At 69.9% G+C, this 57,671-nt stretch carries 43 protein-coding genes and 7 pseudogenes; 25 read left to right on the forward strand and 25 right to left on the reverse strand.

Features of this window, described 5'->3' with window-relative positions:
- From IPG61_17545 to IPG61_17555, 3 genes and pseudogenes are all read left to right on the forward strand, one after another.
- A pseudogene (locus IPG61_17545) lies at positions 1–1,366 on the forward strand (AAA family ATPase).
- Positions 1,366–2,138 (forward strand): annotated as a pseudogene (gene folP / locus IPG61_17550) (dihydropteroate synthase). The pseudogenes IPG61_17545 and folP overlap by 1 nt, the downstream one beginning before the upstream one ends.
- Before the next feature lie 179 nt (positions 2,139–2,317).
- Entirely contained in the window at positions 2,318–3,040 is a 723-nt protein-coding gene (locus IPG61_17555) for a DNA integrity scanning protein DisA nucleotide-binding domain protein (protein MBK6735842.1), read from the forward strand.
- A 58-nt stretch (positions 3,041–3,098) separates the two neighbouring features.
- On the opposite strand, the pseudogene aroC reads toward IPG61_17555, so the two are convergent.
- Positions 3,099–4,169 (reverse strand): annotated as a pseudogene (aroC, locus tag IPG61_17560) (chorismate synthase).
- Between the two features lie 344 nt (positions 4,170–4,513).
- On the opposite strand from aroC, the pseudogene IPG61_17565 reads away from it, so the two are divergent.
- Positions 4,514–4,822: pseudogene (locus IPG61_17565) on the forward strand (hypothetical protein).
- A gap of 180 nt (positions 4,823–5,002) precedes the next feature.
- On the opposite strand, the gene IPG61_17570 reads toward IPG61_17565, so the two are convergent.
- On the reverse strand, positions 5,003–5,158 hold the full coding sequence (locus tag IPG61_17570) for a hypothetical protein (protein MBK6735843.1): 156 nt from the start codon (positions 5,156–5,158) through the stop codon (positions 5,003–5,005).
- Between the two features lie 4 nt (positions 5,159–5,162).
- Between IPG61_17570 and IPG61_17575 the strand changes: the two genes are divergently transcribed.
- Positions 5,163–6,278 (forward strand): hypothetical protein, encoded by a 1,116-nt coding sequence (locus IPG61_17575; GenBank protein ID MBK6735844.1) that lies wholly within the window; start codon positions 5,163–5,165, stop codon positions 6,276–6,278.
- Here the strand turns inward: IPG61_17575 and IPG61_17580 are convergent.
- Positions 6,275–6,576 (reverse strand): annotated as a pseudogene (locus tag IPG61_17580) (antibiotic biosynthesis monooxygenase). The gene IPG61_17575 and the pseudogene IPG61_17580 overlap by 4 nt on opposite strands.
- 261 nt (positions 6,577–6,837) lie before the next feature.
- Here IPG61_17580 and IPG61_17585 point away from each other — a divergent pair.
- A complete protein-coding gene (locus IPG61_17585) occupies positions 6,838–8,436 on the forward strand; it encodes a carboxypeptidase regulatory-like domain-containing protein (GenBank protein MBK6735845.1) in 1,599 nt (532 codons plus the stop codon).
- Between the two features lie 174 nt (positions 8,437–8,610).
- Positions 8,611–9,177, forward strand: a complete 567-nt coding sequence (locus IPG61_17590; GenBank protein ID MBK6735846.1) for a hypothetical protein — start codon at positions 8,611–8,613, stop codon at positions 9,175–9,177.
- Positions 9,178–9,487: 310 nt separating this feature from the next.
- Here IPG61_17590 and IPG61_17595 read toward each other — a convergent pair whose 3' ends face one another.
- The 5 genes from IPG61_17595 to IPG61_17615 form a co-directional block, all read right to left on the reverse strand.
- Positions 9,488–9,823 (reverse strand): hypothetical protein, encoded by a 336-nt coding sequence (locus IPG61_17595; GenBank protein MBK6735847.1) that lies wholly within the window; start codon positions 9,821–9,823, stop codon positions 9,488–9,490.
- 482 nt (positions 9,824–10,305) lie between these two features.
- Positions 10,306–10,530 carry a hypothetical protein gene (locus tag IPG61_17600; protein ID MBK6735848.1) on the reverse strand — a complete coding sequence of 75 codons (225 nt, stop codon included), beginning with the start codon at positions 10,528–10,530 and terminating at the stop codon, positions 10,306–10,308.
- 42 nt (positions 10,531–10,572) lie between these two features.
- Positions 10,573–10,974: a Flp pilus assembly complex ATPase component TadA gene (gene tadA, locus IPG61_17605; protein ID MBK6735849.1), complete on the reverse strand. Its 402-nt coding sequence runs from the start codon at positions 10,972–10,974 to the stop codon at positions 10,573–10,575.
- Positions 10,905–11,687, reverse strand: a complete 783-nt coding sequence (locus IPG61_17610) for a hypothetical protein (GenBank protein MBK6735850.1) — start codon at positions 11,685–11,687, stop codon at positions 10,905–10,907. The genes tadA and IPG61_17610 overlap by 70 nt, the downstream gene beginning before the upstream one ends.
- Before the next feature lie 67 nt (positions 11,688–11,754).
- Positions 11,755–11,961 (reverse strand): hypothetical protein, encoded by a 207-nt coding sequence (locus IPG61_17615; GenBank protein ID MBK6735851.1) that lies wholly within the window; start codon positions 11,959–11,961, stop codon positions 11,755–11,757.
- Between the two features lie 479 nt (positions 11,962–12,440).
- Between IPG61_17615 and trpE the strand changes: the two genes are divergently transcribed.
- From trpE to aroF, 7 genes are read left to right on the forward strand one after another with little or no spacing between them, the layout of a single operon-like run.
- Complete coding sequence (trpE, locus tag IPG61_17620) at positions 12,441–13,958, forward strand: anthranilate synthase component I (GenBank protein ID MBK6735852.1); 1,518 nt, start codon at positions 12,441–12,443, stop codon at positions 13,956–13,958.
- A gap of 2 nt (positions 13,959–13,960) precedes the next feature.
- The gene (locus IPG61_17625; GenBank protein MBK6735853.1) at positions 13,961–14,560 is read left to right on the forward strand and encodes an aminodeoxychorismate/anthranilate synthase component II; all 600 of its coding nucleotides are present in this window, start codon (positions 13,961–13,963) and stop codon (positions 14,558–14,560) included.
- Positions 14,544–15,602, forward strand: a complete 1,059-nt coding sequence (gene trpD, locus IPG61_17630) for an anthranilate phosphoribosyltransferase (protein ID MBK6735854.1) — start codon at positions 14,544–14,546, stop codon at positions 15,600–15,602. Before IPG61_17625 ends, trpD begins: the two co-directional genes overlap by 17 nt.
- On the forward strand, positions 15,599–16,987 hold the full coding sequence (locus IPG61_17635; protein MBK6735855.1) for a hypothetical protein: 1,389 nt from the start codon (positions 15,599–15,601) through the stop codon (positions 16,985–16,987). The genes trpD and IPG61_17635 overlap by 4 nt, the downstream gene beginning before the upstream one ends.
- Positions 16,984–18,255, forward strand: a complete 1,272-nt coding sequence (trpB, locus tag IPG61_17640; protein ID MBK6735856.1) for a tryptophan synthase subunit beta — start codon at positions 16,984–16,986, stop codon at positions 18,253–18,255. Before IPG61_17635 ends, trpB begins: the two co-directional genes overlap by 4 nt.
- Complete coding sequence (locus IPG61_17645) at positions 18,239–19,069, forward strand: tryptophan synthase subunit alpha (protein ID MBK6735857.1); 831 nt, start codon at positions 18,239–18,241, stop codon at positions 19,067–19,069. The genes trpB and IPG61_17645 overlap by 17 nt, the downstream gene beginning before the upstream one ends.
- Positions 19,066–20,094, forward strand: a complete 1,029-nt coding sequence (gene aroF / locus IPG61_17650) for a 3-deoxy-7-phosphoheptulonate synthase (GenBank protein MBK6735858.1) — start codon at positions 19,066–19,068, stop codon at positions 20,092–20,094. The genes IPG61_17645 and aroF overlap by 4 nt, the downstream gene beginning before the upstream one ends.
- 379 nt (positions 20,095–20,473) lie before the next feature.
- Here the strand turns inward: aroF and IPG61_17655 are convergent, their stop codons facing one another.
- From IPG61_17655 to IPG61_17665, 3 genes are all read right to left on the reverse strand, one after another.
- Positions 20,474–22,804 carry an HD domain-containing protein gene (locus tag IPG61_17655; GenBank protein MBK6735859.1) on the reverse strand — a complete coding sequence of 777 codons (2,331 nt, stop codon included), beginning with the start codon at positions 22,802–22,804 and terminating at the stop codon, positions 20,474–20,476.
- Between the two features lie 116 nt (positions 22,805–22,920).
- A complete protein-coding gene (locus IPG61_17660; GenBank protein MBK6735860.1) occupies positions 22,921–23,139 on the reverse strand; it encodes a helix-turn-helix domain-containing protein in 219 nt (72 codons plus the stop codon).
- 343 nt (positions 23,140–23,482) lie between these two features.
- Positions 23,483–25,450, reverse strand: coding sequence for a hypothetical protein (locus tag IPG61_17665; GenBank protein ID MBK6735861.1), 1,968 nt, complete (start codon positions 25,448–25,450; stop codon positions 23,483–23,485).
- Positions 25,451–25,760: 310 nt separating this feature from the next.
- Here IPG61_17665 and IPG61_17670 point away from each other — a divergent pair, with 310 nt between their 5' ends.
- Entirely contained in the window at positions 25,761–26,588 is an 828-nt protein-coding gene (locus IPG61_17670; protein ID MBK6735862.1) for a hypothetical protein, read from the forward strand.
- A gap of 3 nt (positions 26,589–26,591) precedes the next feature.
- On the opposite strand, the gene IPG61_17675 is transcribed toward IPG61_17670, so the two are convergent.
- The gene (locus IPG61_17675; protein MBK6735863.1) at positions 26,592–27,821 is read right to left on the reverse strand and encodes an alpha/beta hydrolase; all 1,230 of its coding nucleotides are present in this window, start codon (positions 27,819–27,821) and stop codon (positions 26,592–26,594) included.
- A 208-nt stretch (positions 27,822–28,029) separates the two neighbouring features.
- Entirely contained in the window at positions 28,030–29,181 is a 1,152-nt protein-coding gene (locus tag IPG61_17680; protein ID MBK6735864.1) for a DUF3524 domain-containing protein, read from the reverse strand.
- A 286-nt stretch (positions 29,182–29,467) separates the two neighbouring features.
- Between IPG61_17680 and IPG61_17685 the strand changes: the two genes are divergently transcribed.
- The 5 genes from IPG61_17685 (at position 29,468) to IPG61_17705 (ending at position 37,556) form a co-directional block, all read left to right on the forward strand.
- Positions 29,468–32,653 carry a S8 family serine peptidase gene (locus IPG61_17685; GenBank protein ID MBK6735865.1) on the forward strand — a complete coding sequence of 1,062 codons (3,186 nt, stop codon included), beginning with the start codon at positions 29,468–29,470 and terminating at the stop codon, positions 32,651–32,653.
- A gap of 294 nt (positions 32,654–32,947) precedes the next feature.
- On the forward strand, positions 32,948–33,895 hold the full coding sequence (locus tag IPG61_17690; protein MBK6735866.1) for a hypothetical protein: 948 nt from the start codon (positions 32,948–32,950) through the stop codon (positions 33,893–33,895).
- Positions 33,896–34,066: 171 nt separating this feature from the next.
- Positions 34,067–34,423, forward strand: coding sequence for an NADPH-dependent 7-cyano-7-deazaguanine reductase QueF (gene queF, locus IPG61_17695; protein MBK6735867.1), 357 nt, complete (start codon positions 34,067–34,069; stop codon positions 34,421–34,423).
- A gap of 153 nt (positions 34,424–34,576) precedes the next feature.
- Positions 34,577–35,779 (forward strand): hypothetical protein, encoded by a 1,203-nt coding sequence (locus IPG61_17700; protein ID MBK6735868.1) that lies wholly within the window; start codon positions 34,577–34,579, stop codon positions 35,777–35,779.
- A gap of 61 nt (positions 35,780–35,840) precedes the next feature.
- The gene (locus IPG61_17705) at positions 35,841–37,556 is read left to right on the forward strand and encodes a T9SS type A sorting domain-containing protein (GenBank protein ID MBK6735869.1); all 1,716 of its coding nucleotides are present in this window, start codon (positions 35,841–35,843) and stop codon (positions 37,554–37,556) included.
- Positions 37,557–37,724: 168 nt separating this feature from the next.
- Here the strand turns inward: IPG61_17705 and amrS are convergent, their stop codons facing one another.
- Genes amrS through IPG61_17730 form a run of 5 tightly spaced genes read right to left on the reverse strand, consistent with a single transcriptional unit; the run spans position 37,725 to position 42,184 of the window.
- Positions 37,725–38,714 (reverse strand): AmmeMemoRadiSam system radical SAM enzyme, encoded by a 990-nt coding sequence (gene amrS, locus IPG61_17710; protein ID MBK6735870.1) that lies wholly within the window; start codon positions 38,712–38,714, stop codon positions 37,725–37,727.
- Positions 38,715–38,728: 14 nt separating this feature from the next.
- The gene (locus IPG61_17715) at positions 38,729–39,877 is read right to left on the reverse strand and encodes a DUF1730 domain-containing protein (GenBank protein ID MBK6735871.1); all 1,149 of its coding nucleotides are present in this window, start codon (positions 39,875–39,877) and stop codon (positions 38,729–38,731) included.
- The gene (locus IPG61_17720) at positions 39,861–40,838 is read right to left on the reverse strand and encodes a nitronate monooxygenase (GenBank protein MBK6735872.1); all 978 of its coding nucleotides are present in this window, start codon (positions 40,836–40,838) and stop codon (positions 39,861–39,863) included. The genes IPG61_17715 and IPG61_17720 overlap by 17 nt, the downstream gene beginning before the upstream one ends.
- Before the next feature lie 9 nt (positions 40,839–40,847).
- Entirely contained in the window at positions 40,848–41,411 is a 564-nt protein-coding gene (locus tag IPG61_17725; protein ID MBK6735873.1) for an HDIG domain-containing protein, read from the reverse strand.
- 47 nt (positions 41,412–41,458) lie between these two features.
- Positions 41,459–42,184: a M48 family metallopeptidase gene (locus IPG61_17730; protein MBK6735874.1), complete on the reverse strand. Its 726-nt coding sequence runs from the start codon at positions 42,182–42,184 to the stop codon at positions 41,459–41,461.
- A gap of 275 nt (positions 42,185–42,459) precedes the next feature.
- On the opposite strand from IPG61_17730, the gene mscL reads away from it, so the two are divergent.
- The 4 genes from mscL (at position 42,460) to IPG61_17750 (ending at position 45,877) form a co-directional block, all read left to right on the forward strand.
- Positions 42,460–42,912, forward strand: a complete 453-nt coding sequence (gene mscL, locus IPG61_17735; protein MBK6735875.1) for a large-conductance mechanosensitive channel protein MscL — start codon at positions 42,460–42,462, stop codon at positions 42,910–42,912.
- Positions 42,913–42,922: 10 nt separating this feature from the next.
- The gene (locus tag IPG61_17740) at positions 42,923–43,696 is read left to right on the forward strand and encodes a zinc-dependent peptidase (GenBank protein ID MBK6735876.1); all 774 of its coding nucleotides are present in this window, start codon (positions 42,923–42,925) and stop codon (positions 43,694–43,696) included.
- A 160-nt stretch (positions 43,697–43,856) separates the two neighbouring features.
- A complete protein-coding gene (locus IPG61_17745) occupies positions 43,857–44,882 on the forward strand; it encodes a hypothetical protein (GenBank protein ID MBK6735877.1) in 1,026 nt (341 codons plus the stop codon).
- Positions 44,883–44,998: 116 nt separating this feature from the next.
- Positions 44,999–45,877: a response regulator gene (locus IPG61_17750; GenBank protein MBK6735878.1), complete on the forward strand. Its 879-nt coding sequence runs from the start codon at positions 44,999–45,001 to the stop codon at positions 45,875–45,877.
- A 27-nt stretch (positions 45,878–45,904) separates the two neighbouring features.
- Here the strand turns inward: IPG61_17750 and IPG61_17755 are convergent, their stop codons facing one another.
- The 6 genes from IPG61_17755 to IPG61_17780 all read right to left on the reverse strand — a co-directional run bounded on the left by IPG61_17755 (position 45,905) and on the right by IPG61_17780 (position 55,166).
- Positions 45,905–49,036, reverse strand: a complete 3,132-nt coding sequence (locus tag IPG61_17755; protein MBK6735879.1) for a glycosyl hydrolase — start codon at positions 49,034–49,036, stop codon at positions 45,905–45,907.
- Between the two features lie 84 nt (positions 49,037–49,120).
- Positions 49,121–49,885 (reverse strand): hypothetical protein, encoded by a 765-nt coding sequence (locus IPG61_17760; protein MBK6735880.1) that lies wholly within the window; start codon positions 49,883–49,885, stop codon positions 49,121–49,123.
- A 156-nt stretch (positions 49,886–50,041) separates the two neighbouring features.
- Positions 50,042–51,526 (reverse strand): IMP dehydrogenase, encoded by a 1,485-nt coding sequence (gene guaB / locus IPG61_17765; GenBank protein ID MBK6735881.1) that lies wholly within the window; start codon positions 51,524–51,526, stop codon positions 50,042–50,044.
- Positions 51,527–51,542: 16 nt separating this feature from the next.
- Positions 51,543–52,055, reverse strand: coding sequence for a hypoxanthine phosphoribosyltransferase (hpt, locus tag IPG61_17770; protein MBK6735882.1), 513 nt, complete (start codon positions 52,053–52,055; stop codon positions 51,543–51,545).
- 119 nt (positions 52,056–52,174) lie between these two features.
- Positions 52,175–52,882: a uridine kinase gene (gene udk, locus IPG61_17775; GenBank protein MBK6735883.1), complete on the reverse strand. Its 708-nt coding sequence runs from the start codon at positions 52,880–52,882 to the stop codon at positions 52,175–52,177.
- A gap of 106 nt (positions 52,883–52,988) precedes the next feature.
- Complete coding sequence (locus tag IPG61_17780; protein MBK6735884.1) at positions 52,989–55,166, reverse strand: RNA-binding transcriptional accessory protein; 2,178 nt, start codon at positions 55,164–55,166, stop codon at positions 52,989–52,991.
- Between the two features lie 233 nt (positions 55,167–55,399).
- On the opposite strand from IPG61_17780, the pseudogene IPG61_17785 reads away from it, so the two are divergent.
- Positions 55,400–56,676: pseudogene (locus IPG61_17785) on the forward strand (NupC/NupG family nucleoside CNT transporter).
- A gap of 28 nt (positions 56,677–56,704) precedes the next feature.
- Here the strand turns inward: IPG61_17785 and IPG61_17790 are convergent.
- Positions 56,705–57,581 (reverse strand): annotated as a pseudogene (locus IPG61_17790) (NAD(P)-dependent oxidoreductase).
- Positions 57,582–57,671 lie beyond the last annotated feature (90 nt).

A 57,671-nucleotide genomic window follows, 5' to 3' on the forward strand; every position in this document is an offset into this window, starting at 1 on the left:
ATGGACAAGCCGGAGATCACGTTCGAGGACGTGGCGGGCTGCGACGAGGCGAAGTACGAACTGCAGGAGATCATCGACTTCCTGCGCGCCGCAGAGAGTTCCAGCGCCTGGGCGGGCGTATCCCGAAGGGCGCGCTGCTGGTCGGCTCGCCGGGCACAGGCAAGACGCTCCTCGGCCAGCGCCGTGGCCGGCGAGGCCGGCGTGCCGTTCTTCAGCATCAGCGGCTCGGACTGCGTGGAGATGTTTGTCGGCGTGGGCGCCAGCCGCGTGCGGGACATGTTCGAGCAGGGCAAGAAGAACGCGCCCTGCATCATCTTCATCGACGAGATCGACGCCGTCAGGCCGGCATCGCAGGGCCGGGATGGGCGGCGGTCACGACGAGCGCGAACAGACGCTGAACCAGCTGCTGGTCGAGATGGACGGCTTCGAGACGAACGAGGGCGTGATCCTGCTCGCGGCCACGAACCGGCCCGACGTGCTGGATCCGGCGCTGCGCCCGGCTGGGGCCCGAGCGCCGCAGCCGGGTCTTCACCGACGCGGTCAAGCGCGAGGTCGCCTACCACGAGGCCGGGCACGCGGTGGTGGCCTGGGCGTGCGCCGATTCCGACCCGGTGCACAAGGTGACCATCATCCCGCGCGGGCAGGCACTGGGCCTGACGGCGATGCTCCCGGTGGAGGACCAGTATACCGTCACCGAGCAGAGTACCTCGACCAGATCTGCGTGGCCCTGGGCGGCCGGGCCGAGGACATGTTCCTGGGCAAGATCGGCTCGGGCGCCTACGGCGACATCAAGGCCGTGACGAACTATGCACGCACGATGGTCACGCGCCTGGGCATGAGCCGCAAGATGGGCCCCATCGCCTACGAGGAGGGCTCCGAGCAGGTGTTCCTTTGGCCGCGACTTCGGGCGTACGCACGTGTTCAGCGAGAAGACGCTGCAGGAGATCGATGCCGAGATCAAGCGTATCGTCGACGAGCAGTTCGAGCGGGGCGCACGATCCTCGATGCCAATCGCGAGAAAGTCGAGACGTTGAAGGACGCCTTGCTCGAACGCGAGTCCATCGACGCCGAGGAGTTCAAGCTGCTCATGAAGGGCCAGACCCTGCCCGAGCACGTGCTGAACGTCGACCACCGGTGGACGGCGCGACCGTGGCGGCACAGTGACGTCGACGGCTGCGGCCGGCGACAACGACAGCGGCGGCGGCGGGACGGCGACGGCGGCGGCGAGACGCCGGGCGCCGACCACCCGGCTGAGCGTGGACGGCAGCGGCAATCGGAAGGAAGGGGGACCGGCAGGTCCCTTCCGCCTTCCGGCCTGGGACCTGGGGCGCGTACGACTGCAGGCCACGACGCGCCCGCTCCCTGATGGGCATCGTCAACCTGACGCCGGACAGCTTCTGGGCCGGTTCACGCGGCGACGGGCCCGAGGCGGCGATGGACCTGGCCCTGCGCCTGATCGCCGAGGGCGCCGACCTGCTCGACCTGGGCGCCGAGTCGTCGCGGCCCGGCGCCGAGCCGATCGGTGAAGAGGCCGAGAGGGCACGCCTGCTGCCCGTGCTCCGTCTGCTGAGGCGGCAGACCGACCTGCCGTTGACCGTCGACACGGTGCGCGCGGGCACGGCCGCCGCGGCGCTGGCCGGCGCCGACGCCATCAACGACATCAGCGCCGGCTGCTTCGACGCGGGCATGCTGCCGCTCGTCGCCAATGCCGGGTGCGGACTGGTGCTCCCGCGCATGCGCGGCACGCCCGCGACGATGCAGGCCGATCCGTCGTATCGCGACGTGGTGCCGGAGGTGGCAGACTGGCTCGCGGCGCGCGTGGCGGCGGCCGAAGCGGCCGGCGTGGCGCCGGAGCGCATCGCCGTGGACCCGGGCATCGGCTTCGGCAAGACCCCGGGCACAACCTGGCCCTGTTGCCGCGCGGCGGAAACTGGCCCGGGGACGCGTCCTGCTGGTGAGTGCCTCGCGCAAGAGCTTCATCGGCGCCGTGAGGCGGAGCCCCGACGGCCGACCGGTTGCCTGGCAGCCTGGCGGCGCTGGCGGCGGCGTGGCACGCGGGCGCCGCCGTGGTGCGGGTGCACGACGTGGCCGCATCGAGGCAGTTCCTGGACGTGCTGGCCGCGATCGGCCGCGATTGAGTGTTCGGCAGCGCGAGGTTCGCGCGCGCCGGCCAGATTCACCGTTGAGTGCGCCGCGGACCGGTGCTGGGTTGTCGACATGTGGGAAAAGTCTCCGGCAGCATCTTCATCGACGTCCTCGATATCCTCATGCCGGGCCTACCTGCTCTACCGCCTGATCGTGTTCATCAGGACACGCGGTGATCCAGATGTTCGTGGGACTGGGACTGCTGCTGGTGCTGTCGTTCCCGGCGCAATTGCTGGGCATGATGGTGGTCGGGCGCATCATCGGCACGCTGGAGACGGTGTGGGTGGTGGCGTTCATCATCATCTTCCAGCCGGAATTGCGGGCGGCGCTGGCCACGCTGGGGCTCGGACGCGGCCTGTTCGGTCGGGTACGTGAGATCCCGGCCGAGCAGGAGTTGCTGAAGGCGGTCGCGCGACTGTCGAAGCGCGGGTTGGGCGCCATCATCGTGATCGAGCGTGAGGTGCGCCTGAGCGACTGGATCCAGAAGGGCGTGCCCCTGGACGCCGAGATCACGGCTGCCACGATCGAGGCGATCTTCACGGTACCCGGCCCGCTGCACGACGGCGCCGTCATCATCAGCGGCAGCAAGATCGCGGCGGCGGCAGTGATCCTGCCCATCACCGAGCGCGAGGAACTGGGCTACGTTCTGGGAACGCGGCACCTCGCGGCGATCGGCATCAGTGAGCAGTCCGACGCGATCGTGCTGGTGGTTTCCCGAGGAGACGCGCGATCAGCCTCGTCTTCGGCGGGCATATCCGCCGCGGGTTGTCGATGGACGATCTCATGCACGAACTGGAGCGCGTCTACCGCCGCCAGACCGGCCCGCGCGTTCGCAATCGCCGGGCGAGCGACCGCGCCGCCGAGGCCGAGGCCGCGGCCGAGTCGGCCCGCGTGAACCGCACTGCCCCCGATTCCCGCAACTGGAGCCCGCAGCCGGGCCCGCTCGCCCGCCACTATCCCCCTGAACGCTGGATGAGCGCGAGATCCGCCAGGACGAGTGCCGCCATCGCCTCGACGATGGGCACGGCCCGCGGCAGCACGCAGGGGTCGTGACGTCCACGACCACCCAGGTCGAGCGGTTCGCCGTCGTAGCCGGCGGTGCGCTGGGCGCGCGATCGTCGCCGGCGGCTTGAAAGCGACCCGGAACGTGACGGGCTCGCCGTTGCTGATGCCGCCCTGCACGCCGCCGCTGCGGTTGGTGGCGGTGCGAGACCGCCTCGCGGGCCACGAAGGCGTCGTTGTGCTGCGAGCCGCGCAGGTCCGCGCCGGCGAAGCGGAACCGATCTCGAAGCCCTTGGTGGCCGGCAGCGACAGGAAGGCATGCGCCAGCATCGCCTGAGCTTGTCGAAGACCGGTTCGCCCCAGCCCGCCGGCACCCGCGGCAGACACCGGCGATGACGCCGCCGACCGAGTCCCGTCGGCCCGGGCGGCGATGATCGCCTGTTCCAGCGAGGCGAGGGCCGGATCGGGGCAACGGGTGGGATGGGCATCCACCTGGGACTCGCGTCGTCAGCGCGGCCGCGTCGACCTGTGCCGGGCCCTGGCCGGCCACCTGTTCCACCCACGCCACCACTTCCACCCCGTGGGTCGCCTGCAGCCAATGGGCGGCCACAGGCGCCGGCGGCAACGCGACCGACGGTCTCGCGCGCGCTGGCGCGACCGCCGCCCGAGGACGGGCGCAGGCCGTACTTGCGCTCGACGGTGAGGTCGGCATGCGAAGGGCGGGGGGCGGCCGCCAGGTCCGCGTAGTCGCCGGGCCGCTGGTCGAGGTTGCGCACCAGCAGGGCGATCGGCGTGCCGAGGGTGAGCCCACCCTCCACGCCGGAAAGGATCTCGACCCGGTCGGCCTCCTGCCGGGCGGTGGTCAGGCACCCTGGCCGGGCGCGGCGGTCGAGCTCCCGCTGGATCACGTCGCCAGCCAGGGCCAGCCCGGGCGGGCAGCCGTCGATGACCGCACCGACGCCGGGGCCGTGCGATTCGCCGAAGGTCGTGACGCGGAACAGGCGGCCGAAGGTGCTGGACATGATTCTCCTGCGTGGGCTGGGGTCGCCTGCCGGGGGGCCGGGGTGAGCGGACCGCCGCGCGGGACGGCCGGTGCGCTGCGGCGATGATCGCAGAGGCGGTGTTGCGGCGCAATGGGCGGCCTGCGCTGAATGGTGGTCCCGAAATCGGGACGGGCGTATCATGGGCCGTCGCCCTCGGCAATCCGGGGCGGCGGGAAGGAGGTCAGGTGAGCGGGATCTTCGTCGTTTTCGATCCGCGCGGGCTGGAACCGGCGCGGCGCGGCGCGTTCGAGGCGCGCGTGAACGCCCTGGCCGGGCGACTGCCGACCGACCGCCTGGAGTTCGGGAGCAACTCCGTCGTCGCCATGGCATCGGTCCACCACGGGCATTTCGCGAGCGGTGGCGTGGCCCGCGACGGCACCGCGGTGGCCGCCGTCGCCGGTACCTGCTGGCGCACGGGCGATGCCTCGTTGGCGACCCCGGCGCAACTGGCGACCGGGGTGCCCGAGGGTGTGCGTCGGGCGACGCCGTCCTGGCACGGCGTGTTCGGCCTGGGCCACGCCGATGAGGCCACCGGTAAACTGACGGTCGTCAGTGACCGGTTTGGCGCGCACCCGCTCTACTGGCGACTTGACGGCGGTGTCGTCACCATCGCTTCGGCCCTGCGCTTCCTGGCCGAGCCCGGGCGCGATCGCCCCGATGTGGACGTCCTGGCTGACCTGCTGAACTTCGCCTACACCCCGCGCGAGGCGACCCTGCTGGCCGGCGTGTACCGTCTGCACGCGCACCATGTCCTGGAGGCCGGCACTGACGGCGTCCGGACGCGCCCGCTGCCGGTGCCCACCCCGATTCGCTCACGGGCGGTCACCGACGATGTGGTGCGCGAGTTGGATGAACTCGTCGCCCGTGGCCTGCGCCGCCACACCCAGCTGCCGGGGACCGGCGCGGAGCGCTTCTCCATCGCCCTGAGCGGCGGGCCCGACTCCCGGCTGGTTAGCCGGCGCGGCCAAGCGCGTGGGCTTCGCGATGCAGGGCTTCACGGTCGGAGAGCGCCGGTCGCTGGAAGCGCACACTGCCGCAAGGGTTGCCGAAGGGCTGGGCATCCCCGACACGAGCCTGCTGGTGGACGGTGCCACGCTGCCGGACTGGTTCCGGCAGGCGGCGTGGTTCACCGAAGGGCGCACCGGGGCCGACCACATGCACTACCTGGGGCCGGCTTTCGCCGGCAGGCTACCGGCCGGGCCCCAGCTGCACGGGCTGATCGGCGAGGGCATCATCGGTGGCTACGAGGAACGTCTGTCGCTGGTCGACGCGACGCCAGCCGAGCGGCTTCACGCCTGCCGTGCCGCCGTGCGCGACATGGTGTGGTGGCCTGCGGGGCGTGCGCGTCAGGTGCTGTCCCCCGCCCTGGCCGGCAGCCTGGAACAGGCCCGCGCCCGCGTGCTCGACGACCAGGAGCGCCGCATCTGGAAGGACGGCACGTTCGCGGAGACGGTCGCCTTCACCTTCCAAACCGTCACCGTCGGCTTCCGCGTACCGAACCTGGTCAGCCAGGTGACGCCGTGGACCGACGTGGTCTCGCCGTTCCTGGATGGCGAACTGCTGGACTTCGCCGGCACGCTCGACCCGCACGGCATGGCCGACCGGGCCCTGCAGATCCGCTGGGGACTCGACTGCATGCCGGGGTTCGACGCCGTACCGCGTCTCAAGGACGGCGTGCTCATTCCCGTGCGACTGGGCATCCCCCACTACTACGACGAGGCCATCGGCCGCATCTGGCGGCGCAAGCGGCTCAACTTCCTCGCCTGCCGGCTGACGGGCGGGTTGCTGAATCCCCCGGATCGCGGCTCGTTCCCCTACTTCGGGCAATGGTACCGGCGCTGGCCCGGGGTGCGCCGGTTCGTCGACGGCATCCTGCTGGACGAGCGCTCGCTTGACCGCGGGCTGTGGAACCGCGAAGGGCTGCGCCTCCTGCTGCGTGACCTGCGCACCGGCCGCGAGGTCTGGCCCGCGGTCGGCACCCTGTTGCTGTGCGAGATGCTGCTGCGCCAGTGGTGCGACGGCGTCGACCGGCCTTTGGACCCGGTCACGCCGCTACTCGCGAACTCCGGCAAGAGCGCCGGGCGCTAGAGCGCCACTTCGTAGCCCTCGAACTGCGGCGGACCCAGGTAGGTGCCTTCCGGGGCGCGGGCCTTCGCGTGCGCCTGCTTGAAGGCGTCGGACTCGGTCAATCGAGGAACGCCTGGCGCGACTCCCAGGTCGGATGCGAGATGAAGATCGTCGCCTCGGGGCGCGATTCGCCGCGCAGCAGGTTAGAACTGGCGGAAGCCGGGGACGTCCTGCAGGCGGAATCGCGCTCACGCCACATCTGCACGAAGGAGTCCTCGAATCCGGGGGCGATGCGGAAGCGGTTCATGGCGATGAACATGCGGGGCCTTTCGGTTGCGGCCGCCCGGGGCGACAATGAGGATCGAATTCATCTGTCATGGTCGCCCGACCGTGGCCGATGCGCCAGTTCGGAACGCTCGTGTCCGGCCTGTGACCATCTAAATTTGAAGCAGATAACTCATTTTGTGACAGATCCGTGAGCGGGGTGCATTATGATGAGCTTGGTCATCTGCGTCTTTTTGTCCGGCGCGCCCGCCACGGCCCTGCCGCCCGGGCCACCTCCACCTGGGAGTTTTGCGCGATGAATCGCAACCGTCGCCCCCTGTTGTCACTTGTTAGGACCTGTGTGCTGCTGCTCCTTGCCGCACTGGCCGCTTCGGCGAGCCTGGCAGCCGCGACCGGGCCGATCACCCCTGAGGCTCTCGCCGCCGCCCGCGCCCTGCCTCAATGGCAGCCGGCGGTCTGGACCGACCATCCCGTGCGCATCGAGCTGCGTGACCGCGACGAGCTCGACGCGCTGCTTCGCGCCGTGCCGCTGAGCCGCTTCTCGCGCGAGGATGTCGCACTGTCCTACGAAGGCCCTGACCGCAAGGTCGAGAAGGTGGCGCTCGAAGTGCGCGTCACCGACCGCGAGCACGCCGACCTGCTGGCCGCCGGCTGGGCGCCGGTCGCCGTTCGCGACCTCGACCGCGAGGGCCGCGAAGCCGCCGAAAAGACATGGGCGGCGCGTGAAGCCCAGCCCGCCGCCGAGAAGGTCTTCACGTTCCCGTTGACGGTCTACCCGACGCACGCCGAGATCGGCCAGATCCTGGCCGACCTCGCCGCCGCCCACCCCACCCGCGCGCGCACGTTCCAGTGGGGAACCAGCATCCAGGGCCGCGCCCTGTGGGGCCTGGTCATCAGCGACGACGCGAACAACTCGAAGGCCGAGCCCGAGATCCGGCTGAGCTCAACCATGCACGGCGACGAGGTGACGGGCATGGTCCTGACGCTCGATTTCGCCAACTACCTGCTGACCAACTACGGCGTCGCCGGCCGCGAGGACGTGACGAATCTCGTGGACAATTACGAGATCCACCTCATGCCCGACCACAACCCCGACGGCACCTATCTCACGCAGCGCTACAATGCGAACGGCGCCGACCTCAACCGCAATTTTCCGCTGCCTGCCGGCGAGGACCCCGTGACCGAGAGCGAGAACCTCTCCTTCATGGCCTACGCCAACTCGCATCATTTCGTGATCAGCGCCAACTACCACGGCGGCGCACTGCTGATGAACTACCTGTGGGATTGGACCTATACGCTGACTCCAGATGATGCCGCCCTGCGCAAGCTGAGCCTCGAGTACTCGACCTACAACCTGCCCATGTACAACGGTGATTTCCCCCAGGGGATCACGAACGGTGCCGCCTGGTACGTGGCGCTCGGCACCCTGCAGGACTGGAGCTACGACCAGACGGGTGCATCGATACGACCATCGAGGTCTCCAACACGAAGTGGCCTGCCGCCAGCACCCTGGCGACGTTCTGGAACGAGAACCGCGAGCATGATGCACTACGTCAAGTCCGCCCGGTACGGCGTCAACGGCGTGGTCACCTCGGCCGAGACGGGCGACCCGGTGAACGCAACCGTCACCGTGACCGGCAACACCAAGACCGTCCGCACCGACCCGACGTACGGCGACTACTACAAGCTGCTCAACACGGGCACCTATCAGCTGACGTTCAGCGCGGCTGGCTACATCACGCAGACGGTCAGCAATGTGGCCGTGACCTGGGGCACGCCGACGGTGCTCAGCGTCCAGATGCAGCCGACCGCCAACGGCGACCTGAGCGGCCAGGTGCTGGCCGTGGGCGGCGCGCCGCTGGCCGCGCAGGTGCGGTCTTCACCCACCCGCTGAACTCGCTCGCGGCGAGCGTGACGGCCAATGCGGCCGGCGTCTTCACCGTGAACAACCTCGAGTACGGCGACTACCGGCTGGCCTATACCTTTAGCGGGTACGCGGCGGAAGACCAGATCGTGACCGTCAACGCGGCCACGGTGAACCCGCCGACCGTCTACACTCTCGGACCTGTTGTCGGGCAACCTGACCTACCGCGCCAAGTGGAACCTCGAGGCGAACTGGGACGGCGTGCAGCTGCAGGTGTCGGTGGGCGGCGGCGCCTGGACACCGGTGGCCGCCACGCGCACCCAGACGGCCAGCGGGCAGGGCGTGCAGCGCGACCGGCACCTGGTACGAAGGCGCGCAGGCCGCCTGGTGACCGAGACCGTGAGCCTGGCGCCTGGTTGGGCCAGAGCGATGCGCTTCCAGTTCGTGCTGCGCTCGGACACGTCGCTCAACCACGACGGCTTCCGCTTCGACTGGTTCCTGATCCGAGGGCGTGCGCACCGACCCTACAGCGGCACCGGCGACCTGCCGGCGATGACGCAGCTCTGGGCGTGCAGCCGAACCCGTTCAACCCGGCCGCCACGGTCCGCTTCGAGCTGGCACGCGCCGGCCGGGCCTGGTGCGTGTGTACGACCTGTCGGGCCGCGGTGCGCACCCTGGCGGACTACACCCGCCCCGGCCGGGGCGCAGTTCGGTGGTCTGGACGGCCTGGACGATGCGGGACAGCCCGCGCCAGCGGCGTCTACCTGGTGAGGCTCTCGGCCGACGGCGTCAAGCAGTCGCTAGGCGCTCGTCAGTAGGCCGGAAGCCGGGTGAAGGGACCGGGGTCCCTCTCCCGCAGTCTGAATCAGGCATCGCGAGGCCTGCCCGGTCAGCAGGCAGCCCCTCGGGATCACGCATTCCCGCGTCTCCGGGGCCACGACAGCTGCGCGGGACGCTTCGCCGGCGCCGAGCGTTGCCGCCTCGTCGGTCTGCGAGCCCAGCGACGGCTCCTGTCGTCAGGGCCGAGGCGTCGGCAGGCCGGCCGGAAAGCGCGACCGGGTTGTGGGCGTGCCGCCCTGGCTCAGGTGTCCCGACGGTGGTCGCGGATGATGCGGCCGTATTCCTCAGGAAGTCCCCGGCTCAGGCCAATTCGAATCCGCACGGGACGTGGGCCGCCAGGATCTCGCGTATCCTGGTCGGTCAGGCCGCCGTCGATCTTTCTGCCGAGAAGACATCGTCGTGCCATGACGAGCAGCAGCTTCACCGTGCGGGGGTCCGGCGACGAATGCCGTCTCCAGGTCCCGGTAGCCGAGCTTCCGCGCCAGCCAGGCGAACCGTGCGCCCTCCCGTGCTGCCAGAGCGGCTCCATGAAGCGGTTCAGCACCGGCGCGCAGGCATGGTACTGTTCCTTCTCCACGTCTGCATCGCGAGCCGGAAGACCCGGGCCGCCCGGGGCAGACGGCCTCTCACCGTGGCAACCTTCGACAGGCCGTGTAAGGCGCTGTTGGCCACCTCAGGATCTCGCCGGTGAGGCGGCCCGCCAGTCCGATGACCCTGGTCGTCTCGGAAGTCAGGTCTGCGGGTGGCGTGTGGAGCTCCGCGGCAACGCTGCTCCGCGCGGGCGGGCGGTAGTCGCCGGCGGCGATGCGTTCCTCGATCATGGCAAGCAGCGAACGTCCCCGCTCATCGGCACCTACCGGTGCAGTTCCTGCAGCGGCCGCGGCTTCGCCAGCCGGGGCAGCGTGCGGATGATCTCCTCGAACGAGGTCTGTCCCTCGCTCGCCTTGTAGATGCCGTCTTCCAGGAGCGACACGAGGCCGGTGCTCTCGACGCTGATGCGACGGATCTCGTAGCTGGTGCGCCGCTGGATGAGCGCATCCTTGACCGGCTCGTTGAGGATCAGCAGTTCGAGCGGCGATGCGCCCGCGGTAGCCCAGGTAGCGGCGATCGGGCAGCCGGTGCCGCGCGCGAAGTCATGCAGGTGACATCCTTGGGCTGGTAGCCGAGCCGCCGCACCTCGTCGGCGTCAGCGTGGTCCGCCGGCAGCGCGGCACGCCGCAACAGCCCCTGGGCCAGGACGCTGACCACCGTGGACGAGATCAGGAACGCCTCGATGTCCTGCAACAGGCGCAGGGCCGCCGATGGAATCCTCGGTGTGGAACGTCGTCAGCACCTTGTGTCAGTGAGCGCCGCCTGGATCGCCGTGTCGGCCGAGAAGCGGTCACGGATCTCGCCGATGACGATGACATCGGGATCCTGGCGCACGATGTGGCGCAAGGTCTCCTCGTAGGTGATGCTGATCTTGGGATTGATCGAGCACTGGTTGATGCCGTTGATGACGTACTCGACGGGATCCTCGGCCGTGATGATGCTGGTATTGATGCTGTTGAGATAGTTGATGGCACCGTAAAGGGTCGTGGTCTTGCCCGAACCGGTGGGCCCGGTGACGAGGACGACGCCGCTTGGCACATCGAGCACATCGTCGCGAAAGCGCTGGATCATCCGCGGCGCCATGCCGATGTCATTGATGTCCAGAAGCTTGCTGCGGTTGTTGAGAAGTCGCAGCACGATCTTCTCGCCGTGGATGGTCGAATAGAACGAGACGCGCAGGTCAAGGTTCGCGCCCTCGTGCTCGAACACCATGCGACCGTCCGGTGCCTACGGCGCTCGGCAATCTCGCACCGGCCAGCACCTTGTGCGGCTGGTGAGCGCCGCGCGATTCCAGCGGCGGTCCCATGTTGCACGAGCACGCCGTCCTGCCGGAAGCGGATGCGGAGGCGGTCGCTCATCGGTTCGATGTGGATGTCGCTGGCCTTCTGCTCGATGGCCTCGGCAATGATCCGCTGGACAGCCTGGACCTGCACGCCTTCGTTCTCGAGCCTGGCCACGGAATCCGGCACCGGCGCCATGGCGCGCACGGCCTGCTCCAGCACGTGGCGGGCCAGGCAGGGCACCACCGACTGGCCGAGGATACGGGTGGCTTCGTTGGGCGGCTCGCTAACCAGCGGGTCGGCCACGGCCAGCATCAGCGCCCCGTCGGGACCGCGGAACGGCAAGGCCTGGTTGCGCATGAACCAGCCCGACTTGAACGGTGCCAGCAGCCCCGGTCGACGGGGAATCCGGTCCATGTCGAGGTACGGGAAGCCGAGCTGTGCCGACAGCACCTTCAACAGCTCGTCTTCGGTCAGGAAGTGGTTCTCGACGAGCACCTCGCCGAGCTTGCGCCCGCGCGAGTCCTTCTGCAGCGCGATGGCGGCCTGCAGGTCAGGTTCGCTGATCACCCGAGTTCGAGCAGGAGGGTTCCCAGGCGCAACGGCGGTTGCGTCAGGGTCTCGCAGGATCTCCGAGTCACCAGGCCGAGGTCCTGCAGTCCGAGACGAGGGGCCGCGGATTCGCCAGCTTGGTGTGCACCCTCAGTGCGTAGTCGAGATCGGCGGGTGCGAGCACCCCCGATTCAATGAGCATGGCAGCGATCTCGCGCGAGCCCTCCAGGGAAACCGGGGCGGCTGCCGTCGGCGACGATGCATCGGTTCGGGCTTCGGTATTCGTGGTCACAATGCCACCTGGACTTTCGTCGACCTTCCGGGCTTGCGCCGGCCGTGGGTTCCCGGTTGGGCGAACCCGAGTGCAACCCCTATCGGATGAATCGGAAACGTCCTTAGCCGATTTCGTGCGCCGGGCGGCACGGCCATTGACAGGACGGCCGATCCGGGGTATCATCAATCCGGTATTGAGATTCGGCCTCAACGGACCGGGGATCCCGATGTTCGTCCGCACCAACCACTTCTCCCGTGCCAGGGGCGCCCAGAGCGGCAGCGCCGGCACGTGGCGTTGGTGGCATTGGCGGGCGACGGGCCCGGAGGCCGGCACTGGTGCGCGCGGAGGTTCCCTGAACTGACCTGACCGCGAACCCGAGCTGAACCCGAGCCCGTCATCCCCCGGATGTCGGGTTTTTCGTTATCTGGCTTTGCATTCGTTTCCAGGACCACTCGTCGCCCGCGCCGCCACCGGCGCACAGCCTTGCAGGAGCTGCCATGACCGAGCCGAACCGCCGCCCACCGCTCGCAACGCCGGAAGCCCCGGCGCCGCTGGAGCCGGTGCGCGCGGTGATTCCCGCCGACCTCGAGACCCCGGTCTCCGTGTTCCTGAAGCTGGAAGGGCGCGGCGCCGTGTTCCTGCTCGAGAGCGTCGAGCGCGGGCTGCAGATGGGACGCTACTCGTTCATCGGGCTGGATCCCGGCGTGGAGCTGACGCAGCGCGACGACACGGTCGTGGTCACGCGGCACCAGGAGGGCCGCGCCACGGTGATGACCACCGCGATCGATCCGGCCGACCCGCTGGCCGCGGTGCGCAGCGAGCTGGCGCGCGCGCCGCTGGCGCCGTCGCCGGACCGGCCGTTGCCGCCACCGCTGGGCGGCGCCGTGGGCTACCTCGGCTACGACCTGGTGCGGTACTTCGACGGCATTCCGCTGCCGGACGGCGGCGGCGACGAGTTGCCCGGATTCCATTTCGTGGTGCCGCGCACGATGGTCGTGTTCGACCACGCGCGCAGCGAGCTGGAGATCCTGTCGGTGCCGGAAGGGCCGCAGGCGGCGGACCGCGAGCGGGCCGGGGCGCGCATCCGGCAGCTCCTCGAGCTGCTGGCAGCCCCGCTGCCGGCCTCGGCGCTGCGACAGGGGCCCACCGTGCCGGCGCGGGATGAATTTCCCGCCCATGCCGGCGACCTGCGCGCCGAGGTGTCACGTGAGGAATTCATGGACCGCGTGCGTCGCGCCCAGGAGCACATCCTGGCCGGCGACGCGTTCCAGATCGTGCTCAGCCAGCGCCTGGTAGGCACCGCGACGGTACCGCCGTTCGCGGTCTACCGGGCGCTGCGCATCCTCAATCCCAGCCCCTACCTGTTCTACCTCGACTTCGGCGATCACCAGCTCATCGGCTCGTCGCCGGAGATGCTGGTGCGCCTGCACGAGGGCCGGCTGCAGGTCAATCCCATCGCGGGCACACGTCCGCGCGGTGACACGGCCGCCGCCGACAATGCGCTGGCGGCAGACCTCCTGGCCGATGAAAAGGAACGCGCCGAGCACGTGATGCTGGTGGACCTGGGACGCAACGACCTCGGCCGCGTCTGCCGCCTGGGCTCCGTGCAAGTGGACGACTTCATGGCGATCGAACGGTACAGCCACGTCATGCACCTCGTGTCCCGGGTGTCGGGCGAGATGCTGCCGGGCCTGGACATGTTCGATGCGCTGCGCTCGACGTTCCCCGCCGGCACGGTCTCGGGAGCGCCGAAGATCCGCGCCATGCAGATCATCAGCGAACTGGAGGGCCGACGGCGCGGGCACTATGCCGGGGCGGTCGGCTATTTCGGGCAGTCCGGCGACATGGACATGTGCATCGCCATCCGCACGCTCCTGTGCCGGGGCGAGCAATTCAGCGTGCAGGCCGGCGCCGGCATCGTCGTCGATTCGGATCCCGCGCGGGAACACGAGGAGACCCTCGACAAGATGAGCGCACTGGCGCGCGCCGTGCGGCTGGCCGGGGAGGGACGCTGACCATGATCCTGCTCATCGACAACTACGATTCGTTCACGTGGAACCTTGTGCAGGCGTTCGGCAGCCAGGGCGCCGAGGTGCGCGTCGAGCGCAACGACGCGATCACCGTCGAACAGGCGCTGGCCCTGGCGCCGGCGGCGCTGGTCGTCTCGCCGGGGCCCGGCGGGCCGCGCGACGCCGGCGTGAGCCTGGCGATGATCAGCGCCTTCACCGGTCGCGTGCCCATCCTCGGCGTCTGCCTGGGCCACCAGTGCATCGTCGAGGCTGCGGGCGGCAGCGTGATCCGCGCCGCGCGGCCGGTGCACGGCAAGACGAGCCGCATCTACCACGACGGCGCCGGCATCTATGCCGGGCTCTCGAACCCGTTCGAGGCCACGCGTTACCACTCTCTGATTGCGGCCGAGGGCGACCTGCCGGCTTCGTTGCGCGTCACCAGCTATACGTCCGACGGCGAGATCATGGGCGTGCGCCACACCCAGCACCTTGTCGAGGGCGTGCAGTTCCATCCCGAGTCGATCCTGACCCTCGAAGGCCGGCTGCTGCTGGCCAATTTCCTGGGCGCCGTGCGCGCCGCCGGAGGCCGCCATGGGCAACCTGCCTGAACCGATCCCGGACCCGTCGCGCGAGGCGCTGGAGCTGGTCATCGCCGGCCGCGACCTTGGTCGCGAACGGGCCCGCGACCTGATGGCCGCCGTGATGGCCGGCCAGGTGCCGCCGACGCGCCTGGGCGGACTGCTTGTGGCGCTGCGTGCGCGGGGCGAGACCGTGGACGAGATCACGGGCTTCGCCGAGGCCATGCGGCACGGCGCCGTGGCGATCAGCTGCCGTCGCCAGGGACTCGTGGACACCTGCGGCACCGGCGGCGACGGCGCGGGCACCTTCAACATCTCCACGGCCACGGCGCTGGCGGCCGCCGGCATGGGGATTCCCGTGGCCAAGCACGGGAATCGGGCCGTGTCGTCGCGCAGCGGCAGCGCCGACGTGCTGGAGGCGCTCGGCGTGAACCTCGAGGTGGGCCCGGTCCGTGCCGGCGAACTGCTGGACGAGCTGGGACTGGCCTTCCTCTTTGCGCCGCTCATGCACCCGGCCATGCGCCACGCCGGTCCCGTGCGCCGCGAACTGGGCGTGCGCACGGTGTTCAACGTGCTCGGACCGCTGACCAATCCTGCGGGCGCCGAGTTGCAGCTGCTGGGCGTGTTCGATCCCGCGCTCTGCGAGAGCATGGCGCGCGTGCTGGGCGCGCTCGGCTCGCGGCGCGCCTTCGTCGTGCACGGTGCCGGCGGACTGGACGAGGTTTCGCCCCTGGGGCCCACGCTGGTGGCGGAACTGCGACGCGGCGCGGTGCGCACGTTCACGTTCGACCCGGCCGACGCCGGCATCGACCGGTGCGAGCCGGCCGACCTGGCCGGCGGCACGGCCGCCGAGAACGCGGCGATCATCACGGCCGTACTCTCGGGCCGCCCCGGGCCGGCCGCCGACGCCGTGGCGCTGAACGCGGGCTTCGTGGCCGTGCTGGCCGGACGTGCTCCCGACTTCCGCGCCGGCGTGGCGCTGGCGCGCGCGGCACTCCGCAGCGGCGCCGCCCTGCGCGTGTTGCACCAGCTGGCGCGCGCGACCGGCGGCGTGCCACGGGAGGCGGCATGAGCTTCCTGGACGACATCCGGCCGCTCAAGCTGGCCGAGGCCGCGCGCTATCGCGCCTCGTTCACCACCGTTCCTGCGGTGCGACCCCAGGACCGGCCCGTTCGCGACTTCCGCAGCGCGCTGCGCGGCGGCCGGCGGATCATTGCCGAGATCAAGGGGCGCGCCCCCAGCCATCCGGGATTCGCGCTGACGACGCCCGTCGATCGCGTGGCCCGTTCGTACCTGCGCGGCGGTGCTGCAGCCCTGTCGCTGGTGACCGATCGCACGCATTTCGGCACCGGCCTTGAAGACCTGGACGCGGCGCGTTCGGCCGGCCTGCCCGTCATCGCCAAGGATTTCGTGCTGGATCCGGTGCAGATCGACGCGGCCTGGGCCGCGGGCGCCGACTGCGTGCTGCTGATCGCCCGCTGGCTCGAGGCGCCCACACTGGCGTCGCTGCTGGCGCACGCGCGGGGCCTGGGCCTGCAGGTCCTGGTCGAGTGCCACGACGAGCGCGACGTCGACCTGGCGCTGGCTGCGGGCGCCGACCTGGTCGGCGTCAACAATCGCGACCTGGCCGCCCTGCGCACCGATCTGGGCCGCGGCGAGCGCCTGTTGCCGCGACTGCCCTCCCACGTCGTCCGCGTGGCCGAGAGCGGCCTCTACACCGCAGCGGATGTGGAACGGCTGGCGTGCGCCGGGGCGGATGCGTTCCTGATCGGGCACGCGCTGCTGCAGAGTCCGGACCCTGGCGACACCGTGGCCGTGCTCGGCGGTCGCCGCGCGGGCGACGTGCCGCTCGTCAAGGTCTGCGGACTGACCACTCCCGGGGATGCCCGCCTGGCCGCCGCGGCCGGCGCCGACCTGCTGGGCCTGGTCTTCGCCGAGAGCCCGCGTCGCGTCGACATCGACCAGGCACGTGCGATCCGCGCTGCGCTGCCGCTGGCCCGGCTGGTGGGCGTGTTCCGCAACCACGGGCTGGAAGAGCTGCTGGCAACCGTTGCCGCAGTCGACCTCGACCTGGTGCAACTGCACGGCGACGAGTCGCCGGCCTTCGCCGCCGAAGTGACACGCGCGGCCGGCGTGCCGGTGATCCGTGCCCTGGTGCCGGAACAGGCCGACGACGCGACGGTGGGGACCCACGACGCGGCCGCCTATTTCCTGGTCGACCCGCCGAAGGGCTCCGACGCGGCCGCCTCGCGTGCGGCCGTCGTGGCGGCGGCCGGCCGCCTGGCCCAGGCCGGCGGCCGCGTGCTGCTGGCCGGCGGCCTCGGGCCGGTCGACGTGGCCGGGGCCGTTGCCGCGGCACGCCCCTTCGGCGTGGACGTCTGCCGCGGCGTCGAGAGTGCGCCCGGTCGCAAGGACGCCGCGTTGCTCACTGCTTTCCTGAAGGAGGCCGGAAGATGACGAGCCCGATGCAGGCGCACCCCGGCGGCGGCGGCGGCGTGCTGGCCGCCGGCGGACCGGGGCGGTTCGGCCCCTACGGCGGGCAGTTCGTGCCCGAGACCCTCATGCCCTGCCTGCGCGAACTGGAGGCCGTGTGGCTCGAAGCGCGCCGGGATCCGGCTTTCCTGGGCGAGCTCGCCGGGCTGCTGGCCGACTACAGCGGGCGTCCGACGCCGCTCTACCGCGCGCGCCGGTTCGAAGCCGACTGCGGCGGCCACGCGCGCGTGTGGCTCAAGCGCGAAGACCTCAACCACACCGGCGCCCACAAGATCAACAACTGCCTGGGCCAGGTGCTGCTGGCAAGGCGCATGGGCAAACAGCGCCTCATCGCCGAGACCGGCGCCGGCCAGCACGGCGTGGCCACGGCGACGGTGGCGGCGCTGGCCGGCATGTCCTGCACCGTCTACATGGGCGAAGTCGACATGCAGCGCCAGGAGCCGAACGTGCAGCGCATGCGCCTGCTCGGCGCCGAAGTGGTGCCGGTGCTGTCGGGCGCGCGCACGCTCAAGGACGCCACCAGCGAGGCCATCCGCGACTGGGTGACGAATGTCGCCGGCAGCCACTACATCATCGGCTCCACCGTGGGGCCCCATCCCTATCCCTCGCTGGTGCGCGATTTCCAGGCCGTGATCGGTGTCGAGGCCCGGCGCCAGGTGCTGGAGAAGGAAGGGCGCCTGCCCGACCTCGCCATCGCCTGCGTGGGCGGCGGCAGCAATGCGGCCGGGCTCTTTGCCGGGTTCATCGACGATCCCGTGGCGCTGTTCGGCGTCGAGGCCGGCGGCGGACCGCAGGGCCACTCGGCGGCCCTCTGCCGCGGACTGCCGGGCGTGCTGCACGGTTCGTACAGCTACCTGCTCCAGGACGGGGACGGCCAGGTCGTGCCCGCCCACTCGATCGCCGCGGGGCTGGACTACCCGGGTGTCGGGCCCGAGCACAGCTTCCTCAAGGACAGCGGCCGCGTGACCTACCAAGAGGTGGATGATGCGGAAGCGCTGGTGGCGTTCGGCGACCTGTGCCGCCTGGAGGGCATCATTCCCGCGCTGGAATCGAGCCACGCGCTGGCGTTCTGCCGCAGGCTGCTGGCCGACGACGAGGCCTGCGCGGGATTGCGCGCCACGCGGCCGGGCGGCGAGGGTGCCGGACCGCTGGTCGTCGTCGTGAATCTCTCGGGCCGCGGCGACAAGGACATGCACGGAAACGACGGAGGCGCCCATGAACAGGCTCGGTGACGTGGTCGAGCAACTGCGCCGCGACGGCGTGCGACCGGTGGTGCCGTTCGTGACGGCCGGATTTCCCGACCCGGACGCCTGCCGCGGCGCGCTGCGGGGCGCGAAGGACGCCGGCTGCCGGCTGGTGGAGATCGGCGTGCCGTTCAGCGATCCGGTGGCCGACGGGCCGGTCATCCAGGCGGCTTCGCAAAGGGCGCTGGCCCAGGGCATGACGCTGGCCGGCTCCCTTGAGCTGGCGGCGTGGGCCCACCGCGAGCTCGAACTTGCGGTCGTGCTCATGGGCTACCTGAACCCGGTGCTGCGGATGGGCGCTCCTGCATTCACGCGCGCGGCCGCCGCGGCCGGCGTGGCCGGGGTCATCGTGCCGGACCTGCCGCTCGAGGAATCGGCTCTGCTGGGCGCCGCGCTGGCCGAAGCAGGCATCGACCTGGTGCCGCTCGTGGCGCCCACCACCGACGCCGATCGCCTGCGCCGCCAGGCCGAACGGGCTTCCGGTTTCCTCTACCTCGTCTCGACCACCGGCGTGACGGGCACGGGCGCCGGCGCCGGCGACGACCTCGAAGCGTACGTCGCACGCGTGCGCGCTGCCTGCGCGTTGCCGCTCTATGTGGGTTTCGGCGTCGGCACGACTGCGCAGGCCGCGCGCGTGGCGTCCTGCGCCGACGGCGCCATCGTCGGCAGCGCCCTGCTGCGGCGTCTGGAGACGGCCGGAAATGCGGAGATCGCGCGCGCGACCGCCGCCGGATTCATCGGTGAACTGGACCGCGCCATGAACGCGGGCGCGGCTGGCCGCGCGAAAGGCGAACGCACATGATCATCGTGATGAGGGAGAACGCGACGCTGCAGGAACTGAGCGGCGTCATCCGTGAACTGGAAGCGCGCGGCCTGCGTCCGCGGCCGTCGCACGGGAACAGCCGCACCGTGGTCGGCGTGATGGAAGCGGGCGCTTCACAGCTGGAAGGCGTGTCGGCGCTGCCCGGCGTGGAACAGGTCTCGACCATGTCGAGCAGCTTCAAGATGGTCAGCCGCGACTTCCGCGCCGAGCCGACCGTGATCAACCTCGGTGGTGCTCAGGTGGGCGGCCGCAACTTCGTGGTGATGGCGGGCCCGTGCGCCGTGGAGTCGACCGGCCAGCTGCTGGCCTGCGCGCGGCAGGTGCGCGCCTGCGGCGGCAGTGCGCTGCGGGGCGGCGCCTTCAAGCCGCGCACGTCGCCGTACAGTTTCCAGGGGCTGGGCGAGGAAGGGCTGAAGATCCTCGCCGCCGCGCGCGAGGAAACGGGGCTGCCCGTGATCACCGAGGTGGTCTCGCCCGACGCCGTGCCCCTGGTGGCCCGCTATGCCGACGTGCTGCAGATCGGCGCCCGCAACATGCAGAACTATGCGTTGCTCGAGGCCGTGGGGCGCGAGCGCAAGCCGGTGCTGCTCAAGCGCGGACTGATGTCGACCATCGAGGAACTGCTGCTCGCGGCCGAGTACCTGCTCTCGAACGGCAACCACCAGGTGATGCTCTGCGAGCGCGGCATCCGCACCTTCGAGCGCGCGACGCGCAACACGCTGGACCTGTCGGCGGTGCCGGTGATCAAGCAGTTGAGCCACCTGCCGGTGATCGTCGATCCCAGCCACGGCGTGGGCCACAGCGCCTATGTGGAATCGATGTGCCGCGCGGCGGCGGCCGCCGGCGCCGACGGCATCATCGTCGAGATGCACCCCGACCCGGCGAAGGCGGTGTCAGACGGGCAGCAGAGCCTGGATTTCGGCGCCTTCGCGCGGATGATGGATGCGGTGCGGCCGGTGGCGGCTGCGGTGGGAAGGCCGATGCCGGACCTGCCTGCCGCCTGAGGAAAGCACAGCAGCCGGCGGTGGACCAGGGTCGACCGCCGGCTGCCGAGGACATCCGCGGGTCCAGTCCTCCCAGCCCGTCCCCACGGCAGCGAATGTGAAGCAAGGATGCGGCCACTTTAGGGTGGGCATCCGTGCGCTATCCCTTCGCACAGCCAACCGATTGCGACGGCGCATCCTGCGCACCAGGCTCGCGCATCGCGGCGGGCGACGCCCCGTTTGCAAAGTGTCCCGGTGTCCCACACGGGACAAAACATCGCGCGTCCGCGGATCACGCCGAATCCATGGTCCACCAGAAGGTGCTGCGCCCTCCGGAAGGGAGGGCGCGGCGTTCCGAGAGAATCAGGACAGCGGGACACGCGCGCGTGACGCGCCCCGGTCACGCGCCGGGCGGCGCACCGGCCCCGGCCCGCTGCAGCTCAGGCTGCAGCGAACGGGTGAACACGGCGACGATATCGGGGTCGAGGCGCTCTCCTGCGTCGGCCAGCATGAGTTCGAGCGCCTCCTCGGCGCCGAGAGGCGCTCGCGAGGCATCACCGGTACGCAGGGCCACCCAGCTCTCGACAACCTTCACGATGCGCGCAGCCAGCGGGATCTGGCGGCCCTTCAGGCCCATCGGGAATCCCTTGCCGTTGAAGCGCTCGTGATGGGCGGCGACGACGTCGAGCACGGTCTGCGGCGCCTGCAGCCCGCGCAGGAGCGATGCACCCTCCGTCGGGTGCTGCCGGAAGCGTGGCCATTGCGTCGGGTCCATGGCGGCACGCGGTCCCATCAGGGCGTCCTCGCGTGCGGCCAGGCCCAGGTCACGCAGCAGGCAGCCCTGGATGAGGTCGCGCTCCTGTTCCACGGTGAAGCCCATGGCGCGGCTCAGGCGGCGCAGGGGCCCGACCATGGCGCCGGTGATCGCGAAGGGGCCCTGGCTTCGCTTCTCGTGCTGCTCGACGAGCAGGCGCACGATCTCCAGGTCGACATCCGTGGCCGCCGGCTCGGTGTCGAGGCGGTGCAGCAGGCGCGAGGCCTCGCCGAAGAGTTCCGTCAGCAGGGTCGCCAGATCCTGCCGGGTGAACGACGGCTCCAGGCCGAGCAGCGCGCTGCCCAGGAACTCGTCCTGCCAGTTCAGCCCGACGATCCAGTCGACACCGGCGTCGAGCAGCGACTCGCGCGTCTGCCGGAAGAAGTTCGGGAGGTTGGCCACGCGCACGGGAAGTTCCATGGCGCGCAGGAAGTGCTGAAGCTTGCCGTCGCCCATTTCGAGGCGATCCCACGCCTCAGCGTTGCCGGCCACGACCTGGGGACGGGTGACTCCCGGCGCGAGGAAGCCGACGCATCGCAACGGGAGGACCGGCCACACCTGGCGCGCGAGCAGGCGCCAGAAGTGCGGCGCATCGTTGGCTTCGGGCAGCTTGAGGGCCAGCTGCATCAGCGCGTCGGCCAGCGCATCATCGCCCGCGTCGGCTGCGGTCCAGAGGCGGCCCGTCGGCGAGAACTCGGAGACGCCCGGGGCCATGATGGCCGGAGCCGGTTCGTCCGCCCCGGACGGCGACGACGTGGCGGCCGCGCCTGGCGCGGCGGCCGGCCCGGCCAGCGCGCCCGCGAGCAGGCGCATCAGGAGTTCCAGGGCGAAGTGCTCGGCTACGGAATACTCGCGCTCGCCGTCGCCGCGCACGAGAAGCAGCGTGGCCACCAGTTGGTCGCCGACGCGGATGGGCAGCAACAGGTCCGGCGTCAGGTGCTCGAGCAGTTCGGTCTCGGCCGGCAGCAGGTCGCCGTCGGCCAGGTCCAGCATCGTCAGGGGACCGGAAGCCTCGAGCAGCTGGGTGGCCAGCGAACCGTCGGCCGGCAGCGCCCACTGGTTCCGCGCGTCCTGGAGCAGGTCCTCGCTGCGCGTCAGCAGCAGCGCATCCTCGGCCAGGCCGTGGCTGAACAGGAGATTGCGCAGCGCGATGGCAAAGTCGGCATCGCCCTCGCCCGGGCGCCAGCGACCCAACTCGTCGGCCGCTTCGGCCAGTGACGTGTAGTGGTGGTCCTTGCGCCGGCCACCGGGGCCCGAGGCAGGATCATCCTCCTCGCGCCCGTTGAATTCGTCGAGCACATCCTGGACCGCGTCGCGACCTTCGTCGCGCGCCTTGGCCGGGGCTGCGGCGCGGGGCGCCGGGCGTTCCGGGCGCGCCGATCGCGGCGACTTCGGTGCCGGCGCCGGAACCTCGGCTGCAGTCTCGACCTCACTCGGCAGGTCATCATCCTCGAAGGCAGCTACCGCGCCGACACCGCCGGTGCTCGTGGGGGCATCTTCATCGCGATGATCGGCGGCAGCCAGGTCGGCTGCGAGTTCCTCAGCGTCGGGATCCCAGAGGTAGTCCGCGTCGGTGAAGCGCGCCTGCGCCACCTCGACCGAAGGGAAGAAGCGCAGCGGCATGTCATCGAAGCGCTGACGCAGGAACCGGCGCACGGTCTTGCCCGCACCGACGAACACGGCCTCACCATCACGCGAGGTCAGGCTCAGCTGGAAGTCCGCCAGCACGCGGGCGCCGCCGCCCCCGATCGCGGTCAATCCCGTCATGTCCAGGATGATGTGGAGCTTCCCGCGCTCAAGGCAGCGGTCGGCCAGCGCCAGCAGGTTCTGCTTGTCGGCGCGACTGACCGTTCCGCTCAGCCCGATGCCGAACAGAAGGGGCTCATCGAGTTCCAGTGGTGTGTAGCGGATCGCCATCGGTCAGACCTTCGCGTAAGTCGCGGCTGCGCGAGGTCGCCCCCGCGCAGCCTGCCCGATCGTCGGGAGCGCTACGGCCGTCTTCGCGACTCGAGCCACGGGACGGGTCAGCCGGATCAGACGAGCGCCTCGGCCAGCCAGCTGTCCAGCACCGTCCGCAGGAAGCGCCACTCGCTGCCCACCTTGCGGGCCGGGATCTTCCCTTCTTTCGCCAATCTGCAGACAGTCTTGACGTGCATTTTGAGGTATTCCGCAGCTTCGACCGAAGTCATGACCTGACCGAACTGATCTTCCCCCCCGATGTAGATCCTGGAGTTGTCGTGGTTGTCGGACATTGGGGGCTCTCCTCTTGTGTGACCCGAGTGGGTTGTGCCACAGTACTATGTGACAAAAAATGCAAGGGTCGTGCCGCAATTGCCAAACACCACCATCTGGCCAGAATCAGCGATTGGAAGCCATCACAAGGGATTTGGAGGAAATCGAGGGCAATGGAGCGGACAGCGGACCTGTGCAGGATACATCAAGAACGCCGCCGGCATTGCAATCCGCCCTGCGCGGATCCTGCCGCCCCGGACGGGGCCGGGGCCGGAGGCATCCCCGGAGCGGCCCTCAAAGCGGGCGGGCGGGACCCTGCCGGCCCCGCCCGCCCCTTCGAACCTGTCACCGTGGCCAGGTCGCTCAGGCGACCCTGACCGCGCCGAACTCGGCCAGTTCGTGGACGCGATCCTCGTCCTGCGCCTCATCCAGGCGCACGGCACCGAATTCCGCGAGATCGTAGATCCGCTCGGCCTCGACCGGCGCCGGACGCGGCGCCGGCTCGTCCGGCTCCACGCGGCGTTCGGGCAGGATGGAGTCGAGCTCCAGGGGCGTCACCTCGCCGCCGGCATTGTCCAGCATGCGGCTCACAGGCGCCGCGCGCTCGATGACGAACCCGTCCTCCTCGTTCTCCGCCGCGGGCTCGAATGCGGGCTCGGGCTCGAATGCGGGCTCGTGCACGAACGCGGGCGGAGCCGTGATGACCGGTTCGGTCGAGAGCAGCGGCCGCGCCGGCGGGGCGGCCAGCGGCGTGTCCACAGTGAACGGATCGACAACGGCGGTTCGCGCGCCGGTGTCACGGCAGAACGGATCCTGCGGGATCACGCGCAGCCCGTTCTCGGCCGCAGGCTCGGGCTGCCCGGCCGTGGGCAGCGAGGCGTCGAACGGCGCGCCGGTCAGTTCGCTGAACGACTCACCCAGCTTGACGAGCCGCTCGGACTGCGCCTGGAAGCGCCGGCCGACATCGGCGAGGTTCGCCGCGACGCGGCCGACGATCGGACCCGAGCGGCCGATCTCCTCCAGCGCCTCGGGGGTCACCGCGGCGGCGGAGACATTGCTCAACTGACGCGACAACGCATCGATCTTGCCGAGGACGGCGCCGACGTTGGCCGGGGCCGCTGCCGTACCCGCGCCGTCGAGCGCCTGGCGCAGCGACGTCGTGAGTTCCTCGAGCGACTGGCTCATCGGCTGGAGCCGCTCACCGCGCGGACCCAGTCGCGCCACTTCCATGGAAATCTGGAACGCCAGCTTGCTGCCCTGCGCCGCCAGGTCGTCGAGCCCGGCCACGCGCGGGGCGCGCGAAGCACCCTGCGTATCGAGGTCGCGCCTGATCTCCGCCAGCAGCGCCGCCGCCTGTCCGGCGTTCGGCGTGCTGCCCTGGCCGACGGTGGCGCCGATATCCTCCAGGCGCCGGGCCATGCGCTCGAGCGCGGAGCCCTGCGTCCCGATCTGCTCGAGCGTGGAACGGTTCCACGCACGCGCCTCCTGGACGAGCGCCATGATGGCCTCGGATTCCTCGTGATTGCGCCGGCGCAGCTCCGCCAGTTCCTTTGCATCGGCATTGCGCGCATCGAGGAACCGGGTCATCTCGTCGGCCAGCGAACCGACGGCCGGCGAATCGAAGCGACCGGTCAGTACGTCACGCGTGTTCTCGGCAAGGGCCTTCTGCAGGCGATGCAACTCGCCCTCGACGCCGTTCACGCGGCGCAGGCGTGCACCCTGCAGGCGCCACGCTCCCAGCACCTCGGCCACGAACGCGCCCGCCGAAGGGTGATCGCGCAGCATCGCGTCACCCCAGGGACCTTCGTTGTCCAGGCGCAGGGCCGTGAGCTTGTCGACGACGCGGTCGGTGGCCGCGCGCTCGGCCTCCAGCCGACTCAGCGTCTTGGCGAGGGCGCGTCCGCCGAGAGCTCCCACCACGCCGACCACGATGGCCAGCATGGCCACGAGATTCAGCGGGTGCGAAGCCGGCGCGAGGTAGTTCTGGACGGCAAAGAGGTCAGCCGGTTTCCAGGCCGCATCAGCAGCACCGCCGGTGACCAGCAGCGCCGTGCCGCCGAGCCCGACGCCGGCCACGATGACCGACGCCGTGTAGATGGAGCCCCAGGGCGGAAGCGTCGATTGCCGGCGCGGCTGCACGTGGCGCGGTGCGGCCGGATGTTGCGGCTCGACCGGTTCCGGCTGCGGCGACGGGGCTGCCGCGGCGCGCACCGCGCTCACCGGTTCTTCGGCACGGGCGCCTGCCGGCGCGGCAACGGGCAGCTCGTCCTCGAGGTCGGCAAAGCCCTCGATGGGCTGGTCGTTCAATCGGGAACGCTTCTTCTTGGTCATGCCGCGGTCCTTTCCCAATCGGCGCAATAGCTGTGAAGCGGGCGTGGAACACCCGGGTCCGAGCGGTGTCATCGGCCCGCGCGGAGGCGACCAAAGCGATTTTTGGCGGATGGGGCGCCCGGCAACGCTCACCCTGCGGCGCGCGGGGCGGCCTGAAAACGGCCGGGACGGCGGGGATTGGCCGGTTGCCTGCCGGCCACAATCAATGTAAAACGTTGTAAATAAATAAGTTAAACAAAACCCGACACGGCTCTCCCGGGCACGCGACGTGCAGGGACCCGCAGGAGACCCCCTGCGGAAGGAGCCGCCCATGTCAGCCCGCATCGCACCCCCTGCACGTCCCGGCCGCACGCCGCGCCCCGCGCGGCCCTCCCTGCCGGTGGTGACGACGGCCGGGCTGCGTTTCCACCTGGTCGAGAACCTGCTCGAGGCAAGGCGCGGCAGCTGGCTGCCCACCAACGGCGCCGGGCCCGACGAGGACGTGAACATCTACCTGGCGCTGCGCCTGGACGAACTGGCGACCGGTCGCCTGGACCCGAGGGTGACGCCCGGCCTGGACCCGCTGGTGCCGGGACCCGACCCGCGGCTGGGGCGACAGGACCGCGCCGACTGGTACCGTGCGAACGCCGATCACCGCCTGCTGATGCTTGGCCTGTTTGCCCGCGGCGAGAACCGGCGTCGCCGTGACGTGCCGTGGGGCCACACGGCGGGCACCGCCCGCGCCCGCGACCTCGCGGTGGCCGCAGCCTGCTACGGAGCCGCGGCAGCGCTGCTCGCGCGCGGGCCTTCGGGCAACGTTGCCGTCGCCGCCGTATTGCAGAAGCTGGCGGATCACTGCGAGGACTATGTGCACGTGGTGGGTGCGATGGCGGTGCGTCGCCTCGGGCTGGGCGCGCGCCTTGAGTCGGCGGACCTGGTGCGGCTGTTGCCGTCACCGAGGGCGGCGGCGGCTACCGCGGTGGCCGCGCTGCTGGACACGCCTCCCGACGACGCGGCCGACGTCGTGCTGGACCTGGCGCTGGAATACGGCAAGCGGCGTGATCCGGGGCTGCGCACGCGCATCGAACGGCTGGCGCCGCTCGCGGGGCTCGATGCCTCGCGCCTGCTGCGCCTGGAAGCCGGGCAGGCCGCCGGCTGAGCGCTACTTGATCCCGCAGAACTTGAGGATCTCGCCGTAAAGCACGCGCTCGCCGTGGGCGGCGAGAATGGCGTGTCCGCCCGTGGGGAACACCTGGAACCGCGAATCGCGATTGTGCGCCTTGCGCTGCAGGAACCGCAGCGAAAGAGGCGAGGCGCGATCGTCGTCGTCGCACTGCGCGGCATAGATGGGAACCTGCACCCGGCCGACGCGGCTGCGCGCCGTATCCATGCCCTCGAGCAGGTCGGCGTTGACGCCGAGCCACTTGCGGAACATCGCCAGGCGATGCAGGCGGAACCGCACGAGCTGCCTCTGGAACGCCGACACGCGCGGCATGAGCGCCGGCGCCAGCAGCACGAGGCTGCTGATCATCTCGCTGCGGCTGGCCAGATGCAGCGCCAGCGCTGCGCCATAGCCCAGGCCCACCACGTGCAGCTTGCCGCCGCCACGACTGAGCATCTGGCAGCGCTGTCGCGCCTGCAGCAGCGACGATTCCCACGAAGCGTGGCTCAGGGCGCCGGGCACCGCGCCCAGTTCAGGCAGGCGGAGCACCCACACGTTGCACTCGTTGTCGCCGAGGTGGCGCGCCAGGCCGCGCAGGTCGGCCGGCCCCGTGGACATGCCGTGGATGAGCAGGAACGAACCGCGGGCGTTCTCGCGCACGCGCAGGAAGGTTCGATCTTCCTCGGGAATGTGGCGTCCCGCCTCGAAGGCGGCGATCAGCTTCTGGTGCGTGCGCAGCGTCATGATCTGGCCGCGCGGCGTGTCTTCGCGGTCACCGCGCGTACGGGCCAGGTCCCAGGCGGTCAGGGCCAGGGCCTGGGCCTCGGGCGTCACGACCGGGTCGGCGGGCATCGGCTCGGGGGCCGACGGATAATTGGGGCGCGCCGGCGGACCGCTCGAGTTGCCGCCCATGTTCGCGTTGCCCGCCATGGGCGGGCCACCGGGGCCGGACATCGCGGCGTTGCCCGACACGGAACCAGAGGGCATCGGACCCGGCGCATTGGGACCGGAGGAACTGGGCCCCCTGCGCGGCGGACCCGGACGACGGTTCTGACCGCCGCTGCCGCTGCCGCCGCCACTGCCGCCACCTCCGCTGCCGCCGCCGGAAGGAACGCGCGCGATGCGGCCGGGCTCACGCCCGGTGCCACGCAGGCGACCGCCGCCGCGATTGCCGCCGCCGCCCTGGTTGCCGGAGTTGTTGCCCTGGGGCCTCGAGCCGCCGTCGTTCACACGTGTTCCTGTCAGGTGGCGTCGCCAAGCGAACCTGGCCAATATGAGAACTGGGCCAATTATCGAACTTGGCCAATAAATACGACCTGCGGCGTCCCCGCGCCAGCATCGATTGGGAGCAGACCGGGAAAGGCGCGCCCGCTCCCGCCGTCGTGCCCGGCTGCGGACCGCGGCGACCCGGCCCGCCCCGGCGGGCGGCCGGCGACGACTATCGGCGCGCCTTGCCGTCGCAGGCTGCCAGCAGGGCGTCGAGCTGCGGCCCCACCCGCGACCAGGTCCACTGGTCAGCCAGGCAGTCGAGCCCGCAGACGTGGCCGCAGGCATCGCCGGCGATCAGCATCGCCAGCAGCTCTTCCAGGCCCGCCTGGTCCTCGTAGAAGTGACGCCCCTTGCAGCCGGGGCCGTAAAGCGATGGATAGACCTGCCCGCGCTGCAGCACGGCATAAGCGCCGGCGTGGATGGCCTCGGCCACGGAGACGCCGAAGTACTCCTGTGCCGCGCAACTGACCACGATATCGGCTGCCGCCAGCCACGCCTCGTAGGTGCGCCGTTCGGGAATCCAGGCGAAGGCGCGGCAGCGCGCCCCGAGGCGCTCGGCCACAGGCGCGAACACCTCTTCCCGCCCCGCCGGATCGCCGAGCAGCGCCACCTCGAAATCGAGGCCGCGGTCCAGCAGGGCCGTAAGCGCCTGCGCGAACATCTCCGGCCGCTTGTCGAACTCCCAGCGATGGTTCCACAGGAGCAGCGGCCGCTCGCCGCGCGGCCAGCGCGGCCCGGCCTCGGGCGCGCAGCGCCCGCCCCGGTACTGGGGAAAGTGTCCCTTCGGCAGCGGTAGCCGCTCCAACCCGACGGGGATGACCTCGCTGCGATCGCGGATGCGCGCCGGCACATCCTTCGGCACGGCTTCGGGCATGCGGTTCAGGAACGCCGGAATGGCCTCCAGGAACAGGTCGCGGTGCCAGGCCGAATTGAACACCACGCGATCGGCCGCGAGGCAGCTGATGATGTTGGTGAACCCGAAGTGGAAGTCGAACTCCTCGAGCGGGCTCAACGGATAGGTCAGCTGGTTCTCGTGCATGTAGAGAACGACCGGCAGGCGATCCAGCGGCGGGCGCAGGAGGCCGCGCAGGTCGGCCACGTTCAGGAAGCCGGTGGTCAGGATGAGCCCGGCGGCCGGCGGCTGCTCGTTCAGGCGATCGGCGAACCAGGCCGCGGCCGCCCGCATGCGCCATTTCCAGAAACGGCCCGGGAGCGAAAGAACGGTGAAGCGATGCCGGGAGCAGGCCAGCAGGCCCTCGCGGAAGGCCCGGTGCGAGCCGTCATCCCAGGGTTCGAGGAACAGGATCTCGCGTGATTTCAAGAGGTTGGCCTTTCAAAGCCTCGTTCCCGGCAACGGCTGCGTCAGGGGCCAACCGCCCCCTTGCCGGAAATTTGTTGGTTTGGCAGGTGCAATATTGATCAAATCGCAGGTCTGCGGTATCATTACATCAGGCGCCGTGCCTTGTCGATTCAGCAGTAGTCGACGGATCAAGCGCAGAGGCCGGTCCGGGGGGATCCGGCCCGCCCAGGCGGATGCGGACAGTCGTTTCAGCCAAGAACCCTCAGACGGGGCCGAGCGGTCATGTGCCGGCCCGTGGGAGTTTTCCATGAAGAAGTCGTCGCCCCTTCACTTGCTGTCGCTGAGCCTGATAGTGGCGCTGGTTCTGCCAGTGGCTGTTATGGCGGCCGCGCCGGTGCCCGTGCCCGGGCGCATCCTGATCACCTTCGAGCCCGGCACCACGCCGGTGGCGACGCCGGCGATCGACGGCAAGGCGGCCGGCGGCCTGCGCACCGGAATGCCGGCCCTGGACGCCGTGCTGGCCGGCCATCGCGCCCTCGCCCTCGAGCCGCTGTTTGCCGGCACGTCCGGCGCGGCCAAGGATGCGGCGATGCGGCGCGAGTTCGCGCGGCACTACCTGCTGATGCACGACGACCTCGGGCGCGATGCCGAAATCATGGCCTCGCTCCGGGCCCTGCCCTTTGTAACGACCGTCGAGCAGGACCTGCTTCTCGAATCGCATGGCACCGCCTACCTGCCGAACGACCTGACGAACCAGTGGCACCTGCGGAACATGTCGGCCGGCGGCGGCGACACGCGCGCCGTGGGCGGCTGGTCCGAATCGCTGGGCGACTCGAACGTGGTCGTCGCCGTGCTCGATTCCGGCGTGGACTGGCACCACCCCGACCTCGGCGGCCCGCACCCGGACAAGGTGAACGGCGCGCTGTGGACCAACTGGGAAGAGTACTACGGCACGGCGATGGTGGACGACGACGGCAACGGCTTCGTGGACGACATCCGCGGCTGGGACTTCGTGAACGTGTCCTCAACGCTGGTGATGCCCGGCGAGGACTTCACTCCCGCCGACAATGACCCCATGGATTTCGGCGGCCACGGCACGCTGGTGTCGGGCTGCATCTCGCCCTTGACCAACAACGGGGTCGGCGTCGCGGCGATCGCACCCGGCTGCAAGATCATGGCGATCCGCATCGGGTTCCTGCAGCCCGACGGCAATGGCGTCTCCTACGCGTCCTTGATGGCCTCAGGCTTCATGTACGCCGCCAATAACGATGCCGACATCATCAACCTGTCGTATGGCACGGGCTTCACGACCGCGTTCGCCAACGCGATCACCGCCGCGCTCAATTCCGGCATGGTGATCTGCGTGGCGGCGGGCAACGAGAACGACGAGGTGGCCGGCTACCTGCAGGGCTTGTCGGACGACCGCATCCTGGCCGTGGCCGCGACCGGCTCCGGCGATGCCAGGGCGTCGTTCTCGTCGTACGGCACCTGGGTCGACGTGGCGGCGCCGGGCGAGGGCATCAACACGACCGCCTACCACTACACGAGCGGCCTGAGCACCTACGAAGCGACGCAGGGCACCAGCTTCTCGAGCCCGATCACGGCCGGCGCCTGCGCGCTGATCTGGTCGGCGCATCCCGAGTACACCGCCTCGCAGGTGGCGGCCCTGATCCAGTCGAGCGCCGATCCCATCGATGCCGTCAATCCCGGCTTCGAGGGCAAGCTCGGCTCCGGCCGCGTGAACCTGCTGAAGGCGCTGGGCGACAACGTGCACCAGTACCCGCAGGAGTTCCCGTCGATGTTCGACGCCATGAACGGCGCCGCTGCCGGCGACACCGTCAAGGTGCTCGGCAGTGCCGTCGTCGCCAGCCCGTTCACCGTCTTCGGCAAGGGGCTGAAGGTCTTCGGCGGCTACGATGCCTCCTACACGACCCGCGATCTCGTCGGAGGCCACACGCTGATCAGCGGCGGCTCGGGCGTGCAGCTCACTTTCTCCGGAGCCATCACGCAGACAACCGAGGTGGACGGGTTCGAGATCACCGGCGGCACGGGCCAGAACATGTCGATCATCGCGCCGAACACGCGGTGCGCCGGCGGCGTCCTGGTCAACCTGGTGTCGCCGATCCTGCGCAACCTGAAGATCCACGGCAACACGGTGGGCAGCAGCAGCCAGCTCGGCTGCGGCGGCGGCGTGCTGCTGGCGAACTCCTCGGCTCTGCTCGAGAACTGCGAGATCTTCGGCAACACGGGCGTCTACGGCGCCGGTGTCTTCGCCAGCGGCGGCGCGCCGACGTTCACCAACTGCACCATCACGGACAACGTCCTGGTGACGAGCAACGCATCCTACCCGCCGCGCGGCGGCGGTTTCTATGCGCACGGCGCGACTCCGTACCTGAGCGGCTGCACGGTCAGTGGACATGCCAACGCCGATCTCGGCGGCGGCATCTATGCCGGCGGCGCCGGCGTCATGTCGGCAATGACCGTCGAGAACTGCACGATCTCCGGCAACACGGCCAAGACCGGCGGCGGCGGCATGTACCAGACGGGCGGCTCGCTGAACGCCGACGGCACGAGTTTCGTGGGCAACGACAAGACGGCCGCCTCGACCTTCATGTTTGGAGGCGGCCTGCAGGCCACCGGCGGCACCCTGGCAACGCTGTCCAACCTGGTCGTGAGCGGCAACCAGGCGCAGGTTGGCGGCGGCATCGCGCTGGTGGGTTGCACCGATGCCACGTTGTCGAACAGTGTGATCAACGGCAACTCGGGCATTTTCTGGGGCGGCGGCGTCCACTACGACAACTGCCCGAACAGCGGCATCACCGGCAACACCGTCTACGGCAACACGGGCGGCGCAGGCGGCGGCGGCGCGTACGTCGCCAACTGCTCGCCGGCCATCAGCAACAACATCTCGGCCGGCAATATCGGCGGGGCCTCGTTCGGCAACGGCTTTGCCCTGGTGGGCAGCTCGTCCGCGCCGACGTGCAACGACGTGTTCGGCAACCAGAACAGCGGCTGGACCGGCATCGCGGACCCGACTGGGACCGGCGGCAACATCGCGGTGGACCCGCTGTTCTGCGATGCGGCGGGCGGCAACTTCCAGCTGCAGTCCGCCTCGCTGTGCCGTCCCGAAAACAGCGGGGCGTGCGGGCAGATCGGTGCGCTGCTGGGCTCGTGTGTCGCTTCGCCCGTGCCGGGCGACGACGGCGCCCTGCCGCTGGCGTTCCGGGTCGACCAGAACTTCCCCAATCCCTTCAACCCGAAGACGACGATCCGCTTCGCGCTGCCGGCGGCCGCGCGGACGACGGTCACGATCTTCGACCTGGCGGGCCGCCACGTGAAGACGCTGCTGGACGAGGAACTCGGCGCCCAGGCGCACGACGTCGTCTGGACGGGCGACGACCATGCCGGGCAGCCGGTGGCCGCGGGCGTCTACTTCTACGAGGTCAACGGCGGCGGGCACCGTGCCGTCGGGCGCATGGCGCTGGTCAAGTAGCGTCCCTGACGTCCGGAGATGACGGGCCCCCGCCACCTGGCGGGGGCCTTTTTGTCATCACAGGTACTGTTTTGGCTTTTGCGACTGATGTTTGTCACGCAATTGCAACCAATGTAAATTGTCACGGTTTTTTTGTCGTTTCGCCCTTGAATGATGCCCACGCCTTATGGCATGATCACAAAGTCCGGCGCCCGACATCCTCGCCAAGACGATGCAGCTCCGGTCCATCATCGGCGTTCGGCATCCGCCGTTTCGTCGCAGACAACCTGTTTATTCCCTCGGGGGGAGAGATCCATGCGCATCTTGAAATCGATTCTGACCGCGGCTGCCGTGCTGTCGCTGGCCGGCGCCGCCGTCGCCGCCGACCTGCATGAGAACACCGGCAAGTTCCCGACCGCCAAGACCCCGGTCATCGGCATGCAGAGCACCCAGGGCCTGCTCGACTGCAGCGGCGCCATTGAAGTCGACCTGAACGTCGGCGTGTACAACGGCACCAACGTGGGCGCCGTGAACAACGTGTCGACCTACGGCTGCAGCGCCTGGACCGAGAGCGGCGGCGAAGTCGTCTACCATGTCACCTTCCCCGCGGACGTGACCTGGGAAGTCGGCGTCACGAGCGCCGTCGACCTCGACATCGCCGTGCTGGACGTTTGTGACGAGGCGCTGGGCTGCCTCATCGTCGTGGATTCGGGCGTGTTCGTGTCCGAGCCCTTCCCCGGCGAGTTCTTCTTCGTGGTGGACGGCTACGGCGGCGCCGCTGGCGCGTTCACGCTGACCTTCACGACGACCCCGTTCGTCGCTCCCCCGACGATGTGCGAACTGATCCAGGACGTCACGGGCACCTACTTCACGGGTGACACCTGCGACGGCTACAACAACATCGCCACCAACGCCTGCGGCCTGTACACCGAGAACGGCCTCGAGCACTACTACGAGATCCAGATCCCGGCCGGCGGCTACTTCACGGCCGACGTGACCTACGACCTCGAAGACGGCGCCCTGTGGCTGCTCGACTCCTGCGCTCCCGGCGCCGCCTGCCTGGGCTTCGCCGACGACACGCTGGGCGGCGACATGGAGACCCTGACCTACACGAACACGACCGGCGCGGCCCAGACCGTGATCCTGGTCCTCGATTCGTGGGGCACGGCCGCCTGTGGCACGTACAGCTTCAACTTCAGCTCCGACGGCGCCGTTGCGATCGAGACCGAGTCGTTCGGCGACGTGAAGGCGATGTTCCGCTAGTTGGCTCGAGTTGCTGTTCACGTTCGTGGACGGCTTCGAACCGAGGGGCCCCGGGAACTCCCGGGGCCCCTTTCCGTCCCGCCCCGTGGTCCGCCGTTGCCCGGCGCGCGGGCAAGCGATACCTTGGGGCCTTCGTTCGCACCTGACCCGATCCTGAGCGAGGATTGCCGCATGGCCAGCCGCCCGTCCCGGAAGCTGAAGACGTTTCCCAATCCGGTCCCCGAGCGGGACTACGAGATCGAGTTCGAGTGCCCGGAGTTCACCTGCCTGTGCCCGCTGACCGGCCAGCCCGACTTCGCGCGCTTCGTGATCACGTATGTCCCGGACCGCAAGTGCGTGGAGCTGAAGTCCCTGAAGCTGTACCTGTGGTCGTTCCGGGACGAGGGCGCCTTCCACGAGAAGGTCACGAACCAGATCCTCGATGACCTGGTCGCCGCCACGCGCCCGCGGCGGATGGACATCCGCGGCGAGTGGTTCGTGCGCGGTGGCATCGCCACCGTGGTGCGCGTCTCGCACACGGGCGGCTGAATCCAACCGGTCAACAGCACCGGTTCCTCCGGAATTTCCTCGGCTGCCACGCATTCGTGACTTTCTCCCCGTATCTTCCCGTAGCCTGCCCGGACTGCGGGTGGCCGGTCAGCCACCTTTCCTGAGCCCGGCTTATCACCCCAGGAGGCCGAAATGTCCCGTAGGTTCCTGCTCGCCCTGTCCCTGCTGCTCTGCCTGGCCACGACCGCCGTGGCGCATGAGTCGCTGCCCCAGTTCGCCCGCATCGATGCCGCGCTGAAATCCGGCGCCATCGATGACGATCTCGCGCTGCTCTACCGGTTCCAGTACGTGTTCGACGGCGACAAGCTGCCGGCCGAATACCAGCCGGACGAGCGCACACCCATCCGCTGCGCCACGCCGCTGATCATCGAGTTCAACGCGGTGCGCGGCAGCCTGCGCGCCGACGTCGTCGCGGCGATCGACGGTTACCTGGCCGAGCCGGGCGGGGACAAGCTGTCCTATATCAGCCCGTCCGGGTTCTTTCAGCTGACCTACGTGACAGCTGGGGGTAACGGCGTCCCGGCGGCGGATACGAATCCTGCCAACGGCGTGCCCGACTACATCGAGCGCATCGCCAGCTATCTGGACACTTCCTGGAACGTGGAGATCACGACGCTGGGCTTTACCGGACCGCTGCACAGCCCCTACTACAACATCAGCTTCACCAACCAGGGCGGCACCTACGGTTACACCACCGTCACGGGCTCTACGACACGCATCGTGCTGGAAAACGACTACGTCGGCTTCCCGGCCAATGACGATCCCGACGGCGATGCACTCGGCGCGGCCAAGGTGACCTGCGCGCACGAGTTCAAGCATGCCTCCCAGTACCGCACGTCGCTGTGGAGCGAAGGCGGCTGGGTCGAGCTGGACGGCACGTGGGCCGAGGACCTGGTCTTCGACGCCACCAACGACTACTACAACTACCTGAGCGGCGGCAACGGCATCACCGCGCCCGGCACCTCGCTGGACGGCGGCGGCTCCGGCTCCTACGAGGACTGCATCTTCCAGCAGTGGATGAGCGAGACCTGGGGCAACCAGGTGATCGTCGACCTGTGGGCGTGGCGCGCCACGCACCAGGCCGAGCCGATGCTTACTTCGTACAACACGATCCTGGCCACACACGGATCCTCGCTCGCGGCCGGCTATCCCGTGTTCGCGGCCTGGAACTACGCCTGCGGCACGCGGGCCATCACCGGCCTGGGCTACAGCGAAGCGGCCGACTACCCGAACAGCCAGGCCACTGCGGTCGCCGCCTACCCATACGCCGGCAGCGGCACGCTGAGCCACCTTTCGGCGAAGAACTTCCACTGCACCGGTTTCACCCCCGGGTGAAGCCGGCGAACTGCGGATCGTCTTCAACGGCGACAACACTGCGAACCTGGCCCTGAAGGCCGTGATCCGCCGCAACGACGGCAGCGGCCTGATCGAGACGATCCCGCTGGACGGCAGCAACGACGCCAACGTGACGCTGTCGGTGGCCCTGGCCGACCTCAACCGCGTGGGCCTGGTCGTCGTCAATTCCGGCGTCACCGGCGACAACAAGGCGTTCACGCTGGACGTCAGCCGCCAGCTGCCGCCCCCGACCGCGACATTGAATGCCGCCTCGGTCAGCAAGACGATGAGCACGAACACGCTGGGCACCGAGACCGTGGACCTGAGCAATACCGGCGTGGCCGGCTCGCAGCTCGTCTACTCGGCCTACGTGATGGACCAGGCGCCGTCGGCCAAGGCGCTGGCCAGGCTGGCCCCCGTCAAGGCCTCGCCGCGCAACCCCGCCGGCAAGCTGGAGCACGCCGGGCCGCTGGCCGTGGCGAAGTATGCCGGCGACTGCGTCTTCGGCAACAACGACACGGGCAACATCCAGGGTCACTACACCACCTGGTGGGCCGGCAACGAGTCGTACGCCACGCTGATCAACCCGGCCGACTACACCTGCAGCTGCAACCCGGGCTTCAACGTGCGCGCCATCCACATGGTGCTGCACCTGGGCCCGGCTTCGGCGCCGCAGGTGCGCGTGTCGCTGGCCACTTCCGGTGGCGAGTGCGTGGGCCCGGGCGCGATCCTCGAGACCTCGCCCACCTACGACTTCTCCGGCTTCGCCACCGAAGGCTACTACGACATCGAAGTGCCGACGAATTTTGCCTGCCAGGACATGGACGCCAGCTACTACCTGGTGTTCGAGTTCACGAACACGGCCGGCCCCGTGGGTATCCCCGTCGACACCACGCCGCAGGGCTGCGTGAACTACAACGAGTGGGGCGAAGGCTGGCAGGACGTGGTCACGGGCTACGGCTTCGCCGGCGACTGGCTGCTCTGGGCCGACATCGACTGCTGCGGCACGCCCGAGCCGAGTTCCTCGGTGCTCACGCCCAACGGCGGCGAAGTGCTGACCGTGGGCAGCAGCCTTCAGGTCGACTGGTCGGCGCTGGTCATGACCGACGTCAAGGTCGAGCTCAGCCGCGACAACGGCGGCAGCTGGGAGACGCTGGCGGCCTCGACGCCGAACGACGGCACCGAGACCTTCGTGCTGGCGGGCCCCGCCGCGCAGGACTGCCTGGTGCGCGTCGGCAGCACCGACGGTCTGGTCACCGACGTCAGCGACGCGCCGTTCTGGATCTACCAGACCGTGCCCTGGCTGACCGTGGCCCCGACCACCGGCACCCTGCCCCAGGGCACCGGCCAGACGCTGACCCTGTCGTTCGATACGACCGGGCTGGCCGACGGCGGCTACAACGCCTGGATGGTCGTGCTCGACAACGCGACATCGTCGCCGGAAGTCGTGCCCGTCGACCTGACCGTCGAGAGCTACGTCGCCGGTGTCGGCGTGCCGAACGTGTTCGCCCTGCGCGGCAACGCGCCGAACCCGTTCAACCCGTCCACCCGGGTCACGTTCAGCCTGGCCAAGCAGGGCCCGGCCGTGATCGACGTGCTGGACCTGCAGGGCCGCCTGGTGCGGACGCTGCTGTCCGACACCGTGGCGGCCGGTGAGCGGACCGTCGAGTGGGACGGTCGCGACGACGCCGGGCGTCCGGTGGCGTCGGGTGCGTACCTGGCGCGGCTGCGGGCTGATGGCCAGGTGGCGACTCATAAGATGGTGTTGAACAAGTAGTCCTCTGCCGCCTTTGCAGAGGCGGTTGTCAACAAAGGAACGGCGGGCTGTCCTCGCGCCTTCGGCGCTGCGGATTGCCCGCCGTTCCTTTGTTGACAACCGCCTCTGCGCAATGGCGAGCGGCCACTTGTCCAAGAACTGAGAGCAAGACGAGAGCAGCTCTGGGGGTCAGATCACGAAAGGTTGCGGGGCGCGGCAGCCGGGGCAGGTGGCTTCGGGCAGGAGGCGGGAGACGCCGCGGTAGCCGACGCGATCGACGAGCAGGGTGCCGCAGGCGGGGCAGAGGGAGTCGCGGCCGGCGGCACTGCTGATGTTGCCGGTGTAGACCCAGTCCAGGCGCCCGCGCGCCTGTTCGCAGGCCCGCAGCAGGGTTTCGCGCGGCGTGGCGGGTGCCGTGAGCTTCCAGGCCGGGGGGTAGGCGGAGAAGTGCAGGGGCACCGGGCGGCCGAGGCAGGCGACGAAGTCGACCAGCGCCTCGATGGCTGCCTCGTCGTCGTTGTGGCCGGGAATGACGAGGTTCGTCAGCTCGAGGTGCACGCCCGCCGCGACGAACTGCTCGATGGCCCGCAGTACCGGCGCCAGGCTGGCCTTGCAGACGCGGCGGTAGAAGCGGTCGTCCATCGCCTTGAGGTCGATGTTCGCCGCATCGACCAGCGGCAACAGTTCGGCCAATGGCTTCTCGTTCAGGTAACCGTTGGTGACCAGGACCACGGCCAGTCCGGCGGCGCGCGCGGCGATGGCCGTGTCGCGCACGAACTCATACCAGACCAGCGGCTCGCTGTAGGTGAAGGCGATGCCGACGGATCCCTGCTGCCGGGCCGCCGCGACCAGGTCGGCGGGGGCCGCCGGGCGCGTGGGCGCGTCCGGCTGCTGGCTCAACGTCCAGTTCTGACAGAACCGGCAGTGCAGGTTGCAGCCCGGAGCGGCTACCGAAAGGATGTCGCGGCCGGGATGGAAGTGGTAGAGCGGCTTCTTCTCGATGGGATCGAGGGCAGCGGTCGCGATGCGCCCGTAGTGGAGCGGCGCCATCACCCCGCCGCGGTTCGCGCGCGTGCCGCAGGGGCCGGCCTGCCCCTCGCGCAGGCGGCAGCCGACCGGGCACAGGTCGCACGCGGCCTGGCCGTTGGGCAACGGGCGCCACCAGGCTGCGGCGGGCATCGATGTCGGCATCGTCAGGCCTCCTTCGGGGGCAGAGGCCCGGCCGTGGCTGCGTCCAGGTTCGCCAGCACGCGCTCGGCGTTGCGGCGCAGCCGTCCGGGTGCGCCCGCCAGAGCGGCGTGCGGCGGAAGCGCGCTGAAGACATCATCGTCAATTCCGGCGATGTCCCGCAACGTGAGCTCCGCATGGGCGGCCAGCGGCGCATAGCCTTCGCGTGGCGGCGGCAACCCCGGCCGCTGCGCCGCCGCCGCGCGCAGGTTCCAGGGGCACACGGCCTGGCAGATGTCGCAACCGAAGAGCAGCCCGCCCTGTTCGGCTTCGCGGCCGGCGGGCGCCTGGCCGCGCCACTCGATGGTCCAGGTACTGAGGCAGCGCCCCGCGTCCAGGCCACCCCCCGGCAGGATGGCCTGCGTCGGGCAGGCCTCCACGCAGCGCGTACAGCTTCCACAGCGCGTGACCGGGGCCACGGGGGTCGCATGGCGACGGCGCGGCAGGGCGGCGTACAGCGGCTCCAGGGCCGGCAGGCCGGCTTCCGGCAGGCCGTCGACGACCAGGTCGGTCAGGGCCACGCCGAGGAAGAAGCCGGAACCCAGCTTCTCGTGGATCAGGCACGTGTTGCGCCCCAGGAAGCCGAGCCCGGCCAGCCAGGCGTACTCGCGCTCCAGGTAGGGCCCGGTGTCAACCGAGATGCGTGCCCGCGGCGGCGCCCCAGCGGCTCCCAGCGTCGCCACGGCCCTGGTGATGTCGCGCTTCAGCAGGTCGTGGTAGTCGAGCCCGCGCGCGTACCGGGCCACCCGTGCGGTCCAGGGCGGGTCGTCCGCGCTGCCCGCCGGGCCGCCGGCGCTGGGGTCGGGATCGGCGGCCGGCCAGCCGTCGGTGTACCGCTGCGCGAAGACGAGCAGCGTCGTGGCCCAGTCGAGGCGAGCCGTCGGGTCCAGGCGCGCCTCGGGGTCGCGCGCCAGATACTCCAGGCCGCCATGCCGCCCCTCGGCCACGTAGGCGCGCCAGCGATCGGCGTGCGGCAACGGGCAGGGCAGCGCCACCGCCCCGGCCAGGTCCAGATGATGTTCCGGACAGGTCGCGGCCAGGCGCGCTGCCAGTTCCGCGGCGCTCAGCCGAAGCCCGGCGCCGGGTGCTGCGCCCGGTTCACGTCCGCTGTTCATGGCCTGGCCCCGGGGCGCACAGGCGGGCGACCGCGCGCTCGCAATCCTCCACGAGCCGCCGCATCACTTCGCCCGCGGTGGGGATGTCGTCGATGAGGCCGGCCACCTGGCCGATCTCAAGCTCACCCTCGTCCAGGTCTCCTTCGAGCATGCCGCGGCGCGCGCGGCCATGGCCCAGCTCCGCTTCCAGTTGTTCGCGGCCGGCGCCCGCGGCCTCGAGCGCCGTCACGCGGTCGCGGAATGCGTTGCGTAGCAACCGCACCGGCACGTGCGCCTTCAGCACCAGTTGCGTATCGCCGGGGCCGGCGTCGACCACGGCCTGCTTGAAGGCGGCATGGCCGCTCGACTCCTGCGTCACGGCGAAGCGCGAGCCCACCTGCACGCCCGCGGCGCCGAGGGCCAGCATGGCGGCCACCTGCGCACCGGTGGCGACGCCGCCGGCGGCGATCACCGGCAAACCCACCGCGCGCACGCACTCGGGCACCAGCACGAGGGTCGTGATCTCGTCGCGCCCGTTGTGCCCGCCCGCCTCGAAGCCCTCACAGACCACGGCGTCGCAGCCGGCCTGCTCGCACTTGGCGGCCAGGTCGGGATGCGCCACCACATGGGCCACGACGCATCCGGCGTCCTTGAGCGGGCCGATGAACCTCTTCGGCGAGCCCGCGCTGGTGAAGAAGATGCGGACGCCTTCCGCCAGCGCGATCTCGATGCACTCGGGACTGTGCGGATAGAGCAGCGGGATGTTCACGCCGTACGGGCGCGCGGTCAACGCGCGCGCCTTTCGCAGTTGTTCACGGAACAGGTCCGGCCGCATGCTGCCGGCCCCGACCAGGCCCAGGCCGCCGGCGTTGCTGACGGCGGCAGCGAGCTTCGCGCCCGAGTTGCAGATCATGCCGCCCTGGACGATGGGGTGCTCGCAGCCGAACAATGACTGCAGGCGGGTGTCGGGCCAGCGGGACATCTCAGGTCCTCACAATCCGAGTTCGTCCGCCGCGCCGGCCAGCGCCGCCAGCACGTGCGCGATGACCTCTTCCTGCGTCAAGCCCAGCTCCTGCGCGCCTTCGGCAATCTCCTCGCGATTCACCTTGGCGGCGAAATCCTTCTTCTTCAGCTTCTTGATGACCGAGCGCACTTCGACCGCGGCGATCTTCCTGTCCGGCTGCACCATCGCGCAGGCCGTGCAGAACCCGCACAACTCGTCCACCGCGTAGAGCCAGCGCGCGCAGTCGTTCTCGCGCGGCACGCCGACCTGCGTCACGTGCGACATGATCGTGCGCACGAACTCCTCGGGGTAGCCGCGCGCGCGCAGGATCTCCGCGCCCTTCAGCGGGTGGTCCGGCGCCTCGGGATGGCGTTCGTAGTCGAAGTCGTGCAGCAGGCCGACAGCGCCCCAGTAGACGGGATCGGCCCCGACGCGCACGGCAGCTGCGCGCATGGCCGCCTCGACGGCGCAGCCATGCCGGCGCAGGCTGTCGCCCAGCGTGTGTTCGTGCAGCAGGGCCAGAGTCGTCTCGCGGGCATACAGATCGCTCATGGCAGGCTCCCGGCGCCGGCGCCGGCCGACAGGGTCGGCGTCAGCGCCTAAAGGATGAGGTCGTCCTCGTGCTTGTTCAACCACTCACGGCCGCGTACATGCTGGGGACACACTTCGTCGAGCAGTCCCCAGAACCGCCGGCTGTGGTCCAGGTGACGCAGGTGGCAGACTTCGTGGGCCACGATGCCGTCGATCACCTCGGGCGGCGCCATCACCAGACGGTAACAATAGGATATGGTGCCGCTCGGCGAACAGCTGCCCCAGCGCGTGGTGCGCTCGCCGATGATCACGCGCTTCGGCCAGCGTCCCACGCGATCGCCCCAGTAGTCGGTACGCCCCGGCAGGTGCTCGCGCGCCAGCTTCCGCAGGTACTGCTCGAGGACCGGGCGCGGATCGAGGATGCGTTCGGGCGCCATGTGGAGTACCAGGTGGTCGGCTTCGAGCTCGGCGACATAGCCGCGCTCGCGCGGGCCGAGCGCCTTGAGCTTCAGCCGGCGGGGGCGTCCGAGCACGAGCAGTTCCGTGCCGGTGGCGTACTCGCGCACGCACGGCCCCTCCCACGCATCGTACTCGTCGAGCTTCTTGACCAGCCAGTCCGACCACAGGTGCAGCAGCTCCGGCACGATCTCCTCGCGGGCGCGCCAGGGAATGCTGACCACCAGCCCGTCGCGGCGGCTGACTTCGAGGCCGGGCCGTCGGGTGCGCCGATTGCGGCGCAGGCTGTAACGCAGGGTGCGCCCCCGCAACAGCGTTCGCGAAAGGGGACTCTTCACGGCAGGGCTTTCCGCGCGGCGGCGCCGGCGCTCAGGGTGGTCGTTTCCGTTCAGGTGCAGCGGGCGCCAGGGCGCGGTTGGCAGCATCTTAATCGCCGGCAGGTCCGGTGTCAGCGTCCAGTTTGGAACGACACCGCACATTAATGATCTTCCGTATTCGTAACTACGCAAGCGTCATTTTCCCTTTAGATTACGCGGCCCGGAACCTAGAATCCCGACAGACCGGGTTGTCAAACGAACCGGCGGCGGTGCCGCCGATCCCAGGGGGATGGATCATGCTGAAGGAATTCCGGGATTTCGCGATGAAGGGCAATGTCGTGGACATGGCCGTCGGTATCATCATCGGCGCCGCGTTCGGGACCATCGTCGCGTCGCTGGTGGCGGACATCATCATGCCGCCGATCGGCATGCTGCTGGGCGGCGTCGACTTCACGAACATCTTCGTCGCCCTGAAGGACGGCTCGGCGCCGGGCCCGTACCCGACCCTGGCGGCAGCGCAGGCGGCGGGCGCCGTGACCATGAACGTGGGCCTGTTCCTGAACAAGGTCTTCAGCTTCATGATCGTGGCGTTCTCGGTGTTCATGCTGGTCAAGGCGATGAACAAGGCCAAGCGCGCGGAGCCGGCGCCGGCTGCGGCCGCCCCGACCACGAAGGAGTGCCCGTTCTGCCTGTCGTCGATTCCGCTGAAGGCCACGCGCTGCGCCCATTGCGCCAGCGACCTGAAGTAACGGGCCGCTGATGTTCGGCTGGGGTCGCGGCAAGCGCCGTCGCGCGCTGCTGGAGACGCCGCTGCCGGACGCGCAGCGTGCGCGCATGCACGCACTGGCCCCGTTGACGGCCAGGCTGCCGTCGCCGCTGCGGGAGCGCCATGAGGGCGTGGTGCAGGTGCTGCTCGCCGAGAAGCGCTTCGAGGGCGCCGGCGGGCTGGAAGTGACCGAGGACATGCGCCTGGCCATCGCCGGCCAAGCCGCGCTGCTGCAGTTGCGGGCCGGGGCGGACTACTTCCCCGGCCTGCACTCCATCGTGATCTACCCTACCGCCTTCACCGTCGCCCACGAACGTCCCGATGACGACGGCCTGGTCCACCTGGACGAGGACGAGCTCTCGGGCGAGAGCTGGGGCCACGGCGCCGTGGTGCTCGCCTGGGATGACGTGCGCCGCGAGTCGCAGCGGCGCGACGGCTACAACGTCGTCCTCCACGAGTTCGCCCACCAGCTCGACGACCAGACAGGCGAGGCCGACGGCACCCCCGTGCTGCGGGACGGGGCCCTGGCCGCCCGCTGGCCGCTGGCCTTCCAGGCCGCGTTCGAGGAGCATACGCGCCGGCTGAAGCGGCGCCGCGAAGTGCTGTTTGACGAGGACGCCGCCGAGAGCCCGACCGAGTTCTTCGCCACGGCGGTGGAGCTGTTCTTCGAGTTCCCCGCCGAGCTCCGGCGCGAGTACGGCGCCGTCTACGAGGCTCTGGCGGCCTGGCTCGAGCTCGACCCGGCCGCCCCGGGCTGCCAATCCTAAAGAATACCTTTGCCTCAATCCAGAAACCCACCGGGGTCAACCCCCGAACCGGAAGGGTCTGTCGGGTACCTGCCCTGACCTGCGGCGCCACATCGACGTCAACCGTCACCTGGCCTCCCGGGGACTGATCGCGCCACCGCTGTACGTGACGGCGTGGCTCGTGATCAGCCTTTCCACCGGGCAGTTCCCGGCCGCCGACAGCCTGTACTGGCTGCTCGGCGCGGGGATCATCGTACCCGGTGCGTGGCGCCTCGTGCTGATCAGCAGGGTCGGTCGCGGGCAGGAAGACCCGCAGCGGTGGCATCGCCTCTATTGCCTGGCGGCAGTGGCAAGAGGCGGCGCCTGGGGCCTCTTTTCGGCGGACATGGCGCTGCAGGGGGTCCTGAGCAGCCAGTTCCTCCTGGCAACCTTTGCCACCTCGGCTTTCGCCGTGGCCGGGGCCACGGGCCTGGCGCCGGCAGGACGGATGGCACTCGTGTTCAATGCGGTGATCACGTTGCCTCCCGCCCTGGTCTGCCTGGCCGACTTCAATGCTGCCGGCGTCGGCATCGCCTTCATGTTCGTGGTCTTCCTCGGCTTCTGCACGGCCACATCACGACAGGTCCACCGTGAATACTGGGCCACGGTCACCGCCTACGCCGCGCTCCAGCGCCGCACAGAGGAACTCAGTGAAGCCCGGGCTGTCGCTGAACAGGCCACGCTGGCCAAGAGCGAATTCCTGGCGACATTGAGCCACGAGATCCGCACCCCCATGAACGGCGTGATCGGCATGGTCGACCTCCTGCTCGACACGCAGCTGGATGCAGACCAGCGCGACTATGCGGAGACGATCCGCCTGTCGGGAAACCAGCTGACGGGCCTGATCAGCGACATCCTGGATTTCTCGAAGATGGAAGCCGGGAAGCTGGACCTGGAGCAGGTGCCGCTGGATCCGCGGGCAACCGTGGATGAAGCCCTCGAGATGATGAGCGCCGCTGCGGCCGCCAAGGGTCTCGAGCTTGTCCATGTTTCGGAATCGTCGCTGCCGGCCTGGCTGGAAGGTGACCCTGCGCGCCTGCGGCAGGTTCTGCTCAACCTGGTGAGCAATGCCGTGAAGTTCACGACCCGCGGCGAAGTCGTGGTGCGGACACGCTGGCAAGCGGCACGGGACTCGAAGTGGAAGTCTCCGACACCGGCCTGGGCATGAGCCCGGACGCCCTGCAGGGGATCTTCGAGCCGTTCCGCCAGGCCGACAGTTCGACGACGCGCCGCTTCGGCGGGACCGGTCTCGGACTGGCGATCGTGCGCCGCATCTGCGCGGCCATGGGCGGCAGCGTGACGGCCGCAAGCGTCGAGGGTGTGGGCAGCAGGTTCACCGTGGCCGTGCCGCTGAGGGAGCGCGGCGACATCACGGCGCCGGCCCTGCCGGTGCTCAGGCAACAGGTTGTCGTGGTCACCGGTCACGCGGCGACGTTCGAGGCCGTCGACGCCGCGCTGGCGCCGTGCGGAGCGGCGACGCAATGGCTGCGGCCGGAGAGCGCGGGCACCAGTGACGTCGAGCGCACTCCCGCGCTCGTGATCGTCGATGCCGGCTCTGCGGACTGGCCGCTGATCCGGCAGTGGCCGACGGCGGGGATCATCGTGCTCGGCGGCGCCCACCCCACCGCGCGGACCGCGGGCGGCCTGAGCGGACCGTCCGAGCACGTCCGCAAGCCGCTGCGGGCGCCAGCCCTCCGCGAAGCCTGCGCACGGGCGTTGGGCCTCGCGGCGCCGTCCGTAGCCGGTGCGCGAGCGCATCAGGTGCAGGCGGCGCCGCTCGCCGGGAAGCTCCACGTGCTCGTCGCCGAGGACAACCTCTTCAACCAGAAGGTCATCGGCCGGACCCTCGAGGCGCTCGGCTGTACCTGCCGCCTGGTCAGCGACGGCGAGGCCGCCCTGGCCGCCGTGCGCGGCGGCGGATTCGACCTCATCCTCATGGATTGCCAGATGCCCGGCATGGACGGCTTCGCGGCCACGCAGGCGATCCGCAGCCTGGCCGCGCCGCACAACGCCGTCCCGGTCATCGCCCTGACCGCCAACGCCCTGTCCGGCGACCGCGAGCGCTGCCTTGCCGCCGGCATGGACGACTACCTGACGAAGCCGCTGGCCCGCGAGGACCTGGCGCGCGTCCTCGAACGCGCCGCGGGCGCGCCCGCTTCCTGAGCACGCCCGCGGGGCCCGTCGGACCAGCTAATCCCGCTTCGCATGCTCCTCGGCCGTGAGCACCGTGATCGGCTCGAGCCCCGACGCCTTCAGCCGTACGTTGAGCAACTCCAGCCGTTCGCCAGTGAGCGCCGCGAAGTCGGTATTCGCGCGGTCGAGATCGGCCGTCAAGGCGGCCTGGCGATCCGTCTGGGCCTTCGTCGGCGGGCCACCGAAGCCCGCCACACTCGCGTAGACTCCGACCACCTTCTCGCGCAGCGCCTTGCGGCCGCTGATGCCCTGCACCTCTTCCTCGACCATGATCCGCTCCTGCAGGACCTCCAGTTCGCCGGCCAGCGCGCGCAGGTCGGCCTGCAGCAGCGAGTCCGCCTTCGCATCGCCCGCGCGCGCTTCGATCGCCTGGCGGGTCTCCTTCACCGCATCGCAGACGTAGGCCATGCGGGCCAGCATGTCGTACAGCGAGCGCACGGCGCGCTGTTGGGCCGCCCGGGCCGCCGGGGCATGCGGATAGTCGGGATCGTAGCCGACGCCGACGCTGCCCTCGAATACCTCGCTGCCCTTGACCAGGCGGTAACGGTAGGGGCCCTCGGGCGCCGCGGGACCGAACGCCGCCGCGAACGCGATCGCCGGGTCCATGACCGGCGACGGCGCCACCTTCGGCGGCTTGAGCCTCGGCGACCAGGTCACCAGGTTCAGGCCCTTCCGCGTGCCGGCGGGCAGCGTCTTGAGCACCGAGCCGTCGGCGGCCAGGATCTCGATCTTCATGGGGCCGACCATATGCCGCTTGGCCAGGTAGTAGACGATGCGCGCGTCGGACTCGGGGTTCCCCGCGACGTAGTAGGTGTCGCCGGGGAACTGCTGCTTGCCCTGCGGGATGCGCAGCACGGCCGGGCTCGAGGGCAGCAGCGTCACGGGCGCCTCGAGGGCGGCGGCGGTCAGGTGGCGCAACGGCGTCAGGTCGTCGATGACCCAGATGCCGCGCCCGTGCGTGGCGATGACGAGCGCACCGTCGCGCTGGTGTACGACCAGGTCGTAGACCGGCACGGCCGGGAACTCCTCGCTGAAGCGCGCCCAGTGGCGGCCGCGGTCGAGCGTGATGAACAGGCCGTTCTCCGTGCCCAGGTAGAGCAGGTCCGGATTCACGGGATCCTGGCGGATGACATGCGCGTGGCCGGTCACGTCCGGCGTGGCCAGTGTCCGCCAGGTGGCGCCCAGGTCGTCGGAGGCCAGCACATACGGCTCCAGGTCGCCGCGGCGATGGCCGTCGGCGGTGACGAAGGCCGCACGCCGATCATGCAGGGAGGCCTCGACGCAACTGACCCAGGTGCCCTTGGGCACGCCCGGCAGGTTCGCCGCGACGTTTGACCACCTGGCGCCCTCGTCGGCCGTGACCTGCAGGTTGCCGTCGTCGGTGCCCACCCAGATCACCTTGCGGTCGCGAGGCGACTCACTGATCGAGAAGATGGTGCAGTGGTTCTCGGCCGTCGTGTTGTCGACGGTCAGTCCGCCCGACTGCTCCTGGCGAAGCAGCGCCGGGTCGTTCGTCGTCAGGTCGCCGGAGAGCCGCCGCCACGTGTCGCCGCGATCGGTGGACCGGTGCAGGAACTGCGACCCGGTGTACAGGCGCTTGCCGTCGCCGGGACTGGTGACGATGGGCGTGTTCCAGTTGAAACGGAATTCGGGATCGCCCGGGCCCGGCTGCGGCTTGATGTCCTTGCTGTCGCCGGTGCGGCGGTCCAGCCGCTGCATGTTGCCGCCCTGCCACTCCCAGTAGACGAGCCCGGGATCGCCGCGGTCCGGCACCACGGCAAATCCGTCGCCGCCGCCGAGGTTCTCCCAGTCCGAGTTCTCGATGCCGCTCGGCGAGCGCGACGGCCCCACCCAGGAGCCGTTGTCCTGCAGGCCGCCGTAGACGTTGAACGGCCGCTGGTCGTCGACCGCCACATGGTAGAACTGCGAGACGGGCAGGTTGGTCACGTGGATCCAGCCCGAGCCCTGGTTGTGCGAGATGTACACGCCGCCGTCGGTGCCGACGATCATGTGCTTCGGATTCGCCGGATTGATCCACAGCGCGTGGATGTCGGAATGCACCCAGCCGCCGACGCCGCGGAAGGTGACGCCGCTGTCGCTGGTCACGAGCATGTTGGTCCCGGCCTTGTAGACGCGCTTGGCGTCGAGAGGATCGGGGATCAACAGGCTGAAGTAGAACGGACGGCCGCCCACGGCGCGGTTGTCCGTGGTCCGGGTCCAGGACTCGCCGCGGTCCTCCGAGCGGAAGAAGGCCGTACGTTCGGCCTCGACCACGGCGTAGACCGTGGACGGAGCCGAAGGCATGACCGCGATCGCGATGCGGCCCAGTTCGCCGGTCGGCAGGCCCTGGTCCAGGCGCCGCCAGGTCTCGCCCGCGTCGGTGCTCTTGTAGAGTCCGCTGCCCGGCCCGCCCGAGGTGAAGAAGTCGGGCGAACGCCGGAACTGCCACATCGCCGCATAGATCACGGACGGATCGGCGGGATCCAGCGCGATGTCGACGCAGCCGGTGGTGTCGTCGACGTAGAGGATCTTCTGCCAGGTGGTGCCGCCGTCGCGCGTGCGGAACAGTCCGCGCTCCTCGCCCGGGCCCCACAGCGGCCCCATGGCGGCCACATAGACCACGGCCGGATCGGCCGGATGCATCAGGATCTCGGCGATGCGCTCGCTGCCCTTCAGGCCCAGGTTCTGCCACTTCTCGCCGCCGTCGACGGTGCGGTACACGCCGTCACCGACGCCGACGCTGTTGCGCACCCACGATTCGCCGGTTCCGGCCCACACCGTGTCGGGCCGGGCCTGGTCGATGGCCAGCGCACCGATCGACTGCGGATGGTCATCGAACACGGCCTCGAAGCTGACGCCGCCGTCGCGGCTCTTCCAGATACCGCCGCCGGCACTGCCCACCCACATGAAGCGCGGATCGGTGACCACCGCGTCCAGGCAGGTGATGCGGCCGCTCATGACCGCCGGGCCGAGGTTGCGCGCCCGCAAGGCCCCGAAGACATGGGGACCGATGGGGATGCCCCCCTCAATGGTCGCCGCCGCCGGTGTCTCGGCGGCGAAACCCGCCGCGGGCATCGCCGGCAGCGCCAGCAACACCGTGAGGGCGCAGATACACAACCTGACCTTCATGCCGATCCCCCTTATGCGCGCCCCCGGCAGGCCGTCCCACCGGGGGTCGTGATGCACTCTGTTGTGCCGTCAGGCGCAGGAACTTCAGTTGCCGGAGCCGGGCGCAGGCGCCGCGGCCGCAGCAGCAGGCATCGCGAACACCGACGGATCCACGGCCACGCCGAATTCGACGGTGTCGAAGACCATGTTCATCATGACCTGGTCGCCCTGGCGCGTCTCGAGGGCGAACGCCACGGTGACGCCGTCCTGGGTCCGGTAGTCGCTGGGGTAGGCCTGCGTCTCGACTTCCGTCTGGTCGACCTTCATCTTCGTGCTCTGCTTGATGGGCAGGTACGACTCGGCGTCGAACCAGATGTCGATGACGACATCCTGCTTGGTGTCGATGCTCAGGCGATGCGTGGCGGTGCCCTCCACGTCCTCCTGGCCGATGTAGGTGCCGACCCAGCCCCGGGCTTCCCAGTTCTGGAGCGGGCCGTCCATGTCGGCCTGCAGGCGTACGGACTTGGTCTCCATTTCGCCCATCGGCTGCGGGTCCTGCGAACCCGTCATCGGGTTGATCGACCAGCCCTTGGTGCCGTCGAACGCCTGCACGATGCTCATGCCCATGACCGTGACCTCGACGCGCATCGAGTTCGGGCGAGCCGAAACGATCGTGATGGGCATCTCCATGCCCTGGGTGAGGATCTTGCCGGTCACCTTCTGGCTCTGGATGGCCTTCAGCGCCGCGGCGCCGCCCTGGGCTTCAATCGACTTGCCGACGAGCTCTTCGAGATCCATGGCGAACGCGCCGGCTGCGAGCATGAGAGTCGTCGCGGCAAGCACGATGGCGGACAATTGGCGGAATTTCACGGTCCAGATCCTCCTGGGTGTGGGTCGATCTACTGCTACGTTCGGTGCGGGAAAAGGTTGCCGACCGGGCCGGCGGCCGGTGCGGGCCGGAAGGGTACCCGGCGGGCACGGCAGCTATTCACGGCGGGTCGGCGCGCCGGCGCGCCTGCGCGCCGGTCAGGAACGCTTGCCGTAATTCGGCGCTTCCTTGGTGATGAGCACGTCGTGCGGATGGCTTTCGCGCACGCCGGCCGAGGTGACGCGGACCAGGGTGGCATTGTCATGAAACTCGTCGATCGTGCGGCAGCCGCAATAGCCCATCCCGGAGCGGAGCCCGCCGATCATCTGGTAGATCACGTCGCCGGCCCGCCCCTTGTAGGGCACCCGGCCCTCGATGCCCTCGGGCACCAGCTTGTCGGTCTCGGTGATCTCGCCCTGGAAATAACGATCCTTGCTGCCCTGCTGCATGGCCGCCAGCGAGCCCATCCCCCGGTAGCTCTTGTAGACACGGCCCTCGAACAGGATCTTCTCCCCGGGCGACTCGTCGGTGCCCGCCAGCAGCGAGCCGGCCATGACGGCGTCGGCGCCCACGGCGATGGCCTTGGCCACGTCGCCGCTGTAACGCAAGCCGCCGTCAGCCACGAGCTGGATGCCGCGCGGGCGCGTGACCTGCGCCACGTCCATGATGGCCGTGACCTGCGGCACGCCCACGCCGGCCACCACGCGCGTGGTGCAGATGGAGCCGGGCCCGATGCCCACCTTGACGGCGTCGGCACCGGCATCGATGAGCGCAGCGGCAGCGGCGCCGGTGGCGATGTTGCCGGCCAGGACCTGCATCTCCGGGTACTTGCGCTTGACCGCGGACACCGTGTCCAGGACGTTGCGGCTGTGCCCGTGCGCGGTGTCGACGACGAGCATGTCCACGCCGGCGGCCACCAGCAGCTCGGCCCTGAGCATGGTCTCGGCGCCCACGCCCACCGCGGCGGCGACCCGCAGGCGCCCGTCGGCATCCTTGCAGGCGCGCGGGTAGTCCAGCTTCTTCTGGATGTCCTTGACCGTGATGAGGCCGCGCAACTCGCCCGCCCCGTTGACCACCAGCAGCTTCTCGATGCGGTGCTTGTGGAGGATCTCGGCGGCTTCCTCCAGCGTCGTGCCCTCGGGCACCGTCACCAGGTTCCGGCTGGTCATGACGTCGCGCACCTTGATGCGCGTGTCCTTCACGAAGCGCAGGTCGCGATTCGTCAGGATGCCGACGAGCTTGGGACCTTCGGTGATGGGCACGCCGCTGATGCGGAACCGCCGCATCATCTCCTGGGCCTCGTCGATGGTCTTGTCGGGTTCGAGCGTGATCGGATTGGTGATCATGCCCGACTCGGAGCGCTTCACGCGCTCGACCTCGGCCGCCTGCGAGCGCGGGTCCAGGTTCTTGTGGATCACGCCGAGGCCGCCCTCGCGCGCCACCGCGATCGCCATGTCGGCCTCGGTGACGGTATCCATCGCCGCCGAGAGGAACGGGATGTGCAGGCGGATCGTCTTCGTGATGGCGGTGGAAGTGTCGATGTCCTTCGGCGTGACCTCGCTGTAGCCGGGCACGAGCAGGACATCGTCGAAGGTCAGCGCCTCGCGGAACTTCTCGCCGTTGGTCGGGGTCTGCGCGGACATGACGATCTCCCGGGGCTCAGGCCTTCATGACGCCGATGAACGGCAGGTTGCGGTACTTCTCGTCGTAGTCCAGCCCGTAGCCGATGACGAATTCCTTGGGAATCTCGAACCCGACGTAGTGCAGCGGCACTTCCTTCTTGCGGGCCGCCTTCTTGTCGAGCAGCGCAGCCACCCGGATGCTGCGCGGACTGCGCGTCTGCAGCAGCTCGATCAGGTGGGCGATGGTCAGCCCGGTGTCGATGATGTCCTCGACCAGGATGATGTCGCGGTCGGTGATGTTCGCCTTGAGGTCCTTCTCGATCTTCACCACGCCCGTGCTCTGCGTGGTGCCGCCGTAGCTGGAGACGGCCATGAAGTCGACCTCATGGTCGACCGACACGCAACGCGTGAGGTCAGCCAGGAACGGGTAGGCGCCCTTGAGGATGCAGACAAAGATGGGCTGCGAGCCCTGGTAGACCCCGCTGATCTCGTTCCCCAGCTGCCGCACGCGCTTCTGGATCTCGTCGGACGAGATGAGCACGCGCTCGATGAACGGGTAGCGCCTGAGGTATTCCTGGTCGTCGAACGTCACGCCGCGCCTCCGGTCTGCCGCGGGCCGCCGGAGCGACCTGCGCGTGGTCGTGGACTCGCGGACCGGGCCGGTCCGCGCTATTCGGCCGGCCGTGTCAGCTCCCGGGCCTGCCGCACCTCGCGGTCGAGGGCGCGCAACCGGTCGCGTTCACGGATGATGTTGCGGATCTTCGTGGCGATGAGGTCGATCGCCACGTTGTTGTGCCCGCCTTCGGGAATGATGATATGCGCATAGCGCTTGCTCGGCGCCGTGAACTGCAGGTGCATCGGACGCACCACGTTCAAGTACTGCTCGACGACCGATTCCATGGTGCGGCCGCGCTCGCGCGTGTCACGCAGCAGGCGGCGCAGCACGCGCTCGTCGGCGTCGACATCCACGTACAGGCGGATGTCCATCAGCTCGCGCAGCTCGCGCGACTCGAGCACGAGAATGCCCTCGACGAAAACGATGTCCGCCGGTTCGCAGGCAGCGGTCTCCTGCAGGCGGCTGTGGATGCTGTAGTCGTAGCGCGGGATCTGCACGGCCCGTCCGGCCTGCAGTTCGTGCAGGTGCTCGACCAGCAGGGAAGTCTCGAAGGCGTCGGGATGGTCGTAGTTGATCTTGGCGCGCTCGGCCATCGGCAGCGCCGAATTGTCCCAATAGTAGGAATCATGATGGACGATCTGGATGGTCTTGCCCGGGCAGGCCTCCCGGACCTTGTAGGCCACGGTGGTCTTGCCCGAGCCGGATCCCCCGGCCACCCCGATGATCACCGGGGGCAACGGCTTGTGTTCTGGCGCTTGCATGCGCGTAAAGTACCAGCCACGCGGGTGACTGTCAATTTGTCGGATCAGCCGGTTTGCCGGGCGCCGGAAACCGCCTGAAACAGGCTGACCGGGCGCCGGCCCGGCACTAATCCGACGAACTGCGCAGCGAAAGCGAAATGCGCCCCCGCTCGAGGTCGACCGCAGTCACCCGCGCCATGACCTTCTGGCCGACCTTGACCACCTCGTTGGGGTCGCGGACGAAACGGTCGGCCAGCTGGCTGATGTGCGCCAGCCCGTCCTGGTGGACGCCCACGTCGATGAAGGCCCCGAAGTTGGTCACGTTGGTCACGATGCCCGGGATCACCTGGCCGGGCGACAGGTCGGACGGCTTCTCCACGCCGGGCGCGAAGCTGAAGGCCTCGAACTGCTCGCGCGGGTCGCGGCCGGGCTTGGCCAGCTCGGCAGCGATGTCGCGCAGGGTGGGCAGGCCGATCTCCTCGGTGGCGTACTTCTTCAGGTCGACGCCGGCCAGGGCCCGGTCGTCGCCCACGAGGGCCGCCACGGGCCGCCCCAGGTCGGCGGCGATGCGCTCGACCACGGGATAGCTCTCGGGGTGCACCGCGCTGGCGTCGAGAGGCTGGTCGCCGCCGCGGATGCGCAGGAAGCCGGCCGCCTGCTCGAAGGCCTTCGGCCCGAGCCGCGCCACCTTCAGCAACTGCTTCCGGTTGCGGAAGGCGCCCTCCACGTCGCGATGCGCCACCACCGCCGACGCGAGCTGCGGCCCGAGGCCCGAGACGTAGGCCAGGAGCTGCGGGCTGGCCGTATTCACGTCCACGCCCACGGCGTTCACGCAGCTCATCACCGTGTCGTCCAGGCTGCGCTTGAGCGCCTTCTGGTCGACGTCGTGCTGGTACTGCCCCACGCCGATGCTCTTGGGGTCGATCTTCACGAGCTCGGCCAGGGGATCCATCAGGCGCCGGCCGATGGACACGGCGCCGCGCACGGTCACGTCGTGGTCGGGGAACTCGGCGCGCGCCACGTCGCTGGCCGAGTAGATGGAGGCGCCCGATTCGTTCACCATCACCAGCATCACGCTTGACGGGAGCCCCAGGCCGCGCACGAAGGCCTCGGTCTCGCGCCCGTGGGTGCCGTTGCCGATCGCCACTGCCTCGACCTTGAAGCGCGTGATGAGCTCCTTGACGATGTGCCCGGCCTCGTCGGCGGCTCGCCCCCCCGTGTGCGGGTACACGGCGGTGTTGTGCTTGAGCACGCCCTGCTCGTCCAGCACCACCAGCTTGCACCCGGTGCGGAAGCCCGGGTCCAGGGCCAGCACGCGCCGCGGCCCCAGCGGCGAGGCCAGGAGCAGTTCGCGCAGGTTGCGCGCGAAGACGCCGATGGCCTCCTCGTCGGCGCGCTTGCGCATCTCCATGCGCACCTCGGTCTCCATGGCCACCGACAGCAGGCGGCGCCAGCCGTCCTGCACCGCCTGTCGCACCTGGTCGGCGCAGGCCCCGGCGCCCGCGGGCCCCTTCGTCGCGATGAACGGCCGCGCGGCGATCACCAGCGCGCGCTCCTCGGGCACGGCGATCTCCATGTGCAGGAACTTCTCGCGCTCTCCCCGGCGCATGGCCAGCACGCGGTGCCCGGGCGCCGTGCGCACCGGCTCCTGCCAGTCGAAGTAGTCGCGGAACTTCGCACCTTCCTGCTCCATGCCGCGCGCCACGCGCGAGATCACCTGGCCCTGGTCCAGGTAGAGGGCGCGCAGCTCGGCCCGCACCTCGGCGTTCTCGCTCACCGATTCGGCGATGATGTCGCGGGCGCCGGCCAGGGCCTCGTCGGGGCCGGGCACCTCCTTCTCCGGGTCGACATGTGCCTGGGCGCGGGCGACCACCTCGGCCGCTGTCGGGCCGGCCGTCGCGCCCGCCGCCGCCTCCAGCAGCCACTGCGCCAGCGGCTCGAGGCCGCGTTCGCGCGCAATGGTGGCCCGGGTGCGCCGCTTGGGGCGGTACGGCAGGTAGAGATCCTCGAGGGCGGCCAGCGTGGCCGCCGCGTTGATGCCGCGCCGCAGGTCGTCGGTCATCAGGCTGCGCTCGTCGAGCGACTTGATGATGGCCTCGCGCCGCTTGTCCAGTTCGGCCATCTGCTCGAGCCGGTCGCGGACGGCGGTCACCGCCACCTCGTCCAGGCCGCCCGTCGCCTCCTTGCGGTAGCGGCTGATGAACGGGACGGTGGCGCCGTCGTCCAGGAGTTCGGCGGTCGCCAGCACCTGGCGCGCGGGGACATTCAGCTCGACGGCAATGGCCTGGATATGGGTCGCGTTCACGCGGGGACTCCCCGTGTTGCATGGTCGGGGGGCGGCGGCGGCCTGTATCGCCCGTGGCGGGCGCGCGGCAGGATGCGCGACGGCGGCCCGGGACGCAAGGGTCTATCGCCGGGGGCGCCGGGAGCGCAGGCCGGCCGCGGATTCCGGGTGGACCGCGCCCCGCCGGCGGGCGATAATCCCCTGCCGGCGGGCGTCACCCACCGCGCGCCGCAACCGGAAAGGCCGCAGGTACCATGCAGAACGTCATCTCCTTCTTCGGCATCTTCGTCCTGATGCTGATGGCCTGGCTGATCAGTTCCGATCGCCGCCGCTTTCCCTGGCGCGTGGCCGCCTGGGGATTGGGACTGCAGTTCAGCCTGGCGCTGCTCCTGCTGCGGACGCCGTGGGGCGACGTTGTCTTCGGGTTCGCCCGCGACTTCATCACCCGCATCCTCGGCTTCACCGACGCCGGCGCCTCGTTTCTCTGGGGCGGCCTTTACCGGAGCAGCCCCGAACTGGTGGCCAACCTGGGCCCGAGGGCGGCTACTGGCAGGTGACCAACTCGGTCACCGGACAGCTGACTTCGATCGGCACCGTCTTCATCATGCACGTGTTGCCGACGATCATCTTCTTCTCGTCGCTGATGGCCGTGCTCTACCACCTCGGGGTCATGCAGAAGCTGATCTCCGGCATCGCGCGCATCATGCAGAAAACGATGGGAACAAGCGGCAGCGAGACGCTGTCCTGCTCGGCGAACATCTTCGTGGGCCAGACCGAGGCGCCGTTCGTGATCCGCCCCTACCTGCCCACGATGACCAACAGCGAGATCATGGCCGTGATGGTGGGCGGCTTCGCCACCGTGGCCGGCGGCGTCATGGCGGCCTATGTGAGGTTCGGCATCGACGCCGGCCACCTGCTTGCCGCCAGCGTGATGTCGGCGCCCGCGGCGCTGGTGGTCGCCAAGATCATCCTGCCCGAACGGGAAGTATCGCCCACACAGGGCGCGGTGACGCTCCAGATCCCCAAGGAATACGCCAACGTCCTGGATGCCGCGGCCGGCGGCGCCAGCGTGGGCCTGAAGCTGGCCGCCAACGTGGGCGCGATGCTGCTGGCCTTCATCTCGCTGGTGGCGATGGTCAACTACGGGCTGGGCTTCGCGCACACCTCACTGGGGGCCATCCTCGGCTGGGCGTTCTCGCCGTTCGCCTGGGTGATGGGCGTGCCCTGGTCCGAGGCCACCTCGTTCGGCGCCCTGCTCGGCACCAAGATCTCGGTGAACGAGTTCCTGGCCTACATCCAGCTGGCCGACGTCAAGGCAGCCGGCACGATGTCGCCGCGGAGCATCGTCATCGCGACCTACGCGCTGTGCGGGTTCGCGAACTTCAGCTCGATCGCGATCCAGATCGGCGGCATCGGCACCCTGGCGCCGTCGCGGCGCGCCGACGTGGCCCGGATGGGGCTGAAGGCGATGATCGGCGGCGCGCTGGCGTCGTGGATGACGGCGGCGATCGCGGGCGTGCTCACGCCCTAGGCAAGATCGCGCGCACATTTTGTGCAGATCAGTGGCCGGCGCCCTCGCCGGCCACCGTTTTCAGCAGGGCGCTGAAATCGAGGTTACCGTCGCCGGCGGCCAGCGCGCGGCCGTAGGTGGCAGCGACGGCAGCGGCAATCACCGGGTCCACGCCCGATCCCCGCGCCAGCTCCGCACGCCAGGCCCAGGTCCTTGCTCATGTGCTTCAACGGGAAGGCCACGCCGAAATCCTGCGCCAGCATGCGCGGACCCTTGCCGCGGAACATCGGGTTGGCGACGGCACCGGCGTCGAGCACCTCGAGCAGCACGTTCGGCTCCAGCCCCGCGGCGCGCGCCAGCACCAGCCCCTCGCAGAATGCTCCCATCATGCCGCCCATCACCATGTTCACGACAAGCTTGAGGCGGGCTCCGTTGCCGACCTCGCCGAGGAACAGGCGCTTCCTGCCGAGCAGGTCGAGCGAGGGCGCGACATCGTCGTACAGGGAGGCATCGCCCGCGGCCAGGATCACCAGCGCTCCCTGCTCGGCCGGCTGGCGCGAGCCCGAGACCGGCGCCTCCAGGAACCGTGCGCCGCAGGCGGCCACAGCCGCCGCGATACGGGTGCTGGTTGCCGCATCCACGGTGGACATGTCCACATAGCCGCTGCCTGCGGCCAGTCCCTCGCAGATGCCGGCGGGGCCGCAGGCCACCGCCAGGGCCGCCGCGGGATCGGCCAGCATCGCGAACGTGATGTCGCTGGCGGAGGCCACTGCGGCGGGCGTTGCGGCGACTGCAGCCCCGGCCGCGCGCAGCGGCTCGCAGGCGGCAGGGGTGCGGTTCCAGACGGTCAGCGCGTGACCGCCCCGCACCAGGTTCAGCGCCATGGGCCGCCCCATGATGCCCAGTCCGACGAATCCCAGTTTCATGTCGTCTCGCCCGTTCCGTAGGAGCCGCCCGGTTCCGCAGCGTGGGGTTGCACCGCGTATCGTGCCACGACCGGATGCCCTGCGTCAAAC

Source organism: bacterium (assembly GCA_016703265.1).
Taxonomy (GTDB): domain Bacteria; phylum Krumholzibacteriota; class Krumholzibacteriia; order LZORAL124-64-63; family LZORAL124-64-63; genus CAINDZ01.

Coding starts and splice junctions, on each gene's coding strand:
- IPG61_17585 (MBK6735845.1), top strand. CDS start 6,838: ATGAATCGCAACCGTCGCCCCCTGTTGTCACTTGTTAGGACCTGTGTG.
- trpE (MBK6735852.1), top strand. CDS start 12,441: ATGACCGAGCCGAACCGCCGCCCACCGCTCGCAACGCCGGAAGCCCCG.
- IPG61_17625 (MBK6735853.1), top strand. CDS start 13,961: ATGATCCTGCTCATCGACAACTACGATTCGTTCACGTGGAACCTTGTG.
- trpD (MBK6735854.1), top strand. CDS start 14,544: ATGGGCAACCTGCCTGAACCGATCCCGGACCCGTCGCGCGAGGCGCTG.
- IPG61_17635 (MBK6735855.1), top strand. CDS start 15,599: ATGAGCTTCCTGGACGACATCCGGCCGCTCAAGCTGGCCGAGGCCGCG.
- trpB (MBK6735856.1), top strand. CDS start 16,984: ATGACGAGCCCGATGCAGGCGCACCCCGGCGGCGGCGGCGGCGTGCTG.
- IPG61_17645 (MBK6735857.1), top strand. CDS start 18,239: ATGAACAGGCTCGGTGACGTGGTCGAGCAACTGCGCCGCGACGGCGTG.
- aroF (MBK6735858.1), top strand. CDS start 19,066: ATGATCATCGTGATGAGGGAGAACGCGACGCTGCAGGAACTGAGCGGC.
- IPG61_17655 (MBK6735859.1), bottom strand. CDS start 22,804: ATGGCGATCCGCTACACACCACTGGAACTCGATGAGCCCCTTCTGTTC.
- IPG61_17660 (MBK6735860.1), bottom strand. CDS start 23,139: ATGTCCGACAACCACGACAACTCCAGGATCTACATCGGGGGGGAAGAT.
- IPG61_17665 (MBK6735861.1), bottom strand. CDS start 25,450: ATGACCAAGAAGAAGCGTTCCCGATTGAACGACCAGCCCATCGAGGGC.
- IPG61_17670 (MBK6735862.1), top strand. CDS start 25,761: ATGTCAGCCCGCATCGCACCCCCTGCACGTCCCGGCCGCACGCCGCGC.
- IPG61_17685 (MBK6735865.1), top strand. CDS start 29,468: ATGAAGAAGTCGTCGCCCCTTCACTTGCTGTCGCTGAGCCTGATAGTG.
- IPG61_17690 (MBK6735866.1), top strand. CDS start 32,948: ATGCGCATCTTGAAATCGATTCTGACCGCGGCTGCCGTGCTGTCGCTG.
- queF (MBK6735867.1), top strand. CDS start 34,067: ATGGCCAGCCGCCCGTCCCGGAAGCTGAAGACGTTTCCCAATCCGGTC.
- IPG61_17700 (MBK6735868.1), top strand. CDS start 34,577: ATGTCCCGTAGGTTCCTGCTCGCCCTGTCCCTGCTGCTCTGCCTGGCC.
- amrS (MBK6735870.1), bottom strand. CDS start 38,714: ATGCCCGCCGCAGCCTGGTGGCGCCCGTTGCCCAACGGCCAGGCCGCG.
- IPG61_17715 (MBK6735871.1), bottom strand. CDS start 39,877: ATGAACAGCGGACGTGAACCGGGCGCAGCACCCGGCGCCGGGCTTCGG.
- IPG61_17720 (MBK6735872.1), bottom strand. CDS start 40,838: ATGTCCCGCTGGCCCGACACCCGCCTGCAGTCATTGTTCGGCTGCGAG.
- IPG61_17725 (MBK6735873.1), bottom strand. CDS start 41,411: ATGAGCGATCTGTATGCCCGCGAGACGACTCTGGCCCTGCTGCACGAA.
- mscL (MBK6735875.1), top strand. CDS start 42,460: ATGCTGAAGGAATTCCGGGATTTCGCGATGAAGGGCAATGTCGTGGAC.
- IPG61_17740 (MBK6735876.1), top strand. CDS start 42,923: ATGTTCGGCTGGGGTCGCGGCAAGCGCCGTCGCGCGCTGCTGGAGACG.
- IPG61_17750 (MBK6735878.1), top strand. CDS start 44,999: ATGGGCGGCAGCGTGACGGCCGCAAGCGTCGAGGGTGTGGGCAGCAGG.
- IPG61_17755 (MBK6735879.1), bottom strand. CDS start 49,036: ATGAAGGTCAGGTTGTGTATCTGCGCCCTCACGGTGTTGCTGGCGCTG.
- guaB (MBK6735881.1), bottom strand. CDS start 51,526: ATGTCCGCGCAGACCCCGACCAACGGCGAGAAGTTCCGCGAGGCGCTG.
- udk (MBK6735883.1), bottom strand. CDS start 52,882: ATGCAAGCGCCAGAACACAAGCCGTTGCCCCCGGTGATCATCGGGGTG.